This is a genomic window from Streptomyces sp. NPDC096040 (assembly GCF_040303265.1).
GTDB lineage: Bacteria > Actinomycetota > Actinomycetes > Streptomycetales > Streptomycetaceae > Streptomyces.
Window position 1 is genome coordinate 1 of the sequence record NZ_JBEOTA010000035.1, and the last position, 55940, is coordinate 55940.

At 70.2% G+C, this 55940-nt stretch carries 52 protein-coding genes and 2 pseudogenes (1 of these 54 running past the window's edge); 16 read left to right on the forward strand and 38 right to left on the reverse strand.

The genetic code is table 11. The features are described from left to right. Nucleotides 1–144: 144 nt before the first annotated feature. Together ABTY98_RS34975 and ABTY98_RS34980 are read right to left on the reverse strand one after the other, a co-directional pair. Nucleotides 145–501, reverse strand: coding sequence for an ATP-binding protein (locus ABTY98_RS34975; protein ID WP_352225127.1), 357 nt, complete (start codon nt 499–501; stop codon nt 145–147). A gap of 152 nt (nt 502–653) precedes the next feature. Beyond that, on the reverse strand, nt 654–1811 hold the full coding sequence (locus tag ABTY98_RS34980) for an adenosine deaminase (protein WP_352225128.1): 1158 nt from the start codon (nt 1809–1811) through the stop codon (nt 654–656). Between the two features lie 124 nt (nt 1812–1935). Here ABTY98_RS34980 and ABTY98_RS34985 point away from each other — a divergent pair, with 124 nt between their 5' ends. Next, nucleotides 1936–2697 (forward strand): prolyl oligopeptidase family serine peptidase, encoded by a 762-nt coding sequence (locus tag ABTY98_RS34985; protein ID WP_352225129.1) that lies wholly within the window; start codon nt 1936–1938, stop codon nt 2695–2697. Between the two features lie 60 nt (nt 2698–2757). Here the strand turns inward: ABTY98_RS34985 and ABTY98_RS34990 are convergent, their stop codons facing one another. Then, nucleotides 2758–3711 carry a LysR family transcriptional regulator gene (locus ABTY98_RS34990; protein WP_352225130.1) on the reverse strand — a complete coding sequence of 318 codons (954 nt, stop codon included), beginning with the start codon at nt 3709–3711 and terminating at the stop codon, nt 2758–2760. A 62-nt stretch (nt 3712–3773) separates the two neighbouring features. On the opposite strand from ABTY98_RS34990, the gene ABTY98_RS34995 reads away from it, so the two are divergent. After that, the gene (locus ABTY98_RS34995) at nt 3774–5051 is read left to right on the forward strand and encodes an MFS transporter (protein WP_352225131.1); all 1278 of its coding nucleotides are present in this window, start codon (nt 3774–3776) and stop codon (nt 5049–5051) included. Between the two features lie 96 nt (nt 5052–5147). Here the strand turns inward: ABTY98_RS34995 and ABTY98_RS35000 are convergent, their stop codons facing one another. After that, complete coding sequence (locus ABTY98_RS35000; RefSeq protein WP_352225132.1) at nt 5148–5648, reverse strand: cupin domain-containing protein; 501 nt, start codon at nt 5646–5648, stop codon at nt 5148–5150. Nucleotides 5649–5683: 35 nt separating this feature from the next. After that, nucleotides 5684–6628: an NADP-dependent oxidoreductase gene (locus ABTY98_RS35005; RefSeq protein ID WP_352225133.1), complete on the reverse strand. Its 945-nt coding sequence runs from the start codon at nt 6626–6628 to the stop codon at nt 5684–5686. Between the two features lie 213 nt (nt 6629–6841). On the opposite strand from ABTY98_RS35005, the gene ABTY98_RS35010 reads away from it, so the two are divergent. Next, nucleotides 6842–7825 (forward strand): helix-turn-helix domain-containing protein, encoded by a 984-nt coding sequence (locus ABTY98_RS35010; RefSeq protein WP_352225134.1) that lies wholly within the window; start codon nt 6842–6844, stop codon nt 7823–7825. A gap of 293 nt (nt 7826–8118) precedes the next feature. Then, entirely contained in the window at nt 8119–9132 is a 1014-nt protein-coding gene (locus ABTY98_RS35015; protein WP_352225135.1) for a sigma-70 family RNA polymerase sigma factor, read from the forward strand. Here the strand turns inward: ABTY98_RS35015 and ABTY98_RS35020 are convergent. Beyond that, a complete protein-coding gene (locus ABTY98_RS35020) occupies nt 9016–9360 on the reverse strand; it encodes an STAS domain-containing protein (RefSeq protein WP_352225136.1) in 345 nt (114 codons plus the stop codon). The two genes, ABTY98_RS35015 and ABTY98_RS35020, sit on opposite strands and share 117 nt — an antisense overlap. 193 nt (nt 9361–9553) lie before the next feature. Between ABTY98_RS35020 and ABTY98_RS35025 the strand changes: the two are divergent. Then, a pseudogene (locus ABTY98_RS35025) lies at nt 9554–10474 on the forward strand (AEC family transporter). A 7-nt stretch (nt 10475–10481) separates the two neighbouring features. Here ABTY98_RS35025 and ABTY98_RS35030 read toward each other — a convergent pair. From ABTY98_RS35030 to ABTY98_RS35070, 9 genes are all read right to left on the reverse strand, one after another. Next, a complete protein-coding gene (locus ABTY98_RS35030) occupies nt 10482–11066 on the reverse strand; it encodes a Uma2 family endonuclease (RefSeq protein ID WP_352225137.1) in 585 nt (194 codons plus the stop codon). Nucleotides 11067–11161: 95 nt separating this feature from the next. Then, on the reverse strand, nt 11162–12445 hold the full coding sequence (locus ABTY98_RS35035; protein ID WP_352225138.1) for a thymidine phosphorylase: 1284 nt from the start codon (nt 12443–12445) through the stop codon (nt 11162–11164). 64 nt (nt 12446–12509) lie between these two features. Beyond that, nucleotides 12510–12911 (reverse strand): cytidine deaminase, encoded by a 402-nt coding sequence (locus ABTY98_RS35040; protein ID WP_352225139.1) that lies wholly within the window; start codon nt 12909–12911, stop codon nt 12510–12512. After that, entirely contained in the window at nt 12908–14170 is a 1263-nt protein-coding gene (locus ABTY98_RS35045; protein ID WP_352225140.1) for an ABC transporter permease, read from the reverse strand. The genes ABTY98_RS35040 and ABTY98_RS35045 overlap by 4 nt, the downstream gene beginning before the upstream one ends. Further along, nucleotides 14170–15291, reverse strand: coding sequence for an ABC transporter permease (locus tag ABTY98_RS35050; RefSeq protein WP_352225141.1), 1122 nt, complete (start codon nt 15289–15291; stop codon nt 14170–14172). The genes ABTY98_RS35045 and ABTY98_RS35050 overlap by 1 nt, the downstream gene beginning before the upstream one ends. Further along, entirely contained in the window at nt 15288–16991 is a 1704-nt protein-coding gene (locus ABTY98_RS35055; RefSeq protein WP_352225198.1) for an ABC transporter ATP-binding protein, read from the reverse strand. Before ABTY98_RS35055 ends, ABTY98_RS35050 begins: the two co-directional genes overlap by 4 nt. Nucleotides 16992–17260: 269 nt before the next feature. Continuing rightward, nucleotides 17261–18310: a BMP family lipoprotein gene (locus ABTY98_RS35060; protein ID WP_352225142.1), complete on the reverse strand. Its 1050-nt coding sequence runs from the start codon at nt 18308–18310 to the stop codon at nt 17261–17263. Nucleotides 18311–18555: 245 nt separating this feature from the next. Further along, entirely contained in the window at nt 18556–19578 is a 1023-nt protein-coding gene (locus tag ABTY98_RS35065; RefSeq protein ID WP_502994430.1) for a BMP family lipoprotein, read from the reverse strand. Between the two features lie 307 nt (nt 19579–19885). Then, nucleotides 19886–21103 (reverse strand): M20 family metallopeptidase, encoded by a 1218-nt coding sequence (locus ABTY98_RS35070; RefSeq protein ID WP_352225143.1) that lies wholly within the window; start codon nt 21101–21103, stop codon nt 19886–19888. Nucleotides 21104–21363: 260 nt separating this feature from the next. Between ABTY98_RS35070 and ABTY98_RS35075 the strand changes: the two genes are divergently transcribed. Beyond that, entirely contained in the window at nt 21364–22020 is a 657-nt protein-coding gene (locus tag ABTY98_RS35075; protein ID WP_352225144.1) for a class I SAM-dependent DNA methyltransferase, read from the forward strand. Nucleotides 22021–22044: 24 nt separating this feature from the next. Here ABTY98_RS35075 and ABTY98_RS35080 read toward each other — a convergent pair whose 3' ends face one another. The 3 genes and pseudogenes from ABTY98_RS35080 to ABTY98_RS35090 form a co-directional block, all read right to left on the reverse strand. After that, nucleotides 22045–23133 carry a glutamate--cysteine ligase gene (locus tag ABTY98_RS35080; protein WP_352225146.1) on the reverse strand — a complete coding sequence of 363 codons (1089 nt, stop codon included), beginning with the start codon at nt 23131–23133 and terminating at the stop codon, nt 22045–22047. Between the two features lie 484 nt (nt 23134–23617). Next, a pseudogene (locus tag ABTY98_RS35085) lies at nt 23618–23974 on the reverse strand (hypothetical protein); the annotation flags it as partial. A gap of 7 nt (nt 23975–23981) precedes the next feature. Continuing rightward, a complete protein-coding gene (locus ABTY98_RS35090) occupies nt 23982–24386 on the reverse strand; it encodes an ATP-binding protein (RefSeq protein ID WP_352225148.1) in 405 nt (134 codons plus the stop codon). Nucleotides 24387–24575: 189 nt separating this feature from the next. Here ABTY98_RS35090 and ABTY98_RS35095 point away from each other — a divergent pair, with 189 nt between their 5' ends. Continuing rightward, complete coding sequence (locus ABTY98_RS35095) at nt 24576–25418, forward strand: helix-turn-helix domain-containing protein (protein WP_352225149.1); 843 nt, start codon at nt 24576–24578, stop codon at nt 25416–25418. A gap of 8 nt (nt 25419–25426) precedes the next feature. Next, on the forward strand, nt 25427–25612 hold the full coding sequence (locus ABTY98_RS35100; protein ID WP_502994428.1) for a DUF397 domain-containing protein: 186 nt from the start codon (nt 25427–25429) through the stop codon (nt 25610–25612). Here the strand turns inward: ABTY98_RS35100 and ABTY98_RS35105 are convergent. Further along, nucleotides 25609–26247, reverse strand: coding sequence for a TetR/AcrR family transcriptional regulator (locus tag ABTY98_RS35105; RefSeq protein WP_352225151.1), 639 nt, complete (start codon nt 26245–26247; stop codon nt 25609–25611). The genes ABTY98_RS35100 and ABTY98_RS35105 overlap by 4 nt on opposite strands. Before the next feature lie 102 nt (nt 26248–26349). Here ABTY98_RS35105 and ABTY98_RS35110 point away from each other — a divergent pair, with 102 nt between their 5' ends. Continuing rightward, nucleotides 26350–27144: an SDR family oxidoreductase gene (locus ABTY98_RS35110; RefSeq protein WP_352225152.1), complete on the forward strand. Its 795-nt coding sequence runs from the start codon at nt 26350–26352 to the stop codon at nt 27142–27144. 76 nt (nt 27145–27220) lie between these two features. Here ABTY98_RS35110 and ABTY98_RS35115 read toward each other — a convergent pair whose 3' ends face one another. The 4 genes from ABTY98_RS35115 to ABTY98_RS35130 are packed head-to-tail and all read right to left on the reverse strand — an operon-like array spanning nt 27221 to nt 32043. Continuing rightward, complete coding sequence (locus ABTY98_RS35115; RefSeq protein ID WP_352225153.1) at nt 27221–28366, reverse strand: hypothetical protein; 1146 nt, start codon at nt 28364–28366, stop codon at nt 27221–27223. Between the two features lie 60 nt (nt 28367–28426). Beyond that, on the reverse strand, nt 28427–29362 hold the full coding sequence (locus tag ABTY98_RS35120) for an N-acetylneuraminate synthase family protein (protein WP_352225155.1): 936 nt from the start codon (nt 29360–29362) through the stop codon (nt 28427–28429). 15 nt (nt 29363–29377) lie between these two features. Beyond that, the gene (locus ABTY98_RS35125; protein ID WP_352225156.1) at nt 29378–30628 is read right to left on the reverse strand and encodes a cytidylyltransferase domain-containing protein; all 1251 of its coding nucleotides are present in this window, start codon (nt 30626–30628) and stop codon (nt 29378–29380) included. Nucleotides 30629–30684: 56 nt separating this feature from the next. Further along, nucleotides 30685–32043 carry a DUF6716 putative glycosyltransferase gene (locus ABTY98_RS35130; protein WP_352225158.1) on the reverse strand — a complete coding sequence of 453 codons (1359 nt, stop codon included), beginning with the start codon at nt 32041–32043 and terminating at the stop codon, nt 30685–30687. A 198-nt stretch (nt 32044–32241) separates the two neighbouring features. Here ABTY98_RS35130 and ABTY98_RS35135 point away from each other — a divergent pair, with 198 nt between their 5' ends. Both ABTY98_RS35135 and ABTY98_RS35140 read left to right on the forward strand, forming a co-directional pair. Then, on the forward strand, nt 32242–33219 hold the full coding sequence (locus tag ABTY98_RS35135; protein WP_352225200.1) for a glycosyltransferase family 2 protein: 978 nt from the start codon (nt 32242–32244) through the stop codon (nt 33217–33219). Beyond that, entirely contained in the window at nt 33216–34550 is a 1335-nt protein-coding gene (locus ABTY98_RS35140; RefSeq protein ID WP_352225159.1) for a polysialyltransferase family glycosyltransferase, read from the forward strand. The genes ABTY98_RS35135 and ABTY98_RS35140 overlap by 4 nt, the downstream gene beginning before the upstream one ends. 158 nt (nt 34551–34708) lie before the next feature. Here the strand turns inward: ABTY98_RS35140 and ABTY98_RS35145 are convergent, their stop codons facing one another. Beyond that, entirely contained in the window at nt 34709–37027 is a 2319-nt protein-coding gene (locus ABTY98_RS35145) for a glycosyltransferase (RefSeq protein ID WP_352225160.1), read from the reverse strand. Continuing rightward, on the reverse strand, nt 37024–38484 hold the full coding sequence (locus ABTY98_RS35150; RefSeq protein WP_352225161.1) for a glycosyltransferase family 29 protein: 1461 nt from the start codon (nt 38482–38484) through the stop codon (nt 37024–37026). The genes ABTY98_RS35145 and ABTY98_RS35150 overlap by 4 nt, the downstream gene beginning before the upstream one ends. Before the next feature lie 262 nt (nt 38485–38746). Here ABTY98_RS35150 and ABTY98_RS35155 point away from each other — a divergent pair, with 262 nt between their 5' ends. Further along, a complete protein-coding gene (locus ABTY98_RS35155; RefSeq protein ID WP_352225162.1) occupies nt 38747–39856 on the forward strand; it encodes an acyltransferase family protein in 1110 nt (369 codons plus the stop codon). A gap of 172 nt (nt 39857–40028) precedes the next feature. Next, the gene (locus ABTY98_RS35160) at nt 40029–40934 is read left to right on the forward strand and encodes a class I SAM-dependent methyltransferase (RefSeq protein WP_352225163.1); all 906 of its coding nucleotides are present in this window, start codon (nt 40029–40031) and stop codon (nt 40932–40934) included. Between the two features lie 60 nt (nt 40935–40994). Here the strand turns inward: ABTY98_RS35160 and ABTY98_RS35165 are convergent, their stop codons facing one another. Then, nucleotides 40995–41648, reverse strand: coding sequence for a TetR/AcrR family transcriptional regulator C-terminal domain-containing protein (locus ABTY98_RS35165; protein WP_352225164.1), 654 nt, complete (start codon nt 41646–41648; stop codon nt 40995–40997). A gap of 79 nt (nt 41649–41727) precedes the next feature. On the opposite strand from ABTY98_RS35165, the gene ABTY98_RS35170 reads away from it, so the two are divergent. Next, nucleotides 41728–43095 (forward strand): FAD-dependent monooxygenase, encoded by a 1368-nt coding sequence (locus ABTY98_RS35170; RefSeq protein WP_352225165.1) that lies wholly within the window; start codon nt 41728–41730, stop codon nt 43093–43095. A gap of 14 nt (nt 43096–43109) precedes the next feature. On the opposite strand, the gene ABTY98_RS35175 is transcribed toward ABTY98_RS35170, so the two are convergent. From ABTY98_RS35175 to ABTY98_RS35185, 3 genes are all read right to left on the reverse strand, one after another. Next, nucleotides 43110–43664: a Uma2 family endonuclease gene (locus ABTY98_RS35175; protein ID WP_502994429.1), complete on the reverse strand. Its 555-nt coding sequence runs from the start codon at nt 43662–43664 to the stop codon at nt 43110–43112. 141 nt (nt 43665–43805) lie between these two features. Continuing rightward, the gene (gene leuE, locus ABTY98_RS35180) at nt 43806–44459 is read right to left on the reverse strand and encodes a leucine efflux protein LeuE (RefSeq protein WP_352225167.1); all 654 of its coding nucleotides are present in this window, start codon (nt 44457–44459) and stop codon (nt 43806–43808) included. Nucleotides 44460–44504: 45 nt separating this feature from the next. Continuing rightward, entirely contained in the window at nt 44505–46085 is a 1581-nt protein-coding gene (locus tag ABTY98_RS35185; RefSeq protein WP_352225168.1) for an acyl-CoA mutase large subunit family protein, read from the reverse strand. A gap of 97 nt (nt 46086–46182) precedes the next feature. Here ABTY98_RS35185 and ABTY98_RS35190 point away from each other — a divergent pair, with 97 nt between their 5' ends. Then, a complete protein-coding gene (locus ABTY98_RS35190; RefSeq protein ID WP_352225169.1) occupies nt 46183–47073 on the forward strand; it encodes a L,D-transpeptidase family protein in 891 nt (296 codons plus the stop codon). Between the two features lie 217 nt (nt 47074–47290). Here the strand turns inward: ABTY98_RS35190 and ABTY98_RS35195 are convergent, their stop codons facing one another. The 3 genes from ABTY98_RS35195 to ABTY98_RS35205 form a co-directional block, all read right to left on the reverse strand. Beyond that, on the reverse strand, nt 47291–48313 hold the full coding sequence (locus ABTY98_RS35195) for a hypothetical protein (RefSeq protein WP_352225170.1): 1023 nt from the start codon (nt 48311–48313) through the stop codon (nt 47291–47293). Further along, entirely contained in the window at nt 48313–48978 is a 666-nt protein-coding gene (locus ABTY98_RS35200; protein WP_352225171.1) for an RNA polymerase sigma factor, read from the reverse strand. The genes ABTY98_RS35195 and ABTY98_RS35200 overlap by 1 nt, the downstream gene beginning before the upstream one ends. A 407-nt stretch (nt 48979–49385) precedes the next feature. Further along, nucleotides 49386–49601, reverse strand: a complete 216-nt coding sequence (locus ABTY98_RS35205; RefSeq protein ID WP_352225172.1) for a tautomerase family protein — start codon at nt 49599–49601, stop codon at nt 49386–49388. 171 nt (nt 49602–49772) lie between these two features. Here ABTY98_RS35205 and ABTY98_RS35210 point away from each other — a divergent pair, with 171 nt between their 5' ends. Next, nucleotides 49773–50627, forward strand: a complete 855-nt coding sequence (locus ABTY98_RS35210) for a helix-turn-helix transcriptional regulator (protein ID WP_352225173.1) — start codon at nt 49773–49775, stop codon at nt 50625–50627. Nucleotides 50628–50654: 27 nt separating this feature from the next. Here ABTY98_RS35210 and ABTY98_RS35215 read toward each other — a convergent pair whose 3' ends face one another. From ABTY98_RS35215 to ABTY98_RS35240, 6 genes are all read right to left on the reverse strand, one after another. Then, nucleotides 50655–52127 (reverse strand): MFS transporter, encoded by a 1473-nt coding sequence (locus ABTY98_RS35215; protein WP_352225174.1) that lies wholly within the window; start codon nt 52125–52127, stop codon nt 50655–50657. A gap of 96 nt (nt 52128–52223) precedes the next feature. Further along, nucleotides 52224–52604 (reverse strand): hypothetical protein, encoded by a 381-nt coding sequence (locus ABTY98_RS35220; protein ID WP_352225175.1) that lies wholly within the window; start codon nt 52602–52604, stop codon nt 52224–52226. Between the two features lie 157 nt (nt 52605–52761). Beyond that, nucleotides 52762–53313 (reverse strand): hypothetical protein, encoded by a 552-nt coding sequence (locus ABTY98_RS35225; RefSeq protein WP_352225176.1) that lies wholly within the window; start codon nt 53311–53313, stop codon nt 52762–52764. Nucleotides 53314–53399: 86 nt separating this feature from the next. After that, nucleotides 53400–53885: a hypothetical protein gene (locus ABTY98_RS35230; RefSeq protein ID WP_352225177.1), complete on the reverse strand. Its 486-nt coding sequence runs from the start codon at nt 53883–53885 to the stop codon at nt 53400–53402. A gap of 76 nt (nt 53886–53961) precedes the next feature. Further along, a complete protein-coding gene (locus ABTY98_RS35235; RefSeq protein WP_352225178.1) occupies nt 53962–54726 on the reverse strand; it encodes a DUF4328 domain-containing protein in 765 nt (254 codons plus the stop codon). 100 nt (nt 54727–54826) lie between these two features. Beyond that, nucleotides 54827–55940: the 3' portion of a beta-N-acetylhexosaminidase gene (locus tag ABTY98_RS35240; RefSeq protein ID WP_352225201.1), read on the reverse strand. It continues 503 nt past the right edge of the window; the window shows 1114 of its 1617 coding nt (coding positions 504–1617); its start codon lies off the right edge, out of view — the gene reads right to left on this strand; the stop codon is at nt 54827–54829.

Sequence of the window (55940 nt, forward strand, 5' to 3'; positions counted from 1 at the left end):
GCCCCTCCCTGCTTCGTGGTGTGGTTCAGTGATTCTCCGGTGGGTTACCTGCTATCGGGGGCCCGGGGCCCGGGGCCCGGGGGGGCGCCGGCACCGGTATCGACCGGTGCGCCCCAACGGCGTTGCCGATCGGCTGGGGAGAGGTCAGCCGATCGGAATCCCGTTCACCGGCAGGCCGTGCGTGGGCATGCCCTGGACCGGCAGTCCACCGAGGAGGCCGGCGACGGGCTTGGTCGGGCCGCCGCCGGCGAGAAGCTGCTCGGCGGCCGGCTGGGCGGCGGCGAGACCGGTCGCGAGGGCGGTCTGCCCCTGCGCCACGGCCTCACCGGCGCCCGGCAGGGCCTTGGAGACGTTCTCGGCCGGCAGCGTCTTGGTGACGGTGTCCAGGGCCTGCGAGGAGTCCGGGACGGCCGGGGCCGCGTTGGCCGCACCCGCGCCGACGGCGGCGAAGGCGGCACCGAGAGCGGCGACACCGAGGGTCTTGGCAGCAGACTGCTTCATTGTTGATTGCGTCCTTGGAATACGGTGACGGGGATCGTTGAAAGCGCTGAGCGGTCCACGACCGTAAACATGCCGGACCACCCACCGCAAACACCGGAATGCGGACGGCCGGTGCGGGACCGTCCGCATTGCGTGCCCCGCCGGGCGTCCGATCAGCCCTGCGAATCGACAGAACCGCTGGTGGAAGCGGTCTGCCGGAACAGCCATTCGGATTTCAGCTCCGCATAACCCGGCTTGACGACGTCATTGATCATGGCGAGTCGTTCATCGAAAGGAATGAACGCTGATTTCATCGCATTGACGGAGAACCACTGCAGGTCGTCGAGCGTGTAACCGAACACCTCGATGAGGTGCTCGAATTCCCGGCTCATACTGGTCCCGGACATCAGCCGGTTGTCCGTGTTCACGGTGGCCCGGAAGTGCAGCCGGCGCAACAGCCCGATCGGGTGCTCGGCGTAGGAGTCGGCGGCCCCGGTCTGGAGGTTGGAGCTGGGGCACAGCTCCAGCGGGATCCGCTTGTCACGGACGTAGGAGGCGAGGCGGCCGAGCTTTACCGTGCCGTCCTCGTGGACCTGGATGTCGTCGATGATCCGCACACCGTGCCCCAGCCGGTCGGCGCCGCACCACTGGAGGGCCTGCCAGATGGACGGCAGTCCGAAGGCCTCGCCGGCGTGGATGGTGAAGTGGTTGTTCTCGCGCTTGAGGTACTCGAAGGCGTCGAGGTGCCGGGTGGGCGGGTAGCCGGCCTCGGCGCCGGCGATGTCGAAGCCGACGACGCCCAGGTCCCGGTAGCGGTTGGCGAGCTCGGCGATCTCCAGGGAGCGGGCCGCGTGCCGCATGGCGGTGAGCAGGGCACCGACCCGGATCCGCCGGCCGTTCTCCCGGGCGAGGGCCTCGCCCTGCCGGAAGCCCTCGTTGACGGCCTCGACGACCTCTTCGAGGGACAGGCCCTTCTCGAGGTGCTGCTCGGGCGCGTACCGCACCTCGGCGTAGACGACGCCGTCCTCGGCGAGGTCCTCCGCGCACTCGCGCGCGACCCGCACCAGGGAGTCCCGGGTCTGCATGACCCCGACGGTGTGCGAGAAGGTCTCCAGGTACCGCTCCAGCGAGCCGGAGTCGGCGGCCTCCCGGAACCAGACACCGAGCTTGTCCGGATCGGACTCGGGAAGCTCGGTGTACCCGGTCTCCCGGGCGAGGTCGGCGACGGTACCGGGGCGCAGACCGCCGTCCAGGTGGTCGTGCAGCAGAACCTTCGGTGCCCGGCGGATCTGCTCCGGTGTCGGGGTGTTCGCGATGCTCTGGCTCGTCATTTCCGCACTGTAACTCCTACGCGCGTAGATCGCTCGGCCCTCTGCGAATCCCGTTCCCTGTCGATACGTAACGGTGACCGCACGGACGGGTCGCGTACACCGCTTCTTCTGACACTGTTCTGTCATGGCACAGCAAGCGACGCCGGTCCGAACGGCCAGCCTGACCAGGGCAGTCGGCCAGGAGCCGACGACGGTGAGCGGAGCGGTCCTGCTGCTCCCGGGCGGCGAGGAGGTCTCCGCCCGCAAACCGTCCCTCGTATGGGCGACGCCCTTCGTCCGCGCACTCGGACGCCGGCTCGCCCGGGACGGCCGGGACGAGGGGCTGGCCGCGCACATCGTCCACTACCGCTATCGCGGCTGGAACGGCAGCGAGGCGCATCTCGCGGGGGACGCGAGCTGGGCGGCCGACGAGGTGGTACGGCGGTACGGCGATGTCCCGGTATGCCTGCTCGGTCTGGGCATGGGCGGCCGGGCCGCGCTGCGCGCGGGTGGCCATGAGGCCGTCAACTCCGTTGTCTCCATCGCCCCTTGGCTGCCGGAGACGGATGTGGCGGCGCCCGAGGAACCGGTACGGCAGCTGGTGGGGCGCCGGGTGCTGATCGTGCACGGCACGAACGACGAGCGGACGGATCCGGAGCTGTCGTTCCGGCTGGCGGCGCGGGCGAAGAAGGCGAACCGGGAGGTGTGCCGGTTCGAGGTGCACTCGGACGGGCACGGGCTGCATCAGCACCGGGACGAAGTGCTTGCGCTGGCTTCGGACTTCGTCCTGGGGGCGTTGTTCGGGCATGCGGTTTCGCGGCCGGTGGAGGATGCGTTGGCGGCTCCGCCGCCCATCGGGTTGCGGATGCCGTTGGCTGCGGGGTTCGGTAGGTCGTTGCGGCGGTAGGGGGCGGGAGGCCGTGTCGCGTCCGGACTACGGGTGATCCGTGGCTGGTCGCGCATTCACCTAGGTCGGGAGCAGGTTGCCCTTCCTCATCAGCAGGAACTTCTTGAAGGCGGCCACCGGGGGTGTGTCCGGGTGGCCATGGAGCCACGCCACGCCGATTTCCCGGGCCGCCCTCGGGGCCGTGACCGTCAGTTCGGCGACTCCCGGGCGGGGGAAGACCGGTGGGGGCAGGAGGGCCACGCCCAACCCCGCCGCCACCAGGCCCCGTAGCGTCTCCGCCTCCTCGCCCTCGAAGGCGACGCGTGGCCGGAAGCCGGCCTCCTTGCACAGGTCGTCGGTGATGCGGCGCAGACCGTAGCCCGGCTCCAGGGTCACGAAGGTCTCGTCGGCCGCCTCGGCGAGCCGGATGCGCTTGCGGGCGGCCAGGGGGTGGTCCGCGGGAACCACCAGGCGCAGCTTCTGTTCGTCAAGGCGGCGGCCGACCAGGTCGGGGGCGTCCGGCACCGGGGAGGTGAGGCACAGGTCCAGCTCCCCCGCCCGCAGCTTCTCGATCATCGCCTCACCGTAGTTCTGGACGAGGCTGAAACGGACGCGGGGGTGGTCGACGCGGAACGCCTGGAGGAGGCCCGGGACGGTCTCCGCGCCCATCGTGTGCAGGAAGCCGAAGGCGACCTTGCCGGTGGTGAGGTCGGCGTCGGCGCGTACCTCGTCGGCGGCGCGCCGGACCTCGGCGAGGGCGCGGTCGACCGAGGTGAGGAAGGTCCGGCCGGCAGGGGTGAGGGAGACGGTGCGGCCGTGGCGGGTGAAGAGGTCGACGCCGAGGTCCTGCTCCAGACGTGCCATCGCGCGGGAGAGGGTGGACTGGGGGACGTTGAGCTCCTGCGCGGCCCTGGTGACGTGCTCCGTGCGGGCCACGCCGGCGAAGTACGCGAGGCGTGGAGCCAGCAACGTCGTCATGTCTTCTGTGTCACTGGACGGTGACAGGCGCTCCGCTGACCTCTGCTGATGCTCCATGGGAACGATTATGGCGATTCCATGCATTGGACGGATCAAAGAGGGGTCCGTACGTTCGAGGTATGTCTCCCGCCAGTACCGGGGCGTCCACCACCGTGGGCGCCGCAGCGACCGTCCCCGCCTCCGACGTCTCCGACTCCCGTATGACCCCGGGCGGCCCCGGCTACCGCCGGATGAGCTTCGCCCTCTTCCTCTCCGGTGTCGCGACCTTCGCCCTCCTCTACTCCACGCAGGCCCTGCTGCCGCTGATCTCGGACGGCTTCGGGGTGAGCGCGAGCGACGCGAGCTGGACGGTGGCGGCGGCGACCGGCGGTCTGGCGCTGTTCGTCATCCCGATGAGCGCCCTGTCCGAGCGCTTCGGACGCCGTACGGTCATGACCGCGTCGCTGGCGGTGGCGGTGACCGTGGGCCTCCTGGTCCCCTTCGCGCCGTCGCTGGGCGTGCTGGTGGTGCTGCGGGGCATTCAGGGCGCCGCACTGGCCGGGCTGCCGGCCTCGGCGCAGGCCTACCTGGCCGAGGAGGTCCGCCCCAGGGCGCTGGTCACGGCGATAGGCCTGTTCGTGGCGGGCAACAGTGTCGGCGGGATGAGCGGCCGGGTCATCACGGGCTGGGTCGCACAGGAGTGGGGCTGGCGGGTCGCCGTGGGCGTCATCGGCGTGATCGCGGTGGGCTGTGCGGTGGCCTTCCGGCTGCTTCTCCCGGCCCCGCGGCACTTCAAGGCGGGCTCGCTGCACCCGCGCCGGCTGCTCGGCACGATCCGCGACCACCTCGCCAACCCGCTGCTGCGCCGCCTGTACGCGATCGGCGCACTGTTCATGACTGTCTTCGGCGGCGTCTACACGGTGATCGGCTACCGCCTGACCGAGGAGCCGTTCTCGCTCCCCCAGGGCATCATCGGCTCGATCTTCCTCGTCTACCTGGTCGGTACGGTGTCGGCGTCGACGGCGGGCCGTCTGGTCGGCCGCCTGGGCCGCCGGGGCGCCCTCTACCTGGGCGGCGGCACGACGGCCGCGGGCCTCCTGCTCTCCCTGGCCGACTCGCTCCCGCTGGTCCTGCTGGGCCTCGTCCTGATCACCGCGGGCTTCTTCGCGGGCCACGCGGTGGCCTCCTCGGCGGTCAGCAAGACAGCCACCCACGGCCGGGCCCAGGCCTCCGCCATCTACCAGTCCGCGTACTACATCGGCTCCAGCGCGGGCAGCACGGTGGGCGCGCTGGCCTTCCACGCGAGCGGCTGGTCGGGGACGGTGGGCGTGGGCCTGCTGGCGATCCTGGGCGTCGTGACGCTCACGGTACTGGGCTCGGTGGCGGCCCGACGGGAAGTCGTGGCCACAGCCGGCTGAAGCTGAGGGGCGCGGGCTGTGTCTGACATGCGGCTCCGCCGCGTGGGCGCGATCAACGTGTTCGTCACATGCAGTTCCGCATGCCGGCCCTGCGAGCTACAGGAACTCGCTGCGGTAGGTCGAGGCCAACTCGGCCGCGCGGCGGCGGCGCTCCGCGAGCTCGTCCTCCGACAGCCGCGGCGGCGGCGCGTCCTTGCCCGCGACGACATCGCCGATGCGCAGGAAGTACTCGTCCTGGCCGGCGGGGGTGCACATGCACAGCATCCGGGCCGGCGCACCCGAAGTGTTGCGGAAGTTGTGCGGCGCGTTGGCCGGGATGTTGATCGTGGATCCGGCCCGCACGGTGTGCTTCTCGCCGCGGAAGGTGAACTCGATCTCGCCCTCGAGGATCGTGAACATCTCCTCGAAGTCGTGCCGGTGCGGCGGCGGGCCGCCGCCGTCGGGGACGCGCATGTCGAGCAGGCAGTACCGGCCGTTGGTCTGCTCGCCGGTGACCAGCACGGCGTACGTGTTGCCCACCAGCGAGATGTACGTCGTGCCGGGGTCGTCGGGGTCCGCCACGGTCAGCGAGCGGGCCGGGTCGTCGTCGGGGATCATCGTGGTCGTCTCCTCGGAGGTCAGTCGGGTGGGAGTCAGGCGCCGGGCGCGACGACGACCTTGCCGCCGGGCAGTGCGCCCGCGGCGGCGTCGGCGTGCAGGGCCGGCAGCTCGGCCAGCGGCACCCGCCGGGCGACCTCGACGCGCAGTTCGCCGCGGTCGATCAGCTCCACCAGGTGCGACAGCTGCTCCGCGTCGCTGCGGACGAACAGGTCGATGCCGCGTACGCCGCGCTCCTCGTCGGTGGGCGCGGGCATCCACACCGTGGTGTTCACCAGGACACCGCCGGGGCGGATCAGGCCCAGGAGCGCGGCCAGCTGTGCCGGTTCGACCGGCGCGAGGTTGAGCACGATGTCGACCGGCCGGCTCACCGCCGCGACGACGTCGGCGGCCGTGTGGTCGACGACCTCGTTCGCGCCCGCCGCCGTGACGCGCCGGCTGCTGCGCGGGCTGGCCGTGGCGATCACGTAGGCGCCGGCCTGCCTCGCCAACTGCACGGCGAAGTCTCCGACCGCTCCGCCCGCACCGTTGATCAGCACGCGCTGCCCGGCGGTCAGCTTGGCGTGCTCGAACAGCGCTTGCCAAGCGGTCAGGCCGACCAGCGGCAGCGCGGCCGCGTCGGACAGCGCGACGCTCTTGGGCGCCGGCGTCAGGGCCTCAGCCGGTGCCAGGACGTACTCCGCGGCGGCGCCGGCCTCCGTCATCGGCAGGAAGCCGACGACCTGGTCACCGATCTGGACACCGGTCACGGCCTCGCCGAGCGCGTCGACCGTGCCGGCGACGTCGATACCGGGTGTGTGCGGCAGCGTCACAGGGATCGGCCCCTGCATGAAGCCGGCGCGGATGTTGGCGTCGACCGGGTTGAACGACGTCGCCGCGACACGGACCCGCACCTGCCCGGCGCCGGGAACCGGCTGCTCCACGTCCTCGTAGCGCAGGACGCCGGGGTCGCCGTACTGGTGGAAACGCACTGCCTTCATGGTTTTTCTCGCTTTCGCCCGAGAGGTCGCGGTCGCGTCGCTTCGCATGCGAAGCGCGGCATCGCGTGGGTGGCGCCGGGCACAGCCGGCAGGCGGTAGATCGTTGTGGGGATCGAAGCGCTGCCAAGCGTAGGAACGGCCGTGTGTAGAACGGGTGTACCTTCGCGACACCGGATGGGATTCCGGCGACAACTTCATCGGGGCGGAGGACACATGATGAGCAGGCCGCGTTTCCTTGGACCAGGCGGCAAGCAGGGCACGTTCACCGTCGACGCCGACTCCACCGGCACCGGTCGGGGAACGTGGGAGCCGTTCATCGACACCTGGAACGACCGTATGGGAGACCTGTACCCGCTGCCGGAGTTCAGTGCTTCCACGGTCGACGGCTTCCAGGGAACGATGCGCTCGGTGGCGCTGGAAGACACCGCCGTCAACGAGCTCTGGGCGTCCTCACCCGTGAGCACCCGGGCAGTCGGGACGTACGAGCACGATCAGCTCAGGTTGTACGTCGGGCTGCGCGGCGCGGTCGCCCTGCGGGACCCGCACGATCAGGGCGGTGACGCGTACGTCTCGGCCGGCACCTACTTCATGCACCACGTCGTGACGGAGAATCACTTCCACACCACGCCGGTGATCGGCACCCGCATCTTCATCTTTCCCGGCGACGCCCTGCGGCCCCTGGTCGCTGGGAAACCGCGCACCGGCCAGGCCACCTCGCCCGCGGCGCAGATCCTCATGGCACACACCAGCATGGTGCAGCGGACCCTCAGCGGCCTCAGCCCGGCGGCCGCGCACGCGTCCCGCAACGCTCTGCTCGAACTCGCCAAAGGGCTGGCCTTCGACCACTTCGACGACCGCGAGGCCGCCTTCACCCCTGCGCTGGCGCAAGCGGCCAGGGACCTGGCCGATGCCCGGCTCACCGACGCCGAGTTGTCGCCGGCCACGATCGCGGCCCGACTGCACGTCTCGGTCCGCACCCTGCAACGGGCCTTCGCGAGTCTGGACGAGTCGTTCAGCGCCTACATCCGCCGCCGACGCCTGGAGGAAGCGGCCGAGGCGCTCACCGCCTCCGGATCACGGCTCAGCGTCTCCGAGGCCGCCGCGCGCTGGCACTTCACCGACAGCAGCCACTTCATCCGCGCTTTCAAGCAGCAATACCAGGCGACACCAGCGCAATTCGCACGCCGGCTGACATGACGACGCGGCCGGCCGCCGGAGGAGGTGGGCGGGGCCTTCGACCCGGCGTACCTGCTGGACGCGCTGAACTCCTTCGAGGGGCCCGGCCGCGGCTGGAGCCGCTCGGGGCCGGGCAGCGGGCGCCGCTGTCTTCCGGCAGCGCCCACCAGTATCTGCTCATGTCCGTGAAGCAACTGGTCTGACCTGGACTTTTCCGTACTCCGGGGACCATTGTCAGTGGGCTGCGGTAGCTTCCAAGTGCTGGAGCGCGACGGCGCGCGAACAGGAACGGCCACAGGGGTGGGTGGACGGCAATGAGTGACAGCACGGCGACGGCGGAGCTGGATGTCGCACTGGAGAAGCACCGGACCGAGCTGACCGGATACTGCTACCGGATGCTCGGCTCCTCGTTCGAGGCCGAGGACGCCGTGCAGGACACCCTGGTGCGGGCCTGGCGGAGCTACGCCACGTTCGAGGGCCGCGCCAGCCTCCGCTCCTGGCTCTACCGGATCGCGACCAACGTCTGCCTGGACATGCTGTCCGCGGGCAACAAGCGTGCCCGCCCGATGGACATCAGCGAGTCGACGCCGCTCGCCCAGGCGGCGCTCTCGCCCCGGGCCGACAACACCTGGCTGGAGCCGGTGCCGGACGCGCGGGTGCTGCCGACCGTGGACGACCCTGCGGAGGCGGCCGTGGCCAAGGAGTCCATCCGCCTCGCCTTCATGGCCGCGCTGCAGCAGCTGCCGCCGAAGCAGCGGGCGGTGCTGATCCTTCGCGAGGTGCTGGCCTGGAAGGCAAGTGAGGTGGCCGAGCTGCTCGGCACCACCGTCGCGTCGGTCAACAGCGCCTTGCAGCGGGCCCGGGCCACGCTGGCGGAGCAGCAGCAGTCAGGTGCCGCGGCCGAGGTCTCCGACCCGCTCGACGACGAACAGCGCAAGCTCCTGGAGCGCTACGTCGCCGCCTTCGAGGGTTATGACATGACGGCGCTGACGGCACTCCTCCACGAGGACGCCATCATGACGATGCCGCCGTTCGACCTGTGGCTGACCGGCCACGACGACATCGCCGGCTTCATGACCACCATCGGCTCCGCCTGCGAGGGCTCGCGGCTGTTCCCGGTCCAGGTCAACGGCCTGCCCGGGTTCGCCCAGTACAAGCCCGACCCGGACACCGGCGGCTGGAGCCCCTGGGCGGTCCAGGTGCTGGAGATCTCAGACGGCCGGCTGACCGGGTTCCACTTCTTCCTCGACACCAAGCGCTGGTTCCCGCTCTTCGATCTCCCCCTCCACCTGGAAGCGAAGGCCGACGAGGAGGAGCAGGGAGCGTAGGGCGGGGTCGGGGCCGCGCAGCCGTATCCGCCCTCCGGCCCGGCGGGCCGCCAGCTCCAGCCGGGCCAGCAGATCGACGACCGCCAGCCCGGGCGGCCCGATCCCGGCGACATCGCAGACGACGACCCCGGCCGCGCCGCCCTCCAGCAGCGCCCGCACCTCGGCACAGAGCCCGGCCACCGCGTCCTTGACGACGGGGCCGCGCAGCACGAGCACGGCGGGGGTCATGGCATCCACGAACCGGTAGACCGCCGTCGGCTCGACAACTCATCGGTAGGGTGCCGGGTTTCCGCACGGCCGTCGCGCGGATCACAAGGATCACAACGTTGACCTGCACCTGACCGACCCCGAGGGTTGGCTATGCCCCACGGATCAGCGAAGCCCAACCCGCCCGACGGTCTCCTCCCCCGCGGGGGGTCCCGTGCAGGGGGTGCTGAGCGGCTTCGCGGTCATCGCGATCGTCATCGGGGTCGGATACGTCCTCGGACGCGGTGGCCACCTCGGAATCAACGGCCGCGAGGTCCTGACCAAGCTGGCCTTCCACATCGCCTCCCCCGCCCTGCTCTTCACCACGCCCGCGAGGGCCGACCTGGCGGTCATCTTCTCCAGCCGCCTCCTGGTCACGGCCCCGAGCACGGCAGCGGCGGCGGGCGCGTTCGTGGCGGTGGGTGTCGGGCGCCACTGGGGTGCGGGCCGTACGACGATCGGCGCACTCTGCTCCAGCTACGTCAACTCGGGCAACCTGGGCATCCCGATCGCGGTGTACGTGCTGGGCGACGCGTCCCTGGTGGCCCCGGTCCTGCTCTTCCAGGTGGTCGTCCTGACCCCGGTCGCCCTGACGATCCTGGACCTGTCGGGCGTGGGCGAGAAGGGCCCCTGGTGGGGCAGGCTCCGCACCACGCTCCGCAACCCGATAGCCGTCGGCTCCGTCACCGGAGTCCTGGTCTCGGCGCTCGGCATCCGCCTCCCCGGCCCGGTGATGGACCCCCTGACCCTGATCGGGAACATGTCCGTCCCCGCCGTGCTGCTCGCCTTCGGCATCTCCCTGCACGGCAGCACCCCGCCCGTCCGGGGCCGCGACCGCCATCCGGTGTTCCTCTCGGTGGCCCTGAAGTCGGTGGGCCAGCCGCTGATCGCCTGGGCGCTGGCGTCAGCGGTCTTCGACCCTGCACGGCGCCCCACTCCTCGACGTCACGGTGACCTCGGCCCTCCCGGCCGCGCAGAACCTCTACACCCACGCCAGCACCTACCAAGTGGGCGAGGAACTGGCCGCTACTCGATCCTGCTGTCGACGGTGCTGGCGGTACCGGTGCTGGTGGTGGTGGCGGCACTGCTGGGGTGACGGGCCGTCAGTCGACGGGGAACTCGGCGGTGTCGATGGTGAGGTCGAACGGCTCCGGCAGTTTGATGGGGTCACCGAACTTGACGGCGCTGAGCACCCGGTAGACATCGCCCTTCGGCTCGCCGTACAGCGTCGCGGTGGGACCACCGGGGGCCCAGCGGTCGATGAGGAGGTACAACGGGATGCCCGCGGTGGCGTAGGCGGCGGGCTTGCTGACGCGGTCGTGCCGGGCGTTGGACTTGGAGGTCACCTCGACGACCAGTTCGGCGGCACCCGCCGGAATATGGGATTCCCCCTCCACGCACTCCTGCACAGGCGCCACCACCAGGTCAGGAATAAGCATGCCCAGACGCGACGGCACAGCAATGGCCAACGTCTGGTACACCCCCCAGTCCTCGGGGATCACGCTGTAAAGCCGGCGGTGGATGCGTTCAGCAATCATGTTGTGGCGGGACGCGGGAGCAGGTGACACGGTGATGATCCCCTCGATGATCTCCACCTTGCTGCCCTCGGGCCATTCCATCTCCTCCCAGTACCGGACAAGTTCGTCCCAGTTCTGGTCGGGGTCCTGGCCCACGGTGAGTGCGCTCATGGCGGTCTCCTTCGGTTGCGTCACCGATCCCAGCATGCCGAACGGGACCGGCGCTGGTCCACCGATCCCGTTCACCCGAATGAGGAAATGCCTGGTCAGGCGATGCGTTCCAGCACCACCGGCGCGGCGGTGAACTCCGTGCCCGCCGGCGCGATGTCGTACGACCCCTCCACCGACTGGAGCGCGTACTCGAAGCGGTCCGGGGTGTCCGTGTGGAGGGTGAGGAGGGGCTGGCCCGCCGTGACCGTGTCGCCGGGCTTGGCGTGGAGTTCGACGCCCGCGCCCGCCTGCACCGGGTCCTCCTTGCGGGCGCGGCCCGCGCCCAGGCGCCAGGCGGCGACACCGATGCCGTAGGCGTCGAGGCGGGTGAGGACACCGGAGGCCGGCGCCTTGATCACGTGCTGCTCCTTCGCCACCGGCAGCTCCGCGTCCGGGTCGCCGCCCTGGGCCGCGATCATCCGGCGCCAGACGTCCATCGCGGAGCCGTCGGCCAGCGCCTTGGCCGGATCAGCGTCCTTCACACCGGCCGCGTCGAGCATCTCGCGGGCCAGGGCGAGGGTCAGTTCGACGACGTCGGAAGGCCCACCGCCGGCCAGGACCTCCACCGACTCGCGGACCTCCAGCGCGTTGCCCGCCGTGAGGCCGAGGGGGGTGGACATGTCCGTGAGGAGCGCGACCGTCCTCACTCCGTGGTCGGTGCCGAGGCCCACCATCGTGGAGGCCAGCTCACGCGCGTCCTCGATCGTCTTCATGAAGGCGCCCGTGCCGACCTTCACGTCCAGGACCAGGGAGCCGGTGCCCTCGGCGATCTTCTTCGACATGATGGAGGAGGCGATCAGGGGGATCGCCTCGACCGTGCCGGTGACATCGCGGAGCGCGTACAGCTTCTTGTCCGCGGGGGCCAGGCCGTCACCCGCCGCGCAGATCACCGCGCCGGTGCCGTCCAGGACGCTCAGCATCTCCTCGTTCGACAGCAGCGCGCGCCAGCCCGGGATCGACTCCAGCTTGTCCAGGGTGCCGCCGGTGTGGCCGAGGCCCCGGCCGGAGAGCTGGGGCACGGCCGCGCCGCAAGCGGCCACGAGGGGCGCGAGCGGGAGGGTGATCTTGTCTCCGACACCACCCGTCGAGTGCTTGTCGGCCGTCGGGCGGGACAGGGACGAGAAGTCCATGCGCTCGCCGGACGCGATCATCGCCGCCGTCCAGCGGGCGATCTCCCGGCGGTTCATGCCGTTGAGGAGGATGGCCATCGCGAGCGACGACATCTGCTCGTCGGCGACCTCGCCGCGCGTGTACGCGTCGATGACCCAGTCGATCTGTTCGTCGCTGAGCTCACCGCGGTCCCGCTTGGAGCGGATGACGGAGATGGCGTCCATGGCCATGACGTTCCCTTCGAAGCATTGCGAAGCGCGCGGCCCCTCCGGGCGAGGAGGGGCCGTACGGGAGTTACTTGGTGAGATGGTCCGGGCCGAAGGCCTGGGGCAGCATCTCGGAGAGGGGCAGGACGCCCTCCGGGGTGTCCAGGAGGAGGTCCGGGCCGCCGAACTCGTAGAGCAACTGGCGGCAGCGGCCGCACGGGACGAGAAGCCCGCCCGTGCCGTCCACGCAGGTGAAGTGGGTCAGCCGGCCGCCGCCCGTGCGCTGGAGCTCGGAGACAAGACCGCACTCGGCGCACAGACCCAGGCCGTACGACGCGTTCTCCACGTTGCAGCCGGAGACCGTGCGGCCGTCGTCGACCAGGGCCGCGACCCCGACCGGGAAGCCGGAGTAGGGCGCGTAGGCGTGGGACATGGCTTCCCGCGCCTCGGCCCGCAGGGCCTCCCAGTCGAAGCCGGCGGCGGTCGTCACTTGCCCTGTCCCTTCCGGTAGGGCAGGCCGTCCGCCTTCGGCATCCGCAGGGACTGCGCGGACAGCGAGAGCACCAGCAGGGTGACGAGGTACGGGGTCGCGGTCACGAGCTGACGCGGGACCTCGTTGGTGGAGGCGTACCAGACGAACATCAGGACCGAGATGACGATCGTGATGACGGCCGGGACGTACTTCTTGCGCCAGGCCAGGTAGGCCGCGCCGAAGACCAGCAGGATCGCGAGCAGCAGGATCAGCGCGTGCACGTTGACCGTGCCGCCGCGCAGGTTGAGGCTGTCGGTGTAGCCGAACAGGCCCGCACCCAGCGCAAGGCCGCCCGGCATCCAGTTGCCGAAGATCATCGCGGCGAGACCGATGTAACCGCGGCCGGCCGTCTGGCCGTCCAGGTACACGTTGGAGGCGACGATCGAGAGGAACGCCCCGCCGAGACCGGCGAAGCCACCGCTGATGATCACCGCGATGTACTTGTACTTGTAGACGTTGACGCCCAGGGACTCGGCCGCCACCGGGTTCTCACCGCAGGAGCGCAGCCGGAGGCCGAAGGCCGTGCGCCACAGCACCCACCAGGTGATCGGGACGAGCGCGACGGCGATGACCGTCAGCGGGGAGAGGTCGGTGAGCAGACCGCCGACGAGGCCCCCTAGGTCCGAGATCAGGAACCAGTGCTTCTCGTTGAGCGTGTTCAGCCAGTCGGACAGGCCCGGCACGCTGAACGTGCCGAGCGAGTCGATCGGCGGGGACTGCTTGGAGGAGCCGCCGGGGGCGTTCTCGAAGGTGAACTTCGAGAGATAGCGGGTGGCGCCCAGGGCGAGGATGTTCAGGGCCACACCGGAGACGATGTGGTTGACGTTGAAGGTGACGGTCGCGACGGCGTGCAGCAGGGCGCCGAGCGCGCCGCCGAGGATGCCGAAGGCGACACCGGCCCAGGGACCCCACTGGTAACCGGCCCAGGCGCCGAACCAGGTGCCGAGGATCATCATGCCTTCGAGGCCGATGTTGACGACGCCCGCGCGCTCGGCCCACAGACCGCCGAGACCGGCGAGGCCGATCGGCACGGCGAGGCGCAGCGCGGTGGACATCTGGCCGGTCGAGGTGATGCCGTCGGCGCCGGTGATCAGGCGGACGGCCGAGGTCAGGATCAGTACGCCGGCGATGACCAGCAGGAGTACCGGGAGCGACATTCGGCGGCCGCCCTTGCCGGGCTGCTTCGCCTGCGGCTTGGCGATGGTCGCGGTGGACATCAGGCCGCCACCTCCTTCTTGGTGTTCTGGGCGGCGGCCGCGGCGAGCTCCGCGCCGACCTGGCGCTGCTGGCGGCGCAGGCCCCACTGGCGTACGGCTTCGTAGGAGATGACCACGGAGAAGACGATCAGGCCCTGCATGATCGTGGCGATCTCCTTCTCGTACGCCACCGGGGTCGCGTAGTCGAGGGCGGGCGAGGCCTTGTCGAGGAAGGCCCAGAGCAGGGCGGCGAAGGCGATGCCGCCGGGGTTGTTGCGGCCGAGCAGGGCGATGCCGATGGCGGTGAAGCCGAGGCCGGCCGGGAAGCTCAGGCTGTAGGTGTGGGTGTCGCCGAGCAGCAGCGGGAGGCCCGCGAGGCCGGAGACCGCGCCGGAGATCAGCATGGAGACCAGGACCATGCGCTTGGCGTCGACGCCGGAGGCGGCCGCGGCGGACTCGGAGGCGCCGGTGGCGCGCAGGTCGAAGCCGAAGCGGGTGCGGTTGAGGACCAGCCAGAAGACGATGCCGAGCGCGATGGCGACGAAGACCATGCCGTAGATCTCGCCGACGTCGGAGCCCAGGTTGATGCCCGGGAACCAGCCGGACTTCTTCATGTCGCCGGTCGTCATGTTGTTGCCGACCTGGACACCCCAGACGTCGGCGAGGGTGACATAGCCGATGACGCTGGTGGCGATGGCGTTCAGCATGATCGTGGAGACGACCTCGCTGACCCCCCGGGTGACCTTGAGGACACCCGCGATACCGGCCCAGAAGGCGCCGGTGAACATGGCGACCAGGAGCAGCATCGGGATCTGCAGGAAGGCGGGCAGGCCGATGTTGGCGCCTACGACCGCGGTCATCACGGCGGCGAGACGGTACTGGCCGTCGACGCCGATGTTGAACAGGTTCATCCGGAAGCCGAGGGCGACCGCGATGGCCGCGATGTAGTACATCGCCGCCTGGTTGATGATCAGCACCTGGATGTCCGAGTACGGCAGCTGCTGGAGCATCAGCACGTACGGCTCGAACGGGTTGCGGTTCGAGGCGAGCAGCACGATCGACGTCAGCGCGATCGCGAGGACGAGCGCGATGACCGGGCCGGCCACCGCGAGGAGCACCCGCTCCTTGTCGAACTTCTTCATCGGGCCTCGTCCTCCGGACCAGCGGCGCCTTCGTCGGTGGTTTCTACGTGTTCCAGGTGGCCGGACGCGGCACCCGTCATGGCGGAGCCCAGCTCCTCCGGGGTGACGGTGGCCGGGTCGGCGTCCGCGACCAGCTTTCCGTCGAAGATCACGCGCAGGGTGTCCGACAGACCGATCAGCTCGTCGAGGTCGGCGGAGATCAGCAGCACGGCCAGGCCCTCCCGGCGGGCCTCCCGGACGCGGTCCCAGATCTGCGCCTGGGCGCCGACGTCCACACCGCGGGTGGGGTGGGCGGCGATCAGGAACTTCGGCTGGTGGCTCATCTCGCGGCCGACGATCAGCTTCTGCTGGTTGCCGCCGGACAGGGAAGCGGCGGTGACGTCGATGCCGGGGGTGCGGACGTCGTACTCCTCGACGATCCGGCGGGTGTCGGCCTGGGCGCCCTTGATGTCCAGCCAGAAGCCCTTCGCGTTGGGCTTCTCGGTGACATGGCCGAGGATGCGGTTCTCCCAGAGCGGCGACTCCAGGAGCAGGCCCTGGCGGTGCCGGTCCTCGGGGATGTAGCCGACGCCCCGCTCACGGCGCTTGCGGGTCGCCCAGGGGGTGATGTCCTCACCGAGGAACTCGATGGTGCCGGAGTCGGCGTTGCGGGTTCCGATCAGCGCGTCGATCAGTTCGGTCTGGCCGTTGCCCTCGACACCGGCGATGCCCATGACCTCGCCGGCGTGGATGGTGAAGGTGACGTCGTCGAGGACGCGCTTGGCCGCGCCGGGGGTGGTGGCCTCGTCCAGCACGTCGCCGCGGGCCGCGGCGCCGGCCGCGCCGGGCGTGGCGGTCTCGGCGAGCGCGCCGATCTCGCCGAGGGAGGCGCCGCTGGCGTAGACGGTGAGGTTGCGGACGGTGATGACCGGCTTGTCGGTGACCGTGGACTCGGCGGTCTCCGGGGTGGGCAGCTCGCTGCCGACCATCAGCTCGGCGAGCTGGCGCGGGGTGGTCTCGGAGGGGATCGCGGTCCCGACGGTCGTACCGCGGCGTATGACGGTGATGTCGTCGGCGACGGACAGCACCTCGCCGAGCTTGTGGGAGATGAAGATGACCGACAGGCCCTCGGACCTCAGCTCGCGCAGGTTGTCGAAGAGTGCGTCGACCTCCTGCGGGACGAGGACGGCGGTGGGCTCGTCGAGGATCAGGGTCTTGGCGCCGCGGTAGAGGACCTTGAGGATCTCCACGCGCTGCCGGTCGGCGACACCGAGGTCCTCGACCAGGGCGTCCGGGCGGATGCCGAGGCCGTAGCGGTCGGAGATCTCGCGGATCCTCTTCCGGGCGTTGCCGCCGATGCCGTACAGCTTCTCGCTGCCGAGCACGACGTTCTCGAGGACGGTCAGGTTGTCGGCCAGCATGAAGTGCTGGTGGACCATGCCGATGCCGCGCGCGATGGCGTCGGCCGGGGACGAGAAGGTGACCTGCTCGCCGTCGATCGCGATGGTGCCCTCGTCCGGCTTCTGCATGCCGTAGAGGATCTTCATCAGGGTCGACTTGCCGGCCCCGTTCTCACCGACGAGGGCATGGACGGTGCCCTTGCGGACCGAAAGGTGGATGTCGTGGTTGGCTACGACACCCGGGAATCGCTTGGTGATCCCCGCCAGCTCGACCGCGGCTGTCGTCTCTGCGGTGAGCGGAGGGCTGCTGGACGCGTCGATGGCGCACTCTCCTCGGGAAAGGGGTCGCTCTACGCGCGTAGCGCCCCTGCTTTAAATAGCGCCCGGACCTGACCGAGCTTTTTTGACTCTCGATCCGTTCCGAGCATTCTGCCGCGCGAACGGGGTGGGTCCCCGCCGTAGCCCGTCGGGATCGGGGTCTACGGCGGGGGCGCGGGAGGAAGATCCTGCCCGCACCCCGTTCCGTGGCCGTAACGCTGCCATTACGGCGCGCCTTTGACCATGCCTACGACATGGTCATGACCCCTGGGTCAGGAGGTCTTGACCGTGATCGAACCGTTCTTGATGCCGTCCTCGGCCTTCTTGATCGCGGCCTGCAGGGTGGCGTTGTTCTTGAAGACGGGGTTGGAGTCGGCCAGGCCGACGCCGCCGTTGGCCAGGGAGCCACGGACGACACCGGACAGCGGCTTCTTGTCCTTGATGACGGACTTGGCGAGGTCGTACACCGCGCCCTCGACGTTCTTCAGGGCCGAGGTCAGGATGTAGTTCTTGTACTGCGCCAGCGCGCTTTGGCTGTACTGGTCGGAGTCCACGCCGATGGCCCACACCTTGTGCCCGGCCGCAGACTTGATGACGCCCTGGCCGGACAGACCGGCGGCGGCGTAGATCACGTCGGCACCGGCGCTGATCTGGCCGTCGGCGGCGGCTTCGCCCTTGTCAGGGCTGGAGAAACCGCCCTCCTGGGCCGTCTGGGTCAGATACTGCGACTCGACCTTGATCTTCGGGTTGACGGACTTGGCACCCTGGACGAAGCCCGCCTGGAACTTGTGGATCAGCGGGACGTCCACACCGCCGACGAAGCCGATGTGGTTCTTCTTGGTGACCGAGGCCGCCGCGACACCGGCCAGGTACGAGGACTCCTCCTCGTGGAAGACCATGTCGGCGACATTGCTCGCCTTGTCCTGGTCGTCGTCGATGATGCCGAAGGAGACCTTCGGGAACTTCGCCGCGACCTCCTTGACGGCGGGGGCGTAGGCGAAGCCGACGCCGATCACCGGGTTGTAGCCGGAGCGGGCCAGCGTCTCCAGACGCTGCACCTTGTCCGCGTCGGACTCGCCGTCCTGCGGTTCGACGTCCTGGCCGCTGACGCCGAAGTCCTTCTCCGCCTTCTGGAAACCGGCGTACGCGGCGTCGTTGAAGGACTGGTCGCCCTTGCCGCCGACGTCGTACGCGAGACCGACGCCCTTGGACTTGCCGTTGCCGCCGGTGGACTCGCTGGACGAGCCCCCACAGGCGGAGACGGTGACGGCAAGGGCTGCGGTTGCAACGCCTGCAACCGCTATACGGGATACCCGGCGCATGGAACGAGACTCCTTCGTGCAAGCGCCCATACCAGGCGCTGGTTCCGCGGCAGCGTAACGCGCGTAGACCAGACGGAAAACCCCCAATGTCCGGTCCGTTATCTAGCTGTGGCCACAGTCACGGTCCAAGGTTACGGAAAGCCATGCGCCCCTTGCAGGAGGCAAGGGGCGTAAGGACCGCAACGGCGCTCGGGGGGCCACAGATCCACTACGGCCGGCTCACCCGGCCGTAGATATATGTCGGATCACTTCGTGTTGACGGTGACCTTGCCGGAGATGATGTCCTGCTTGGCCTTGTCGACGGCCGCGACGACCTTGGTCATCGCCTTGTACTTCGGGTTGGTGTCCGCGAAGCCGACGCCGCCCGACTTGAGGGTGCCGCTGACGACACCGCTCTCCGGCTTGCCCTCGTAGACCGACTTGGCCAGGTCGTACACGGCACCGCCGACGTTCTTCAGCGCGGAGCCGAGGATGTAGTCCTTGTACTTGGCGAGCGCGGACTGCCCGTACTGGTCGGAGTCGACACCGATCGCCCATATCTTGGCCGACGCGGCGGCCTGGATGACGCCCTGGCCGGAGAGGCCGGCGGCGTGGTAGATCACGTCGGCGCCCGCGTCGATCTGACCCTGCGCGGCGGCCTTGCCCTTGTCCGGGCTGGAGAAGCCGCCCTCCTGGGCCGTCTGGGTCAGATACTGCGAATCGATCTTGACCTTCGGGTTGACGGACTTGGCACCCTGGTCGAAGCCCGCCTCGAAGGTGTGGATGAGCGGGATGTCGACGCCGCCGATGAAGCCGATGTGGTCCTTCTTGGTCGCGGACGCCGCCGCGACGCCCGCGAGATACGACGACTGCTCCGCCGCGAAGACCATGTCGACGACGTTCTTCGCCGTCACCTCGTTGTCGTCGATGATGCCGAAGGTGATCTTGGGGTACTTGGCCGCGACCTCTTTGACCGCGGGCGCGTACACGAAGCCGACCCCGATGATCGGGTTGTAGCCGGCCTTGGCGAGTTCGTCGAGCCGCTGCACCTTGTCGGCATCGGTCTCGTTGTCGGCCGGCTCGACGTCCCGCCCGCCGATCTTGAAGTCCTTCTCGGCCTTCAGGAAACCGTTGTAAGCGGCGTCGTTGAAGGACTGGTCGCCCTTGCCGCCGATGTCGTACGCGAGTCCGATGCCCTTGCCCGAGTACTTGCCGGACGAGGACGAGCTGCCGGTCGACTCGGTGCTGGACTTACCGCACCCGGCAGCCGCGAGGGCGATGACCGCCATGGTCACCGCGGCTTGGGAGAACCTGGTCCTCCGAGAGAAAGTACGCACAGCAAGCACCCTTCGTCCCCACGGCACCGTCACCGGCCCGCTTCCCCGATCGGCCACCACTGGTGGCGATTTCGGCGCACAGTAACGCGCGTAGAAGGGGAGGGGAACGGGGTTTCTCATTGCCGTTATCGAACCGTGCCGACCCCGGGTTACAAGGAGAGATCGCCGGTTACGCCGGGGTGACACAAGGGGACGAAGAGGTCCTGATCGGGCACCTTCGTCCCCTGTGGCCGGCCGACCGTTTCTCCAGCCGCTGCTGCTAGCGGGTCGCGTCGAGGAGAGCGGCGGCCGTGAACAGCTCCACCCCGACCGTGATGGCCCGCTCGTCGGCGTCGAAGTCACCCTGGTGCAGGTCACGCACGGTCCGCTCGCCCGGCGTACGCACCCCGAGCCGCGCCAGCGCGCCCGGCACATGCTCCAGGTACCAGGAGAAGTCCTCGCCGCCCAGGCTCTGCTCGGTCCCCTCGATGGAGTCGGTGCCGCGCCGGGCGGTCATCGCGTCCCGGAGCAGTTCGGTGATCACCGGGTCGTTGACGACCGGCGGCACCCCGCGCAGGTAGTTGATCTCGGACTTGGCCCGGTGCAGGGTCGCGACCTCGTCGATCGCCGCGTGCACGACGTCCGGAGCCTGCCGCCAGGCCGTCAGATCCAGGCACCGCACGGTCCCGGAGAGCTCGGCGTGCTGCGGGATGACGTTGGGCGCGTGCCCGGACTCGATCCGCCCCCAGGTCACGGCGAGCCCGCTGCGGCTGTCCACGCGCCGCGCGATGAGCGCAGGCACGTCGACGGCGACCCGGGCGGCGGCGGTGACCATGTCGGTGGTGAGATGCGGTCGGGCGGTGTGCCCGCCGGGCCCGTCCAGGGCGACCTCGACGCGGTCGCAGGCGCTGGTGATGGCCCCGGTCGTGAGCCCGATCCTGCCCACGTCCACCCTGGGGTCGCAGTGCACGGCGATGATCCGCCCCACCCCGTCCAGCACCCCGGACTCGATGGCGTCGGCGGCACCGCCGGGCAGCACCTCCTCGGCGGGCTGGAAGAGCAGTCGTACGGGCCGCGGCAGCAGCCCCCGCTCGTGCAGCTCGGCGAGGACCAGCCCGGCGCCCAGCACCACGGCCGTGTGCACGTCATGCCCGCACGCGTGCGCCCGGTCCGGCACGGTGGACCGGTAGGCGCACTCGGTCTTCATGTCCGGGATGGGCAGGCCGTCGATGTCGGCGCGCAGGGCGAGCACGGGCAGCCCGTCGGCCTCGGGACCGATGTCACAGATGAGCCCGGTTCCCACGGAGAGGACGCGAGGCCGCAGGCCGGCCTTCTCAAGCCGTTCCTTGATCGCGGCCGTGGTGCGGAACTCCTGGTTGCCGAGCTCCGGGTGCATGTGCAGGTCGCGGCGGAAGGCCACGAGTTCGGTGTGCAGCTCCTCGCTGAGCACGCCGGGGAGCACATCCCCTGGGAGGTCGGCCTCGGACTCTAGGGACATCAATTGGTTCACCCTCTGAAGGGTAGGACGCCCGGAGGGTCAACTGCCCGGAGATCAACAAAAGTTCAGCCCGTTAGGGGAAGAAATGCTGACCGCGGAAGCATGACCTCGGACGTGGCTGGGTAAAACCTATGTTTCCTCTTCCACGCATACCACGCCGTGCGGCAATCACGCCGTTTCTGTCCACGTACCGGAACGGAAGCGGGCCGGAACGACGACATCGCCACGCATGGGCCGCCCGCCCGGTAGCGTGCGCGACCGTGACGGACTCGGAGACGACCGACTTCATAGAGACCACCCGTACGTCCTACGACGCGATCGCCAAGGACTACTCCGCCGCCTACCCCGGTCTCCCCGACCTACCGGTGGACCTGTCCATGATCGCCGCCTTCGCCCAGCTGGTGAAGGCGAACGGCACCGCCCCCGTGGCCGACCTGGGCAGCGGCCCCGGCCACATCACCGCCCATCTGAACGACCTGGGCGTCCCGGCCTTCGGCATCGACCTCTCCCCCGCCATGGTCACCCTCGCCCGTGAGGCCCACCCCGCCCTGCGCTTCCACCGGGGCTCGATGACGTCCCTGGACCTGCCCGACGAGACCCTGGGCGGTGTCCTCGCCCTCTACTCGATCATCCACATCCCCGACGACCACCTCCCGGCGACCTTCGCCGGCTTCCACCGCGTCCTGGTCCCCGGCGGCCATGTCCTGCTGGCGTTCCAGAAGGGCGAGCAACCCGGCCTCCACCTCACCGAACGCTTCGGCCACGAGATCGACCTGCACTACCACTGGCGCCCGGCGTACGTTGTGGGCGACATGCTCGCCAAGGCGGGTCTGGAGGTGGCGGCCACCCTGATCCGGGAGCCGCTCGACCCGGAGAAACGGCCGCGGGCGTTCGTGCTGGCCCGCAAGCCGGGCTGACCCGGCACCCCGCAGCCCGGGACGTCAGGCCTGGGTGCGGTGCACACACTCGGTGACGACGTCCCGCAGGCTCCCGGTCTCCTCCATCAGCCGCCGCTGCTCGTCGGCACCGTTGCCGTCCCGCAGCAGCCGCTGAACAGCCTCTTCCGCCATCGCCAGGTCACCGCTGTCCACGAGGGCGTCCCGGGTGTGCGCCAGCAGCGCGCCCAGGACCGCCTCCGCCGCCCGGGGCCGCAGGGTGACGGGATCGAGCAGCTCCCCGCCGAGCCCCGAGCGGGCGGCCCGCCAGCCGGCCAGCCGCGCCAGCCCCACACCATGGTCGACGGGTTCCTGTCCGGCCCGCCACTCGCGCGCGGCGGTCTCCACCAGCGCACGGGCGAGCGCGGCCACGAGGACGGCGGTCTCGGCGCGCAGACACACATCGGCGACCCGGATCTCGACGGTCGGATAGCGCCGGGCGAGCCGGGCGTCGAAGTAGACCATCCCCTCGTCCAGGATGACGCCGGTGGCCACCATGTCCTCGACCAGCCGGTGATACCGCGCGGGTGACCGGAACAGCTCCACCGGACCGGCGGACGGCCAGCGCGCCCACACCTGGTTGCGATAACTGGCGTACCCGGTGTCGTTGCCCTGCCAGTAGGGGGAATTGGCGCTGAGAGCGACGAGCAGGGGCAGCCAGGGCCGCACCCTGTCCAGAACCCCCACGCCCTCCTCGTCGGACTCCACGGCAACATGCACATGGCAGCCGCAGACCAGTTGCTCGCGGGTGGCGATCCCGTACTGCTCGGCCATCCACTGGTAGCGCCCGTTCACGCTGACGGAGGGGCTGACCGGCAGCGGGGAGGTGGCGAGCGCGGCCACGGTGCACCCGAGCTCCCCGGCAAGCCGGGCGGCCTCCTTCCGGCAGCGCACGATCTCCTGGCCCAGGTCCGCCATCTCCGACTGCGGTTGGGTGGCGAACTCCAGCATCTGCCCGTAGAGCTCCTTCTCGAACACGTCCTGCCCCGGATCGGTCAACGCGGCCCGGGCCAGCACCGCGGCCGCCGACGCCTTGGGCTCCCCCGTGTCCGGGTCGACGAGCAGAAGCTCCTCCTCCACTCCGACGGTACGCACGCGAACCCGCCCTCCATCCACACCACCACCGAACGCGGATCCTCCGCACCCCCCGACTTCCCAGCCCGGCCGAGGAGACACCTCGGGCAGCCGACCGACATGAGCCGCCCCAGGGGACAGGCGACGGCAGCGATGGGAGGATCCGTGCCGCTCCCGCCCACGCCCTCCAGCCCCAGCCCAGGCCTCTCCGCCACCCCGACTGGCACGCATCCACCAGTCACCCCCCACGACCCGCAAGCCGCCGATCCCGCGCGGCGTGCCCCCGAACCACGCCCACGCCCACGCCCACCGGCGATCCCCCGATCCACGGCTCCCGCAAACCCCGGCAGGGCCCCGTCTCTCCGGGCCGCCCGCTCGCTTCTACCCGTGCCGGAACGAGCCGTGTCAAGGGTGACCCGAAGGGTCATCGCCGAAGGCGACGCGCAGCGCCCTTGACTCGGCTTGCGAAGGCACGACACTGCCGGGAAGCGGGCGGCCCCGACGGTCACTCTTCGACGAACAGCTCCGCAGCGTCCGTAACGTGCATGGCGCGCTGGGCCCAGACCTCAAGCTGGTCCAGCTCGGTGCAGGCGCTCACCCGCTCACGCACGGCGTCACTCACCGGGATGCCACGCCACTCCAGGATGCGGAGGATCATCTCAGCCTTGGCCTCGGCCCGGCCTTCCTCGCGCCCTTCCTCGCGCCCCTCCTCGCGCCCCTCCTCGCGCACCTGCTCCGCCAGAGGGTGTCGCCAGAAGTACTGGATCGCCGTCATCAGGTCCCTCCACATCTGCTTCGCCTGAGGATCAACCAGGCACGAATCGACGAACTGCGCGAAGACCGCGGCACCTCGTGCGTCGACCCCACCATCACGCCACCCCCAACTCACACCAGACGTACTTGCCTCGGTCCCCGAACCGGGCCGACGGCTGCCAGCCCCAGCAGTCGGCACACGCCACCACCAGCCCCAGCCCCCGCCCCGCCTCGAGATCCGTCACCACCTCCAACGACCCCGGCGGCTCCGGAGGCACAGGATCCGCATCCCACGCCCCGATCCACACGACGCCCTCCGCCGAACGCCGCACCCTGAGCGCCGCAGGCCCCTTCGTATGCCGTACGGCATTGGACACCAGCTCCGCCGCCAGCAACTCCGCCGTGTCCGCCAGACCGATCAGACCGTGCATCGTCAGGATCAGGCGGAGAGTGCGGCGGCAGATCGTCACCGCTCTCAGGTCGTTGGGGATGGAGAGCGTGTAGTCCCAGCTTTCGGGCATGCGTCATCAACTCCGGTGAGATGAAGGGGATTTCACGCACGGTGGCATCGCCGCATGACGATGCGGTGCACTTCCGCAGCGTGTGCGTTACGTCACCGACAGTAGGGCTAATTGTTTATGCTTCGCAAGCCGGTCCCGTAAAGTGACGCCGAACGAGCCACGCGCCAAGGCGTTTTGGGAGGGCAGTCGATGACACTGAGGAGCGAGCCGACAGCGCGTCAGCTCCGACTGGCGGTCGAGCTGCGCAGGCTCCGCGACGCGGCAGGCCTCACGGCGCGGGAGGCAGCAGCCCTGCTCGGGGTCACCGCTCCGGCCATCAGCCAGATCGAGTCAGGCATCGCGGGTGTGAGCGAGAAGCGGCTGCGCCGTCTCGCCTCGAACTACTCGTGCACAGACCAAGAGTTGATCGACGCCTTGGCGGCGATGGCGACCGACCGGACCAAGGGTTGGTGGGAGGAGTACCGGGAACTGCTGCCGACGCCGTTTCTCAATCTCGCCGAGCTTGAGCACCACGCGACCTTCTTGCAGGAGGTGCAGTTCCTGTTCGTTCCCGGGCCTCTACAGACGGAGGATTACGCTCGCGCCGTCTTCTCCGACCGGGTTCCGGAACTCCCCGCCGAGGACGTCGAGTTGCGCGTCCGTCATCGGATGCAACGCGCGGCAGCCGCCGCCGAGACTCCTTACGAGGCAGTCATACACGAGGCGGCACTGCGGATCATGGTCGGTGACCGCAGCACCTCACGGGCTCAGCTCACCCACGTTCTGGAGGCGTCAGAAGCGGAACATGTCACCGTCCGCGTCATCCCGTTCCACCTGGAGGGGTTCACCAGCGCCGCGAGCGCCATGACGTACGCGGGAGGCGCCGTACCGAAGTTGGACACGGTCGTACGCGACGGCCCGCAGGGAGCCGCCTTCATCGACTCCGAGGCACAGTTGGGCGCCTTTCGAACGCTCTTTCATAAGGTGGAGTCCGCATCGCTCGACCCCGAGCGCTCGCGCGACTTCATCCACAAACTGTCGAAAGAGCTATGAGGCACCCGATGGACACCTGGCGGAAGTCGTCCTACTCCGGACCCGGTGACGGCGACTCCTGCGTAGAGATAGCGAACTTCCCCGCCCACATATCCATCCGCGACTCCAAAGCCCCCGCCAGAGCTGTCCTCAGCTTCCCCGTCGAAGCCTTCGCACCCTTCCTCCAAGCCCTCAAAGCGACGCAACGTCCCTAGCCTGATCCGCTCCCCGAGCTCCCGGCTTCCGGCTGGAGCCGGCCGGCCGCCGCGGCGAGTGTGCGGGCCGTTTCGATCACCGTCCTGCGGCGGCGGGCGAGGGCGGCCTCGGTGGTGTCCTCGTCCAGGACCATGCGGCACATCCCGGGCACCGCGAAGTTCCAGGAGATCAGGCCCATGAGGGTGAACAGCAGATCCTGGGCGGCGCGGACGCGTGCGTCTTCGGGGAGGTGGTGGGCCACGCCTCCGTCCACGAGCTGGTGCGTCTTGTCGCGGAAAGCGTCCCGGCGCTCCCACCCGCTCTCCTCGGACTCGTCGCCCGCCTCCAGCGCCTCCCACATGAGCAGCCTGATCAGCTCCGGATGCTGCTGATAGAAGTCGAACATCTGCCCGACCGATTCGGCGACCGCGTCGGGGGCGATGGAGATGGAGACGCGGACCTCCCCCAGCTTCGCCCGCACGACGGCGGCGAACAGCTCTTCCTTGCCGCCGTAGTAGAGGTAGATGGCCTGCTTGTTGGCCCTGGCGGCGGTCGCGATCCGGTCGACTCGGGCCCCTGCCAGGCCGTGCTCGGCGAACTCGTCAGCGGCAGCGGCGAAGATCCGCCGCCTGGTGTCCTCCGCGTCATAGGCCATGGCTGAATTAAACCATTCGGTTGACTCAGGCCCGCCCGGGCAGCAGACTCCAGTAAAACAACTGGATGGTTTATTCCATCTCCGCCGGTCGAAAGGTCTGCCATGACCACCGCACCTCCCGTCCCCGTCCGTTCGCCGCTGCCGAGCGCCCTCTCCGGCACGACCGCCGTCCTCGTCGGCGCCAGCTCCGGTATCGGGCTGGCGGCGGGCGTCCTGCTGCGTTCCGTCGGCGCCCGCGTCGTGCTGGTCGGCCGCGATCCCGACCGGCTGAAGACCGCCGCCTCCCGGGTGCGCGACGCGAACCCCGCTGATGACTCCGACGACGCCGTACTGGCCGTCGCCGGCGACGGCGGAGACGAGCGGATCCTGGCCGAGGCCTACGACCGGGCGGGCCACGTCGACCACGTGTTCGTCACCGCGGGCGGCCTCAGCGGCGTGGGGCCCGTGACCGCGCTGTCGGCCGACGACATCCGGTCGGCCTTCGACTCCGTCCTCCAGAGGGCCTTCGCCATCGCCCGCACCGCGGCGTCCCGGCTGCCCTCGGGAGGCTCGCTCACGTTCAGCTCGGGGATCCTCGTGGCCCGCCCCCTGCCCGGAATGACCGCCCCGCTGTCGGCCGGCGGCGCCGTGGAGACCCTCACCAGGGCCCTCGCCGTGGAGCTGGCCCCCGCCCGCCTGCGCGTGAACGCCATCCGCTACGGCCGGATCGACACCCCGCTCCTGCGCTCGCTGCCGGGGCTGGACTCCGACGAAGCGGTCACCGCCGCCGGCTCGGCCGTTCCCGTCGGCCGCTTCGGCACCGCCGAGGAAGCCGCCGCCACGGCCCTCTTCCTCATGGCCAACACCTACGTCACCGGTCAGATCCTCACCGTCGACGGCGGCGAGACCCTCACCTGACAGACCGTGGTCCCGGCCGGCCTCCGTACTCACAGGCCGGCCGGCACGGGGCCGGCCGCCTCGCCCCCAACGCCGCCTACGCCGGGCTCGTCACCGCCGCCAGCCGGTGTACGTCCTTCGCCGTGCCCGTGACGCCCGACAGGAACCCCTGCGCGCGAGGTGACGCGTTCGCCGTCAGCCAGGCCGGGTCGATGTCGCAGACCGCGACGCGGACGCCCGTGCCGACCAGGGCAAGGGGAAGCGTGTGGACGACCGTCGACGGGAAGCTCAGGATCGTACCGCCGATCGGGCCGCGGCGGGCGATCAGCTCCAGCGGGAGATCCGGGCGGACTATCTCCAGTCCCGTCTCGGCCGCGAGCCGGTGCAGTTTCTCCGTGCTCTCCCGGCGGTGCGCGAAGTAGCGCGTGGCGCCGTGTGCCTTGGCCAGGGACTGGACGGCCTCCAGGTAACGGTCGCCGTCCACGACGCCCGTCTCCACCAGCGACGTACCGACCATGTCGGCGCCCTTGGTGATGCGCGGCGGGCCGAAGCGGGCTCTGGTCCAGCCGAAGTCGTTCGCGGTGACCGTCACTCCCGCCGGGGTCTCCGTCATCGGCATGGAGGAGAAGACCTCCACCCGGCGGCGGTCACTGGGGGTGAGGCGGCGACGGGCGGAGGACGCGACAGGGGCGAACAGCAGATCCCTCGCCCCCGGGCGGCCGCCCTTGCGGTGCCAGCGGACCAGGCGTTCGCCGCGCGCCAGTTGGGAGACGAACTCCATCGTCGCCGTGCCGTCGTCGACGACGACCAGGTCACGGGCGCGGGTGATCGTCAGCAGAAGCTGTACGTAGCGGGAGAAAGGATCCCCCATGACGATCCGGTCGGCCCGGCGGAGGGAACCCGCCAGGCCGCCGATCGTCTGGAAGGGGGCGGTGGTGCCGCCCCGTGCCTCCTCCCAGCGGACCCGGTAGCCCTCGTCACGGGCCAGGTCCGCCATACGGCGCAGCTGGCCCCGGGTCATGGGGTCCGTCGGGGACAGGACGACGATCGTGAGTTCCGCGCCGGGTGCCGCCGCCGATATGGCGGCCGATGCGCGGCGGGCCTGAGAGGGCACCGTCGGCACCGGCTCCACCGCCCCGCGCAGGGCGTGGACATGCGCCCACTCCAGCACGTTCAGCAGCTGCACCGGACTCTCGACGAACGCGAGTGTGTGGGGGCCGGGGTTCCCGGCGCGGGGGCTCATCGACGTACGACCGTCCCGTCGTCGTAACACAACAGACGTAACTTCAGGATTTCAGCGGTGTCAGACCTGGACCGGCTCGCCGGCGGCCGCGGCGATCTCCGCCTCGGCGACGACACCGGCGACACGGCGCAGCTTCTTCATCGGGCCCAGCTCGGAGTCGTAGACCTTCTTGACGCCGTCGCCCAGGGAGGCCTCGATGGTGCGGATGTCGCGGACGAGGCGGACGAGGCCCTGCGGCTCGACGGAGGCGGCCTGGTCGGAGCCCCACATCGCGCGGTCCAGGGTGATGTGACGCTCGACGAAGGTGGCGCCCAGGGCGACCGCGGCGAGGGTGGTCTGCAGGCCCGTCTCGTGGCCGGAGTAGCCGATCGGGACGTTCGGGAACTCCTTCTCCAGCGTGTTGATCACGCGGAGGTTCAGCTCCTCGGCCTTCGCCGGGTAGGTCGAGGTGGCGTGGCACATGAGGATGTTGTCCGAGCCGAGCACCTCGACCGCGTGGCGGATCTGCTTCGGCGTCGACATGCCGGTGGAGAGGATGACCGCGCGGCCGGTGGCGCGCAGCGCCTTCAGCAGCTCGTCGTCGGTGAGGGACGCGGAGGCGACCTTGTGGGCGGGGACGTCGAACTTCTCCAGGAAGGCGATGGCCTCGGTGTCCCACGGGGAGGCGAACCAGTCGATGTTCTTGCTCTTGCAGTACTCGTCGATCTGACGGTACTCGTCCTCACCGAACTCCACGCGGTGGCGGTAGTCGATGTAGGTCATGCGGCCCCAGGGGGTGTCACGCTCGATGTCCCACTGGTCGCGCGGGGTGCAGATCTCCGGGGTGCGCTTCTGGAACTTGACGGCGTCACAGCCGGCCTCGGCGGCGACGTCGATCAGCTTGAAGGCGTTCTCCAGCTCACCGTTGTGGTTGATGCCGATCTCGCCGCAGATGTAGACGGGCTTTCCGGGGCCGACCTCACGGGAACCGAACGTGCGCAGGCGGGAGTTGCTCATGACTGTGGGGTGTCCTTACTTCGGGAGGGAATCGAGAGAGGGGCCGAGGATCCAGCTGGCGATCTCTCGGATCGCGCCGTCGCCACCGGGGACGGTGGTGACCGCGCGTGCGGCGCCGCGTACGACGTCGTGGGCGCTCGCGACCGCCACGGGCCAGCCCACGAGGGCGAAGCACGGGAGGTCATTGACGTCGTTTCCGACGTAGAGCACGCGCTCGGGAGCGATGCCCTGCTCCTCGCACCACTGCTTGAGGGCGAGGTCCTTGCGGTCGACGCCGTGCAGGACCGGGATCTGGAGTTTCCGGGCCCGAGCGGCGACGACCGTGTTCTGCTCCGTGGAGAGGATCAGCATCTTGAGCCCGCTCTTTCGCAGGGCGGCGATGCCGAGTCCGTCGCCGCGGTGCACGGAGACGAACTCCTTTCCATCGGCGTCGATCAGCACCCGGTCGTCGGTCTGGGTGCCGTCGAAGTCCAGTACGACCGCGTCGATGTCGTCGGCGGTCGGCAGCGAACCGGGGCGGTCCGCGTCGAAGAGGGGGGCCAGTGCGCGGGCGCGGGCCAGGTCGTGCGGGTCGTCGATCTCCAGGACGCGGGCCGGGTCGGTGCGCACCAGCTCGGTGTGGCCGAAGAAGCGGTGCTGGTGCTCGCGGAAGCCGTCGGCGCGCATCGCGTAGGCGGCGCCGGTCTCCAGGAAGTCCTGGGGGCGGTCCTGGCGGCGGGGGCGGAAGGACTTGTCGTGGTTGACGCCGAAGCCGCCGCTCGCCGAGGCCGCGTCGGCGCCGGCCGGCACCGGGGCGTCCACCTCGTCGCGCCAGACGAAGCCGTGGAAGGGGGCCACGGTGAGGGCCGTGTCGGCGCCGTTCTCGACGACCGCGCCGGCCACCCCGTCGAGGTCCTCGCGGATGATGAACGGGCTGGTGCACTGCACGAGCAGCACCACGTCGACCGGGGCGCCGTGCAGGGCCTCGTGGGCGTCCATGGCGTGCAGGACGGCGGCCTCGGAGGTGGCGGTGTCGCCGGCGATGGCGGCGGGGCGCAGCACGACCTCCGCGCCGGCGGACCGGGCGGCCGCGGCGATCGCCTGGTCGTCCGTCGAGACGACGACGTCGGTCACCAGGCGGGAGGCGCGGCACTCGCGCACCGCGCGGGCGACCAGCGGGACGCCGCCGACCGGGAGGAGGTTCTTCGCGGGCACGCCCTTGGAGCCGCCGCGCGCGGGGATCACGGCGAGTACCCGGGGTACGACGGCCGTTTCGGGGTGGGACATCGGCTCTGTTCCTTCGGATGCGTGGAGCTGGGCTCCTTGGCGCGGGATCCGGTCGCTCACAGCTCTCCCATTCGTCGGATCACGGGGGCCACCCGCTGGACGCCGTGGCGGTAGGCGCCGCGTGCGGCCCGTCGCACGATCTGGCGGACGGGGCCCGGGGCCTTGTCGGCGGCCGGTGCGCCGGGCAGCGGCACGCCGTCGGGGCCGAGGTGGTGGCGGCCCAGGATGCCGGGCAGATAACCGGGCGCGGTCTCGGGTGTGTAGTACGGGTTCAGGGGCGGCAGACCGCCGGGCCGGCCGAGCAGCTTGGCGATCCGCTCACGTCCCGCGTCGAACGCGGTGGCGTACGTGCCGTCGGCGGCGACGCCCTGCCGCGAGACCCACTCGGCGTCGGGCACCGGGCGGTGTCCGGCGTCGAGCTGGTCCCAGGAGGCGAGGCAGCCGGAGCCGACGAAGTGGTGGTTGCCGAGCATCTCGCGGACACCGAGGTCGGTGAGGACCACGGTGGGGATCCGGCGGTGCAGGGCTTCCAGAGCGGCCGTCGAGCTGACGGTGACGAGGAGGTCCGTGCGGTCGAGTACCTCGCCCATGTGTCCATACACCAGGCGGAAGTTGGCGGGCACGTCCTTGCCCTGGACCAGCTTCTGGTACGGCAGTTCCTCGATGTGGGTGGTGTGCTCGCCGGGCTTGGAGCGCAGCTTGAGCAGCACCTCCCGCTCGGGGTGCTGACGGGCGTGCTGGATGAGGCGGTTGAGCAGGTAGGTGCGGTCCTTGCGGCTCTCGGGGACCGAGGGCTGGGCCGCGAACACCACGGTGTACGGGTCGTGTTCGCCCTCGTAGGGCGCCCCGCCGAGGAACGGCAGCGCGACCTCGGTCACCGCGGAGGAGTCGGCGCCGACCCCGTCGTACACGGCCCGGAACCGGTCCGCGTCCTGGCGGGAGTTGGCGAGGACCAGGTCCGCGCCGTGCCGCAGCAGCAGGCCGTCGGCGAGCTTCTCGTAGACGACGCCGACATAGCCGGTGACGACGACGGGCCGCTTCTCGCGGCCGGCCCAGGCACTGCGCAGCCCGTGCAGCATCGCCTGCACCCCGCCGCCGACGAGGGAGAGCACGAGGATGTCGTACGACTCCGTGCCCTCGGGGTCGGCTTCCGAGCCCGAGGGGCCGGCTTCCATGGCACGCAGGAACTCGACGGCCGTCACTTCGCGGAGCGAGTCCGCGTGGACGCCGACTTCCTGGAGCTGGCGGGCGGTGGGGGTGGCACGGCCGCGCAGAAGGTAACCGTCGAGCCGGGCGTCCGAATTGTCGCTTTCGTCGGGAATCAGGCGCTTCGCGGTGAGCGCCCCCCACTTCCACCGAGTATCGGAATCCGCCAGGACGGCCACCCGCAGGGACTTCGTTGCACTTGCTGGCACACCCAAGACGCTAGGAAGGCATTCCGAGGATCTCCCGAACCCGAATCCAACAAAAGGTTAACAACACATCGCCGAATGGCGAATCAGCCCGGGATAAGCCCTGAAAAAGGCCCGGTTCATAGCTTCGCCACATGTCGTTCACCTGATGTCAAGGCGACGGTCAAGACGGATGACGGGCGCCCATCTAACGTCCTGCACGTGGTCAAGCTCTCCGTCATCGTGCCGTTCTACAACGTGCAGCAATACGCGCCCGACACCCTGAGGAGCCTGCGTGCGAACGCGCGTGAGGACTTCGAATTCATTCTCGTCGACGACTGCTCGACCGACGGGACGCCAGAGATTCTCGCGCGAGCCGAGCGCGAGCTGCCAGGCGCGGTCCATGTCAAACACGAGCTGAACGGAGGGCTGGCCACCGCGCGCAACACCGGTATCGACAAAGCACGCGGCGAGTACGTCACCTTCCTGGACGGCGACGACTGGCTCGCGCCCGGCTACTACCCGGACCTCGTGGACGCGATCGAGTCGCTGGGCTGCGACTTCGTCCGCACCGACCATGTGCAGTGCACCGCGCGCGCCCGGATCGTGCACCGGGTGCCGCTCGGCCGCCGCAACACCGTGATGAACCCGCGGGACGCGATCCTGCCCGCCGACCGGTCCACCTCCGTCGACTACGCGTACGCGTGGGCGGGTGTCTACCATCGCCGTCTGGTGGACAAGGGGCTCATCCACTTCACGGACGGGCTGCGCACGGCCGAGGACCGGCCGTGGATCTGGAAGCTGCACCGGGAGGCCGAATCCTTCGCGGCGGTGAACCTGCTCGGCGTCTTCTACCGGCGTGGCGTAGCCTCGTCACTCACGCAGATCGGAGATGTCCGTCAGCTCGATTTCATTCGCGCGTTCGACCAGGTGATCGAGGAAACCGCACAGGACGCGGACGCGAAGGAACTCCTGCCGAAGGCCGTCCGTACCTACTGCGCGATCATTTCCCATCACCTGGGATCCATCGAAAGGTTCGAGCCCGCGGTGGCGAAGAAGCTGAAATCCATGAGTGCCGCCGCACTGCGGCGCATGCCGCAGGACGTGCTGGCCGAGGCCCTGGACTCCATGGACCTCCAGCGCGCCACCAAGCTGCGCCGGCTGCGCCGCCGTCCCGCTCCCGCGGGGGCCGCCGCGTGACCACCCAGATCTTCCAGGCGTCCACCCTCTACGGCACGGCCACCCTCGCCGCCGCACTGGACTCCGGCGCCTTCCGCCCGGCCGACCGGCGCATCCTGCTGGTCTGCAACAACGCGGCGACCCCGGAGACCACCCCGGGCCTGGACGAGGCGCCCGGCTTCGAGCGGCTGCGCGAGCGCTTCGACGACGTGATCTCGTACAACGAGACGATCTTCCCGTTCCACCCCGGCGGCTGGGCCCCGCGCCTCGAGGACCTCCCCCTGTGGGAACGCTTCCTGCGCCACGAGTGGCGGCTCGGCGACGACGACGTCGAGTTCGCCGTCGAGTCCATCCAGGTCAACCCCTCGCTCAGCCTCACCCAGATGTTCACCGGTGCCCCGGTCACGGTCTACGCCGACGGCCTGATGAGCTACGGCCCGACCCGCAACAAGATCGACCCGCTGGTCGGCACCCGGGTGGACCGGGTCCTCCACCTCGACCTGGTGCCGGGCCTCAAGCCCATGCTGCTCACCGAGTTCGGCGTCCCCGGCGAGGTCGTGCCGACCGCGGCCTTCACCAAGGTGCTGGCCGAACTGGCGCCCAGTGGCGACGCGTTGCCGCAGATCGAGGAACCGGCCATGCTGCTCGGCCAGTACCTCTCCGCGCTCGACATCCTCTCTCCCGAGCAGGAGGAGGATCTGCACGTCCGGATGTTGAAGGGCGCCGTCGAACTCGGCCACACCAAGGTCGTGTTCAAGCCGCACCCCTCCGCCCCGGCCCGCTTCGCGCGGACCCTGGAGCAGGAGGCCGAGAAGCTCGAGGTCGACCTCACCGTCCTGGACACCACGGTCCTCGCCGAGGTGCTGTACCAGAAGATGCGCCCGGCGCTGGTCGTCGGCTGCTTCTCCACCGCGCTGCTCACCGCGTCCGCGCTGTACGGCCTGCCGACCGCCCGGATCGGCACGGACACGCTCCTCGACAAGCTCATCCCGTACGAGAACAGCAACCGCGTCCCGGTCACCGTCGTCGACGCGCTGCTGCCCTCGCTCACCGACCGCAAGGCCGTGGAGGAGCAGCGCGCGCTGCTGACCGTCGCGGAACTCGGCGAGCTGATCCGCGCGGTGGGCTTCGCGATGCAGCCGAAGATCCACCCGCAGCTGCGCCAGGAGACCGAGCGCTATCTCACCAAGCATCTCAACGACACGACCATCCGCTACTTCAAGCGCAAGCGCCTGACCTCGCTCGCGCTGCCCGGCGGACTGCCGGCCCAGCTGGGCTTCCTGCCGCGCAACGCGACCGTCCGCCGGATGGCCCGCAAGGCGCGCACCCTGCGCCGGGGCGTCCGCCGCTAGGCGCTCCGCTGGAAGCGGCGCGTCATGCCGTCGTTCGTCTGCGGCGCCGTTGTGGCTGGTCGCGCCCACGCGGCGGTAGCCGCACATCCCATACAGCCCCGCGCCCCTTTGGGGCGCTGTCGAGGGGGCGGGTCCGGATCGGGCCCGCCCCTTCGGCGTCACCGGCCGAGGATCTGCTTGATCCGGGCCGCGTTCTCCTCGGTGACTTTCCACAGCTGCTGCTGCCGGTCGTGCACATCGGCGACCGTACGGCTGTGGTTGTCGAGGATGTCGATCGCGCGCTCGGTGAGGATCTCGCCGAGGTCGCGCTCGTGGACCGAGACACCCCACTCGGGCCGCTCGATGTCGTTGAGGAAGTACGCCATCTTCGGGTGCGAGATGAGGGAGACGATGGGCGTACCGACACCGAACGGGATCATGCCGGCGTGCCCGCGCATGCCGATGACCAGGCGGGTCTTGGCGTACGTCTCACGGATCTCGTCGTTGGAGAAGTCGTACATCGGGATCACCGGCAGCGAGATGCCGTGCTCGCGGCGCAGGTCGAAGGCGATCTTCTCGTCGTCCAGCGAGTGGGCGACGCACTTGACCTCGGTGTGCTCGCCGATCTTGCGGACGGCCTTGGCCATCTCGGCGAGGAAGTGGGCGTAGTCGTGGCCGAAGCGCAGCCCCGCGCGGTCGTAGGCCGCGTTGAGCATGACCGTGTCCTCGCGGTACAGCGGGTCGCTCCAGCCGGCCACCAGCTGGCGCATGACCGTGGTCGGACAGGGCTGGAAGACGACCTTGTCCTGGAGCTCCAGCGGGAGCATCCCGCGGACCTTGGCGATGGAGCCGTGGTTGCGCAGGCCGAAGAAGCTGGACTTCTCGACCAGCAGCCGCAGGCTCTCGTTGAACCGGGTCGCCCGGTAGGACTGGCCGTCGAAGGCGTTGAAGCCGACCGCGTAGACCATGATCGGGACGTCGATGGCGCGCAGGTGCTCGTCCGGGACGTTCCACTGCCAGGCGCTGTTGCCGTTGGGCATGGTGTCCGGGATGAACAGACCGCCGCCGCCGATGACCAGACCCCGGCGGGCGTTGACCCGCTCCAGGGCGGCCTGGTCGAAGTACCGGTGGGCGTGCACGGAGTGCCAGCGCCGGGAGGTGGTGTCCGGGCCGAAGCCCAGCCGGACGGTCTCCGGGAGCAGCTTGTCGCCCGCGTTGCCCTGCCGGTCCATGTAGAACGCGACGTGCGCCAGCTGGTCCTCGGCGCTGCCCTGCTCCTGGGAGGGGACGGCGGCCGCGCGCTGGGCCCACAGGCGGCTGGAGCGGTGCGTGGGGTCGACGGTGAGGCCGGCGGTGGCGTACCGCAGGGCCCCGGTGTTGTCGCCGTTCACCCAGGCCATCTGGGCCAGCCGGGCGTAGGCGGTCGCGGCCCGGTTGGGGGCGGCGGTGGCGAGCAGCAGCTGGGTCTTGGCCTCGTCGTAGCGGGAGACGCTCATCAGGGCGTGGCCGAGCACCTCGTGCGGCCAGGCCTCGTCCAGCGGGATGCGGACGCTGGTGAGGACGTCGACGGCGTCCTGGTAGTCGCCGGACGCGATGTGCGCGGCGGCCACCTTGCGGGCGATCTCGACGTCACCGGTGCGCTTGACGTGCGGGGCGCCGAAGTGGACGACCAGGTCGTGGTGGAGGCCGCCGGAGGAGGCGAAGTAGGCCGCGTGGAACTCGGCGTCGGTCATCTCGAACTCGCGCCAGCGGTCCTCGGCCTGCGCGTAGCCGGACTCGCCGCCCTGCCAGGGCTTGTGGCGCCCGGTGAAGTGCAGGATCTTCGTGTCCTCGGGGACCGGGAGGTCGCCCGAGAGCCGCCGCTTGACGAAGTTGTACTTGGCGTCGAGGCGGACGAAGTCGCCGTCCAGGACGGCGTTCAGGATGCCCTGGTCGTGCTTGTCCAGCTCGTAGTCGCCGCTGCGGCCCGTCTTGTCGATCTTCGCGCAGAACTCGTCGGACAGGTACTCCTTCTGGATCACCAGAAGACCGGAGTTCAGCTTGTGCTGCCCGTAGAAGAACTGCGGCACGGCCGCGAGGCCCTCGCGGAGCTCGAGGAGTTCGTCGAGACCACCGAGGACGACCATGTCGGTGTCCAGGGTGATGATCGTGTCGTAGTCGCGCAGCCGGAAGATGTCGAGGATGAAGTACGCCTTGCGGACCAGGTAGTTGTCCTGGTCGCCCTTGACGTACGAGTCGTAGTGCGTGTCGTTGACCCGCTGCAGCACGATGCGCGGGTGCAGGGCGCGGATCTTCGCGATGGAGGCCGGGCGCAAGTCGTCGTAGAGCACGACGAAGTCCTCGCAGACGCCCGGGTTGGACAGGGCGAGGCTGCGCAGCAGGACCAGGAAGCCGGGGAGGTAGTTCTCGTCCACGTAGGACGCGAAGGCGATCCGGCGCTTCTTGGTGAGGGCGCTCGCGTTGGTGTTGGGTATCGCCGGGGTGAAGGTGGTCGTCATCGCAGGGAGATCCTCATGTCGGTCACGCTCTGGGCCCGCTGCATGACCCAGTCCTTCTCGCTGGTGTATTCGTGCACGGAGGTGATGGCCAGCTTCATGGCCTCCTGCACGCGGTAGGCGCCACTCTCGTAGAAGTCGAACCCGATCAGGTCCAGGGTCGGACTGACGTCCAGGAAGTCCAGCAGCCACAGCATGTTGAACCCGGAGGTCGGGATGCCGGACCAGGCCTCGGCGCCGACCTGCCCGATGTTGCGCAGCGGCCAGCGCAGCGATTCGTCGCCGAGGAACTTCTGGGCGCCGGGCACCAGCTTGTTGCGCAGCGAGTGCTTCCAGTCGCCCGAGATGCCACCGAAGATCAGCCGGGTGGTCACCGGCTTCTCCCAGTTGAAGGCGTGCTTGTGGATGCTGACGTGGATGTCGGTGCGCTCGCCGGTGTGCTTCGGGTCGATCTTGTACGAGTTGAAGCGCACGACCAGGTCGTAGTCGTCGATCTCCTTGCCGATGCCACTGGCGCCCACGCGGCCGGAGTTGGCGATCAGGCAGACGGACTTGCCGGCGATCTGGTTGCGGAACTCCCCGAGGGTGATCCACTGCACGCCGTCGATCGTCGGGTTGCCGACCGGGCCGCGCATCCGGAAGCGGCGCTGCTCGGCGTAGAGCGCGACGGCCTCGCTGAGACCGGCGTCACCGCCCTCGGCGAGGCGCAGGTCGAGGTACTGGCTGAGCAGCTCCTGCCGGTCGTTGACCGGCGCCTCGTCCGCGGAGAGGGCGAGCAGGGCGCCCACCAGGCGGGGCTCGGCGGCCTGCCAGTCGCCGATGGCGTGCAGGGCGAGACCCTCGGCCCAGGTGGCCGTGGCGGGCTCGCGGACGTGGTCCGTGGCGGTGGGGACCTGACGCCTGAGCAGGTCCAGGAGTTCGCGCTCGCGTTCGGCGGCGCGGCGCATGCCGGAGATCCGGTTGGCGACGCCGAAACCGTCGTCCTTGGTGAGCTCGAGGTAGCGCTCGTAGGCCTCGACGGCCTCGCTCTCCTCGCCCAGACCCTCCAGGATGCGGGCGCGCAGCCGCCAGCCGGCGCGGGAGTTCTTGCGCTGGGCGAGCACGGTGTCGCTGATCACCAGGGCGAGGTTCAGCTCGTCGTTGTAACCGCACTCCAGAGCCTTGTTGGCAACCGCCAGCAGGGCGTCGAGCAGGTCGCTGTTGATCCCGCCCGCGGGGGTCGCGGCACCCTTGACGGCCCGCTTGAGCAAGGTGGTCGCGCCGCCGGCCGGGGCCGCTGCGGGGGCGGTGACCCCTTCCGTGGCGACCACCACCAGCAGCTTGCGCAGCTGCTCGGCGAGTTCGCTGCGCCGCCGGTCGAGGCTGCCGACGAGTTTGCCACTGTGCACGGCGCAGGCGTGCAGGCAGTCGTCCAGCTCCCCTCCGCGCGCAGGTGCCCGCCTGTTCTGGACCCTCGTCATAACTCTCCTGTTTTTACCAAGCAAAGCTTGTGTAACCGCTGTGTGTGGTGGGGTGACCCGCAACGGGGGGATGGATGGAGAAACTAGAAAGCCAAAACGACTATATGGTTAACAAACCCCGACTGGTAAGAGAATGGTTAGGAGGTTCACCGGGCTCTTCCTATGATTCCCCCAGGTGACGGTATTGGGCTTCCCACGTCCCGGGGACCTGACGAACAGATCGGATGATTAACCGCCCGGTGCCGGGTAGGGGTCTCTGACCATGTCTCTCGCGACCCCCACCAAAGAGCTCTCGCCTGCGAAGATCGCCGTCGTCCCGGTCCCACCCGGACGACCGCGCACCCGACTTCTGGCCCTCGACGGACTGCGGCTCCTGGCCGCGCTGATGGTCTGCCTCTACCACTACACAGGGCGCGGCGGAGTCGTCTCCGCGTCCTGGCACCAGAACCCCGCCCATGTCTTCCCGACCCTGTCCCGGGCGGCCGTCTACGGCTGTCTCGGCGTCGAGTTCTTCTTCGTCATCAGCGGCTTCGTGATCTGCATGAGCAGTTGGGGCCGCTCCCTGGGCGACTTCTTCCGCTCCCGCGTCGCCCGCCTCTACCCCGCCTACTGGGTCGCCCTGGTGCTGGTCACCGGCGCGTCCCTGGTACTGCCGGCCGTCGTCCACGCGGTCCGGCTCGACGAGTTCCTGGTCAACCTGACGATGCTGCAACAGCCGATGGGCGTACCCCGCGTCCTCGGCGTCTGCTGGACGCTCTGGGTGGAGGTGCGCTTCTACGCCCTGTTCGCGCTGCTCGTCGTCCTGCCCGGCGTCACCTACCGCAGGGTGGTGCTGTTCTGCTCGGTGTGGACCCTGGCCGCCGTGCTCAGCACCTCGGCCGGCGGCGCCTGGACCGAGCTGGTCGTCATGCCGCAGTACGCCCCGTACTTCATCGGCGGCCTGGCCCTCTACCTCGTCCACCGCTTCGGCAACCAGCTGCTGCCCTGGGGCATCGTGACGCTCTCCTGGATCCTCGGACTGCGCATGGCCACCGAGGGGTTGTGGCACGCCGGCTCACCTCGGAACCCGTACGTGGTGATGCTCGTCGTCACGCTGGCCTACGGCGCCGTGGCGGCGGTGGCGGCGGGCTGGACACGGTGGGCGGCCTGGCCCTGGCTGACCACGGCCGGGGCGCTGACATACCCCTTCTACCTGGTGCACGAGCACCTGGGCTGGTTCGTGATCCGGGTGCTGCACCGGGGCTGGGGGCTGCCGCCGTGGCCCACGCTGGCGGTGACGGTGCTCACGATGCTCGGGCTCGCCTGGCTGATTCACCGCTTTGTGGAGACACCGTTCGGTCCGAGATTGAAAAGGGCCTTGAAAAACTCGTGATTCAACCCGAATTCATCTGTCGTTAACTTGGGAAGGTCTTGGCCCGCCGTTCATCTCTCCGTTGATTTCGGAATCGGACGGCGGGAAGGCACCGTGGAGTCTGCCGGTACACAGCCACCGCGCAGGATTCCCACAGGCTGCCGATCGCGTATCGAGGGAGTGCCTCCTCCGTATGGCCACCACCCAGGAAACGACCCGACTGCCCCGCCGTCTCGACGACGTGCCCGGCTGGTTCCCCGTGCTCGACCAGGTGCTCTTCGACTGGTTCCTCGGCCGCCAGGAGGCCGTCGGCATGCGCGGCGACCTCCTGGAGGTCGGGGTCTACATGGGCAAGAGCGCGATCTTCACCGGCCGGCACCTGCGGCCCGGCGAGTCCTTCACGGTGTGCGACCTCTTCGAGGGCGACGCGCCCGACGACGCGAACCGGGCGGAGTCGACGAAGTCGTACAGCAAGCTGACCCGGCGCCTCTTCGAGGAGAACTACCTCGCCTTCCACGACGAGCTGCCCCGCGTGCTCCAGGGCCCCAGCTCCGTGGTTCCCGCCGAAGTGCCGCCCCGCAGCTGCCGGTTCGTGCACGTCGACGCTTCGCATCTGTACGAGCACGTGCACGGCGACATAGGAGCCGCCCACGACCTGCTGCTGCCGGACGGGATCGTGGTCCTCGACGACTTCCGCTCCGAGCACACGCCCGGGGTCTCCATAGCGACGTGGGAGGCGGTCCTCAACCGCGGACTGAGCCCTGTCTGCATCAGCACGCAGAAGCTGTACGGCACGTGGGGCGACCCCGGGCCGGTGCAGGAGGAGCTGATCGAGATGGCGCGGGGGCGGACCGACTGCCATCTGAGCATGCAGGAGGCCGCGGGGCACCGGATCATACGGCTGAAGTCGAAGAGGATGGAGGTACCGGAGTTTCCGTTGTCCCGGTACGCGGATGTGCCGGACGCGCCGGAGGCACCCGAACCGGCCCCCGCGCCTGCGGCGCCGGTGGTGGCGCGTCGGCGGAGCCGGGTGCGGCGGGTGGCTGTGGACCTGCTGCCGCCCGTGCTGACGCGGGCTCTTCGGAAGGCGATGCGGTAGGGCGGTGGGGGTGGTCGCGCCCGCGCGGCGGAGCCGCATACCGGTACGGCCCCGCGCCCCTTACAGGGCGCTCTTGTACCGTGCCTCGATTCCCGCGATCACGATTTCCAATCCCTCCTCGAACCGGCTGCCGTAGTCGGTGAAGATCTCCCGGCCCGCCGCCGCCGACAGGGGGAAGTCGGCCAGCAGGCGGGCTCGTTCCTCCACGTCGTAACCCTCCCGGCGCTCGCCCGGGAGGGGCTGGACGCCCTGTTCCTCCGTGACGAAGCCGATGGTGTAGGCGTTGGCGGTCGCGCCGATCACGGCCGCCTGGGCGAGGGTGAAGCCGGCCTCCGTGAGGACCCGCAGGTTCGCCTCCATCTCGGGGGCGTGGTCGGTGCCCGTGAAGCGTGAGCCGCTGAAGACCTTGGCGCCGTCGCGGTAGCCGAGCAGGGCCGCGCGCAGGCCGTGGTTCGCCTTGCGCAGCCGGTCCTGCCAGGTGTCGGCGGGGTCGAGGTGCGTGTCGGCGACCATCCGGCGGTACATCTCGGTCGCCATCTCGTCGAGCAGCGCCTGCTTGTCCTTGAAGTGCCAGTACAGGGCCGGCGCCTTGACGTCCAGCTCCCTGGCGATGGCCCTCAGGGTCAGGCCGTCCAGGCCGACCTCGTTCAGCAGGCGCAGGGCCGTGTCGGCGACCCGTCGGCGGTCGAGGGGCGCGCGTCGTTCCGTACTCACGCCGGACAGCTTGACAGCTTAACAACGTTAAGCGCAACCTTGTCGTCGACGGCACTTAACGATGTTAAGGAGATTTGCGATGGATGTTCTGATCGTGGGCGCGGGCCCCACCGGACTCACCCTCGGTATCGACCTCGCCCGGCGCGGGGTGGACGCACTGGTCGTGGAGGCGGGCGACAAGCTGTTCCCCGGCTCGCGCGGCAAGGGGATCCAGCCCCGCACCCAGGAGGTCTTCGACGACCTCGGTGTGCGCGAGGCGATCCGCGCGGCCGGCGGCCCCTATCCGCCCCAGCTGTTCTGGAAGAACGGCGAGCGGGTGGAGACGCGGCCGATGTTCGACGAGGTGGCGGCGGACGAGGGCGCGCCGTACACCGAACCGCTGATGGTCGCGCAGTGGCGGACGCAGGAGGTGCTGTACGCGCGGCTGCGGGAGCTGGGCGGGCGGGTCGACTTCGGGCGCGCCCTGACCGGCCTGGAGCAGGACGCGGACGCAGTGACCGTCCGCTCCGCCGACGGGACGACCGACCGGGCGCGGTATGTGGTGGCCGCGGACGGGGGACGATCGACCATACGGCGTGCGGTGGGCGTCGGGATGACCGGCGAGTCGGTCGACCCGAGCCCCTTCCTGGTGGCCGACCTGCGGGTACGGGGCCTCGACCGCGACCACTGGCATGTCTTCGTCGGCGACGACGGCAACGGCGTGGCGCTGTGCCCGCTGGCCGGCACGGACGACTTCCAGCTGGCAGCGAAGCTGCCGGAGGGCACCGAGGCCGACCTGTCACTCGCGGGCGTACGGCGGCTGGTGTCGGCGTACACCCCCCTGGACGCGGCGGACGTCACCGAGCTGCGCTGGGCCTCCGACTTCCGCCCCCGTGCCGCCCTGGCCGACCGGTTCCGGGTGGGCCGGGTCTTCCTGGCCGGAGACGCGGCCCATGTCCACTCCCCGGCCGGCGGCCAGGGTCTGAACACCAGCGTCCAGGACGCCTACAACCTGGGCTGGAAGCTGGGCGCGGTGCTCGGCGGCGACGCCCCTGACGCGCTCCTCGACACCTACGAGGAGGAGCGCCGCGCGAACGCCGCGACCATGCTGAACCTCTCGACGGGCGTCCACCGGGGCGAGGTACGGCGCGGCGAGGCGACGGTCCAGCTGGGCATCGGCTACCGGGAGTCCTCGCTGGCGGAGGAGACCCGGGCGAACCCGGGCCCGGTGCGGGCGGGAGACCGGGCACCCGACGGGCGGAACGCGGACGGGGTGCGGATGTTCGACGCGTTCCGGGGGCCGCACTGGACCCTGCTGACGCCGGACCCGGTGGACGGCATCCGCAGCCTTCGGGCCCCGGAGTCTTACGGCCCCGGCGTGTTCCTGGTCCGCCCGGACGGCTACGTGGGCTGGGCGGGCGAGACGTCCGGCGACTTCACGGGGTACGCGGCGCGCGTCGGCCTCTGAAAGAGGACGCCGGTTCAGTCGTTGCCGTCGAGCAGGGCGTCGACGGAGAACTCGGCGGTGACCCCGACCGACTCCGGAACCGGTACGCTCTGCCCGCGCTTGAAGCGCTGGGGGCCGGGGTACTTGCCGTCGACCGGATCCTGGTAGCAGAGCACTTCGCCGTCTTTGCGGTCGGCGATCAGGTAGGCAGGGATCCCGGCCTGGGCGTAGCACTCGACCTTGGGACCAAGGTCGTCGGACCAGTTCGACGATGTCACTTCGACGACCATGCGGAACACGTTCGGAGCGTAGTAGTTCTTCGCGACGTGGGCGTCTCGGAAGTCCTCGTCCACGATCGAGAGATCAGGGATCGCGAAGTCCTCCGGCAGCGTGGGCAGCCACAATCCGACACCTTGGACCCACTCAGCCCCGCTTCCCGCGATACCCGCACGTTCGAGTGCCCGGCACAGCTTTGTCAACGACAGCGGGTGCGAGCCGTCCGGCGGCGGTGTCACAGTGAGCCTCCCCTGGAGAATCTCCACGCGGTGCCCAGGCAGTGCAGGGGAGAGCAGGTCGGCGGCTTCGCCCAACGTCAGCTCGTGTTGCGGTAAAGCCACGGATCCTCCTTCTCGGGGGCTCGCTCTTCACGAGCGCAACCGGCAGTGTGCGGACTCCGCCCATGATCACCCGTATGGGGTATCCACCCAGGTCAGCGTACATCCACTGACGCCTCAGGCGCTCGCCAGCGTCAGCTTCACCGCGAAGCCCAGGAACAGCGCCCCCGCCGCCGAGGTGGCCGTCGCCGCCAGGCGCTTGCGGCGACGGAAGGCGGCGGCCAGCTTGGTGCCGCCGAATATCAGGGCGGTCAGATACAGGAAGCTGGCCAGCTGGGCGAAGGCACCGAGGACGACGAAGGACAGCGCCGGGTAGGCGTACCCCGGGTCCACGAACTGCACGAAGAAGGCGACGAAGAACAGGATCGCCTTCGGGTTGAAGAGGCTGATCACCAGGGCACGGCGGTACGGCCGCTCCTGTGCCGGGGCGACGGCCGGTGCCGACTGCTCCGCCGCCTTCTCCTTCCGCGTCCGCCACATCCCCCGGGCCGCCCGCAGCATGCCGAACGCCAGCCAGGTCAGGTATCCGGCACCCGCGTACTTCACGATCCCGAACAGCACGGCGTTGGCCTGGAGCAGCGAGGCCACGCCGGCCGCGGACAGCGTCATCAGCACGGTGTCGCCGCACCACACGCCCGCGGCGGCCGTGTAACCGGCCCGTATGCCCTGCCGGGCGGCGACGGACAGCACGTACAGGGAGTTGGGGCCGGGCAGCAGGACGATCAGGACGAGGCCCGCCAGATAGGTGGGGAGATCGATGACGCCGAACATGCGAGGAAGTCTCGCACGGGCGTCTGACAACGCAGGTGCCGCGGGTCAGAAGACGTCCGCCGGGACGTACACGCCCCACACCTCCCGCAGCGCGTCGCACACCTCCCCCACCGTCGCCCGGGCCCTCAGGGCCGCCTTCATCGGGTGCAGGACGTTGTCGTCGCCCTCCGCGGCCTTCTTGAGGGCGGCGAGGGCCGAGTCGACGGCCGACTGGTCCCGTTCGGCGCGCAGCCGCGCGAGCCGCTCCGCCTGCCGGGCCTCGATGGCCGGGTCCACACGGAGCGGCTCGTACGGCTCCTCCTCGTCGAGCCGGAAGCGGTTGACACCGACCACCACCCGCTCCCCGGCGTCCGTCTCCTGCGCGATGCGGTAGGCGTTGCGTTCGATCTCGCCCTTCTGGAAACCGGCCTCGATCGCCGCCACCGCGCCGCCCAGTTCCTCGACCCTGCGCATCAGATCGACGGCCGCTCCCTCCACGTCGTCGGTCATCCGCTCCACCGCGTAGGAACCGGCGAAGGGGTCCACCGTCGCCGTGACGTCGGTCTCGTGGGCCAGGACCTGCTGGGTGCGCAGGGCCAGCCGCGCGCTCTTGTCCGTCGGCAGGGCGATCGCCTCGTCGAAGGAGTTGGTGTGCAGCGACTGGGTGCCGCCGAGGACCGCGGCCAGGGCCTGGACGGCCACCCGGACCAGGTTCACCTCCGGCTGCTGGGCGGTCAGCTGGACGCCCGCCGTCTGGGTGTGGAAGCGGAGCATCAGCGACTTGGGGTTCCGTGCCCCGAACTCCTCCCGCATGACCCGCGCCCAGATCCGGCGCGCCGCACGGAACTTGGCGACCTCTTCCAGCAGCGTCGTACGGGCCACGAAGAAGAAGGACAGGCGGGGTGCGAAGTCGTCGACGTCCATACCGGCCGCGACCGCCGTGCGCACGTACTCGATGCCGTCGGCGAGCGTGAAGGCGATCTCCTGCGCGGGGGAGGCCCCGGCCTCGGCCATGTGGTAGCCGGAGATCGAGATCGTGTTCCACTTCGGCATCTCGGCCCGGCAGTACCGGAAGATGTCCGCGGTCAGACGCAGGGAGGGCTTGGGCGGGAAGATGTACGTTCCCCGCGCGATGTACTCCTTGAGGACGTCGTTCTGGATCGTGCCGTTCAGCCGGTCCGCGCTCACCCCCTGTTCCTCCGCCACCAGCTGGTACAGCAGCAACAGCACGGCTGCCGGCGCGTTGATCGTCATCGATGTCGACACCTTGTCCAGGGGGATGCCGTCGAACAGCACCCGCATGTCGTCGATCGAGTCGATCGCCACGCCCACCTTGCCGACCTCGCCTTGCGCCAGGGGGGCGTCGGAGTCATGGCCCATCTGGGTGGGCAGGTCGAAGGCGACGGACAGGCCCGTGGTGCCGTGGGCGATCAGCCGGCGGTAGCGGGCGTTGGACTCGGCCGGCGTGCCGAAGCCGGCGTACTGGCGCATGGTCCAGGGGCGGCCGGTGTACATCGTCGGGTAGACGCCCCTGGTGAAGGGGTACGACCCCGGGTCGCCGAGCTTCTCGGCCGGGTCCCAGCCCGCGAGCGCCGCCGGGCCGTAGACCGGCTCGACGGGCAGCCCTGACTCCGACTCACGGACCATGGTGACCGCCCTCCGGGGTGCGTCAGTACGCCGATGCGTCTCTCTTCCCACCATGCCCCGTTGTTGGGCGGCGGTCACGCGGGGAAGCATCCTCGGCATGAAGGTCTCGGGATACTCAGGGCTCGTGGGGCGGCCCGCCGGCGCGCTCGCCTCGGCCGCCGTACTCGTGGCGCTCACCGCGCTCTGCGGCTGCACCGTGCGGCCGCCGGACGCCGCGGACGGCAAGGGAAACGACTCGCCCGTCCATGTCGGTCTTCCGCACAGCCGGACACCCGGTCGTACACCCGACGACAAACCCGGCAGGACGCCTGCCCAGACCCCTGCCCCGACCCCGTCCGTCGTCGAGACCACCCCGCCGCACATCGTCTTCACCCGCGGCGACTCCGGTACCGGCGTGCGTGAGCTGCAGGCCCGGCTGCGCCAGGCCGCCTGGCTGTTCGACGGGCCGACGGGGACGTACGACGACCTCACCGCGCAGGCCGTCAAAGGCTTCCAGGGCAAGCGCGGGCTGCCGCAGACGGGTGAGACCGACGCCGTGACCTGGCAGCGGCTGCTGCGGATGACGCACGAACCGGGGAAGTGGGAGCTGTATCTGATGGGCGGTCAGCCGGCCGCCGCGCCCGACCCGCGGTGCCTGACCGGGCGGGTGCTGTGCATCAGCAAGACCAGCCGGACACTGCGCTGGATGATCGACGGGCGTACGGTGTCGACGATGTCGGTGCGGTTCGGCGCCCAGTACACCCCGACCCGTGAGGGCGTGTTCCAGATCTACTGGAAGTCACGCCACCATGTGTCGACGCTCTATCACTCCCCGATGCCGTACGCGATGTTCTTCAGCGGCGGCCAGGCGGTGCACTACTCGTACGACTTCGCGGCCCGGGGTTACGCGGGCGGCTCGCACGGCTGCGTCAACGTGCGGGACGAGGCTGCGGTCTCGGCTCTCTTCGCGCAGGTGCGCAACGGCGACAAGGTCGTCGTCTACTGGTGAGTGCCGGAAAGTGAGTGGGGCGCGGGCGGGACCGGGGGAACGTGTCCCGCCCGCGCCGATGCACGAGCCACGGGTACGGGGGGAACCCCGGCTCTGTGCGACGGCCGATGACCAGTCGGCTCACTCTGTACTGCGCCGCCGCCGCCGAAAACGTCACACACCGCGGGAAGAAAATTGAGCGAGTTTCAAAACCGCAGGTCACAGCGGTGTGTAAAGGTCAAAGTGCGCTGTATGTGGGGTCGGGCGAGGTGGCGGGCTGGTTCGGCAGCAGGGGCGTGAAGGCCGTCGGGAGGGGTGAGGCCACACCGTCCTGGTGGTGGTCGTTGCCCCGGCCGCCGCCTCCGCGCCGGCCTGGCCGACCGTCGTCACCGCCCTGGGCGTCGCCGCTGCCGCCCTGGCCGGCGTTCTGGCCGCCCTTGCCGTCGCCCTTGTCGTCGCCGGAGATGCCGGTCTTGTCGGCCGCGCCGGTGCCGAGGAGGACCTTGCAGAACTTCTCGACCCGTTCGGCACCGCCCGCCAGGCCCCCCAGGGCACGCCTGCGCTCGGCGCCCAGGGACTTGCCGTCCTGGACGTCCCGGCAGTACGCCAGCGCACGGCTCCGCCCGTTCCCGGAGGTGCCGGCCGACCCGTTGCCCCGGTCCTTCGGTTTGCCGGACGGGTCGGGCGAGGGCTGTCCGGAGGCGTGGGAGGTGGCGCCGGAGGAGGGTGCACCGGTCTCACCGCCGAGCAGGGACTCGGTCGAGGGCGAGCCCTGGGGGCGTGCGGGGGTGCCGTCGGCCGAGACGGAGGCTCCCGGTCCGGGGCGGTTGCCGTCGAACGGCGTCGGCAGCACCCCGGTGCCGGCGGCCACCGCGACCCCGCCGAGCATGCCCGCGGTCAGTGCGGCGGCGAGGGCGAACCGCGCGGGGCGGGCCCAGGCCGGGACACGGGGCGACCTGGGTCCGGCGCCGATGCGGAAGAGACCCGCGTCGGAGCCCCGTCCGAACCTGCCCGGCTGCCGTACCAGGGCGGTCCGCTCGTCCTCGGCGGATTCGCGCGCTTTACGGAAGGCAGCCAGCGCGGCTTCCTCGCCGGGGAGTTCGGCAGCGGCCGGCACGGTGTGCACGGAGAGCGCGCCGAGCGCCTTGGCCAGGCGTTCTGCCTGGTCACGGGCGGAGTCATCGACGGCTTCCAGCGACTCACCGCGCAGCAGAAGTTCCGCCGTCAACCGGTCCAGCCACTTGTCCTGCTCGTCGGCCATCACATGTCCTTCTGCGTCCGCGAACGCGTATGCGTCACAGTGGCGGACGTCACCGCACGATCCTTCGGTTCTCGCTGGGGCGGGAGCGCGTCGAGCACGCCCTGCGCCTGCTCCGGGTCCGCGCCGAGCAGTTCCGCGAGTTTCTTCAGGCCTCGGTGGGCGGCCGTGCGGACGGCGCCGGCGCGTTTGCCGAGCGTCTCGGCGGCGGTCTTGGCGTCGAGGCCCATGACGACTCTGAGGACGACCGCCTCGGCCTGGTCCTGTGGCAGCCGGGCGATGAGGGAGAGGGTGGAGTCGGTGGTCAGCGCCTCGATGGCCTCGCCGGCGGTGTCCGACTCGGCGGCCCGGCCGGTCAGTTCCGTCTCGTCGCCGCCGATCGCGGGGCGGCGGCCGCGCATCCGTATGTGGTCGAGGGCGCGGTTGCGGGCGATCCGGGCGGCCCAGCCGCGGAACCGGTCCGCGTCGCCCTCGAACCGGTCGAGGTCGCGGGCTATCTGCAGCCAGGCCTCGGATGCGACGTCCTCGGCGTCCGGATCACCGACCAGCGTGCGGACGTATCCGAGCAGGCGGGGCTGCACCGCGCGATAGACGATGCGGAACGCGGTTTCGTCCCCGTCCTGTGCCGCACGTACCGCGGCGGTCAACTCCGCGTCGTCCCCCAGCACCCGTCGTATCCCTCTTCGCGCCTAAACCGGCGCCGCTCTCGCGGACGTGGTTCTCGCCGTCGTGGTTCCTCAATTGATGGTTGCGGTGTTCGGGACCGTGGATGGTTGCGGTGGTCATGCGCCCTCCGCGCCCCCGGCGCGAAAGGCACGTTACGACCTGAAACCGCTCGCCGTCCACGTCCGTACGGAGTGCAACTGACTCGTGACGCCCTGGGGTGTGACAGAAAACGCACTCATGGCGCTGAACAGAGTACGGGCCGCCGCGCGGTCCGTGCCGCGCGACGGCCGGGGCCTCTCCTGTGGGGGGTGGCGGCCCCGGCCGTTGCTTCGGTGTCAACGCGCCGACCGATTGCGGCAGTTGGCTTGCGGGCCCTTCGAGCCGACGCCTGCCGGGCTCTCCCGCGGGGTCAGTCCTGCGTGGGCTGCCGGAGCATGGCCAGGGTCAGGACGTCGCCGCCGATGCCCCAGCCGCCATCGGTGACCTCCTCGACCAGGACCATGGTGTTGGCCCGGGCGCGCTCGCCGTAGATCTCGACGTACAGCTCGGTGGTCCGGGTGACGATCGTCTCCTTCTGCTTCTCGTCGAGGCTTCCGGCGGGGACCTTGAAGTTCGCGAAGGGCATGGTGGTTGTCTTTCGGTACGTGGTGACGGGAAGTTGCCTGCGGGGCGCCGGTGCGGTGTCCCGCTCGTGGCTTCAGAGTGGTTCGGCGGGGCCGCCCCCGCCAGGGCTGTCCCCACCCAGGGGTTGCCGTCCCCTGGCTCGCGTCGACCGGTACGCGCGACGATGGGAGACGTGAACCTCTCCGCACTCGCCGCGTTCCTCAAGTCCCGGCGCGACCGGATCCGCCCGTCGGACGTCGGCCTGCCCACCGGCCCGCGGCGCCGGGTGCCCGGGCTGCGGCGCGAGGAGGTCGCCCAGCTGGCCGGGCTGTCCGCGGACTACTACACGGAGTTGGAGCGCGGGCGCGGCGCCCAGCCCTCGGCCCAGGTCCTGGTTGTGCTGGCCCGGGCGCTGCGGCTGGACGGCGATGAACGCGACCATCTCTTCCACCTCGCCGACCGGCCGGTCCCCCCGGCCGCGCACGGCCCCACCGCGCATGTCCAGCCCGGTCTGCTCGGCCTCCTCGACCAGCTCACCGCCACACCGGCCCAGGTCATCACCGACCTGCACGAAACCCTCGTCCAGAACCCACTGGCCGCCGCCCTCATAGGCAGGGCCCCGGCGCTGCGCGGTCCCCGGGCGAGCCTCGTCTTCCGCTGGTTCACCGAGCCCGGGACCCGGAGCCTGTATCCGCCCGAGGACCACGCCCACCACTCCCGGGTCTTCGTCGCCGACCTCCAGGCAGTCGCCGCCCGGCGCGGCGGCGACCGGGAGGTGAGCCGGATGGTGGCCGTACTGCGCGAACGCAGCCGGGAGTTCGCCGCCCTCTGGGACACCCACGATGTCGCCCTGCGGCGAGCCGATCACAAACGCATCGTCCATCCCGCCCTGGGCGTCGTCGAACTGGACTGCCACAGTCTGTTCAGCGAGGACGGACGCCAGCGCCTGCTGTGGTTCAGTGCCCCACCCGGCAGCGAGGGCGCGGCCCAGCTGAGTCTGCTCTCCGTCATCGGCACGCAGGACATGACGGCCTCGACGCCCGCCTGAGGGGCGCCGTCACCGCGGGAGGCGGGCTCAGGTCGCCGAGTCCACCGGTTCCGGCGTCCGCTCCTGCGCGTCCCGCGGGGCGGGTGCCCGGTCCGCGTTCACGACCACGCCGGCCACGAGCGCGCCCAGCAGCAGCGCGGCCATCGCCCACCAGGTGGCCACGTTGAAGCCGTGCACCGTGGCCTTCGCCGCCAGCAGCCGCCGGTCGGGGATGCCGGCCGCGTGGGCGGTGGCGTACCGGGTGGTGACGCTCGCGGCGATGGTGTTGAGCAGCGCCGTGCCGATCGAGCCGCCCACCTGCTGGGCGGTGTTGAAGGTGGCCGAGGCTGCGCCCGAGTCGCGCGGGGCGACCCCGCCGGTGGCCAGGGAGACGGAGGTCATCATCGCCGTACCCATGCCGAGGCCGAGCATCAGCATGCCGGGCAGGATGTGCGAGGCGTACGCGGGCTCGACCCCGACCTGGGCTATCAGCGCCAGCGCCCCGGCCGCGACCAGCAGCCCGGGCACCAGCAGCAGGCGCGGCGGGACCCTGTGCAGCAGCCGGGCGGCGATCTGCGTGGAGCCGGTGACCATGCCGACGGTGATGGGGAGATAGGCGAGGCCGGTCTTCACGGGCGAGTAGCCGAGGACGCCTTGCATGTAGTACGTCAGGAAGAGGAAGACGCCGAACATGCCGATGGTCACCAGGAGCACGGTGAGGTAGGCGCCGATGCGCTGCCGGTCGCGTACGACGGTCATCGGCAGCAGCGGGACCGGGGCACGCGTCTGCCGGAGACCGAAGACGCCGAGCAGGGCGATCCCGCCGACGAGCAGCGTCAGGACCAGGGAGTCGTGCCAACTCCGTGACTCCGCCTCGGAGAAGCCGTAGACCAGGGCGAGCATCCCGCCCGAGCCGAGCAGTGCGCCCGGCACGTCGAGACGGGCGTCGGGGTGACGGCCGCCGCCAGGCAGCAGCACCCAGGCGCCGGCGAAGGCGACCAGCGCGATCGGCACGTTGACGTACAGGCACCAGCGCCAGTCCAGGTACTGGGTGAGGAAGCCACCCGCGAGCAGTCCGACCGCGGCGCCCGCGCCGATGATCGCGCCGAAGATGCCGAAGGCCTTCCCGCGGTCCTTGGGGTCGGTGAACGTCGTCGCGATCAGCGACAGCGCGGCCGGTGCCAGCAGCGCGGCGAACACGCCCTGCAGGGCCCGCGCTCCGAACAGCATCCCCTCGTTGGCCGCGGCGCCGCCGAGCGCGGACGCGGCCGCGAAGCCGACGAGCCCGGTCATGAACGCCGGTTTACGCCCGGCCAGGTCGGCGATCCGGCCGCCGAGCAGCAGCAGTCCACCGAAGGCGAGCGTGTAGGCGGTGATCACCCACTGCCGGTTGCCGTCGGACATGTGCAGATCGGCTTGGGCGGAGGGAAGCGCGATATTGACGATGGTCATGTCGAGTACGACCATCAGCTGGGCCAGCGCGATGACGACCAGGGCCCACCAGCGTCGGTTGTCGGCCATGGGCCAATCGTGCTCCCACCCACACCACTTGGGAACGCCCGCGTCTCTTATTGCGGGGTTTTTACCAAGTCCCCCGCTGTCCAGGGCTGTCCCCGCCTACCCCATGGCGTCCCGGCACAGCAGCCGCAGCGAGCCATGGCCGCCGTAACACCGCCGGGCCTCGTCGACGGGATCCCAGAGCCGGCCGTCGGGGGTGCGGACCCAGTGGTCGCCGCCGGACGACCACCACTCGGCGCCGGTCTGACGGGCGATCACCTCGCCGGCGTAGGCCCCGAGGCCGCGCAGCATCTCCCGTACGGCGTCGTACGGCGCGCCCTCCCGGCGTATCTCCTCGATCATCCGGTCGACCCGCCACAGGCTCTGTGCCGAGTAGTCGAGCCGGACCCGCGCGCCCTCGCGCATCATGGCCACCGCGTCCGCCGCCCAGCGGGCCGGTTTCGTGGCGGCGTGCGGCCTGGTCTGCTGCTGTGCTGTCACGTAGTGGGCTGTCACATAGAGAAAAGCGAGGTCAGCAGCGGCTTTGTCACTCCGGTTCGGGGTGTTTCGGCAACGGGTGCAAGACCCCCGCAAGTCCGCCGCAGCTCCGCCGCACCGCACCCACAGGAAGCTCTCAGGTCGGTCTTGCGGGCCCGGTTCAGCCGCGCCCGCGGGCCCGGCGTGACACCACCGCGCGCAGTACCCGGCGGCCCTCGGTGGAGACGTCCAGCGCGCGGCGCAGCCCGGCCGCGCCATGGCCTGCGAGCAGTTCGAGGACGGTGACCTGGCGGCGCAGTTCGGCGGCGACCAGCGGGGACATACCCTCGGTGCCGCCCTCGCGGCGGGTGTCGACGGAGAGTGCCGGGTCCTCGGCGGGGTCGAGCAGCCGGTGGATCCGCAGTGAGGCGACGGAACAGGCGTCGGCCCACCGCCGTACCTCGTCGGGGGCGCGGTGCTCGGGCGCGGCGTCGAGCATGCGGCGGGCGAGCAGTTCGGCCTCGGTCTCGGCCCCGGTCTCGCCGGTGCCGAGCGCGCCCCGGGCCTTCTCCAGACCCGCGTCCCATCCGGAGCCGTCGGCGAGGCTGGCCCACAGCGGCCGCAGCACCAGGTCGTCACCGCCGAGCAGCGGCACACACCGGTCCAAACAAGCCAGTCCGCTGGCGGCCAGACCGCGTTCATCGGCCTGAGCGATCAGCTCCACCAGGCTCATCCAACGCCTCCACAACGGTATGTACCAAGGCGCCGACCTGTACGGAGCCCGCACCTCCCCTTACTGCGTGCAAGGGCCCGGGAGTGTCACAGCGGTACGACACCCAGCAGACCGAGCAGCCGGAAGAAAGGGTTTTCGGCCAACAGCGCCGAGGGATCGGGGTCGGCGGTCAGTACGGCGAGGAGCTCGTCGGGGTCCGCGGTGTGCCCGGCCTCGGCGGCCCAGGCGACGGCGCGGCCGGCGGCGTCGCGCGGTTCGAGGAAGTAGTCCTCCAGGGACAGCCCCTGCTCGTCGAGCCCCAGCAGGCGGGCCGCGGCCCCCCGGCCCAGGCAGGTGGTCCAGCCGCCGCTCTCCGGCGCCGCCGCCTCGACGACCACACAGGCGCCGTCCATCACATAGCCGAACAGCGCGGGCGAACCGGTGCGCGCGGCGAGGGCGTTCATGCTGCCGACGTCGGCATCGGGGCTGTCGTACTCCCAGACCCGCCAGCCGTCCGGCGCCACGGTCCGCACGGTGCCCCGGTCGGGCGGCGATTCACCCCGGCCGACGACGAAATACCCCCAGTGGCCCATGTCTGTCCCCCCACTCGTCCCGGGCCGAATACACCACAGGGAAAGGCGAGTTCGCCAGAGGTGTGCGGGCCGCGGATCAGAGCGCGACCGGGGCGGCGCCCACCAGCGCCTTCTCGTGCTGCATCCGGGTCAGGCGTACCACGACGAGGATCGCGAGGACGGCGGCGGCGATGTCGACGAAGTCCGCGATGAGCATCTCCCCGGTCACGGCGTGCACCCAGGCCGCGCCCTCGGCGTCGTCGTAGTCGCCCTTCGCCATGCGGCCGAAGAACAGCGAGACCAGCCACATCGGCCACCAGACGTTGACCAGCAGGTGCGAACGGGTCGTCCCCCACGGGCTGCTGGCGTCCCATATCTCGAGGGTGATCCGGCGCGGGAACCAAAGGCTCACGACCGGCGCGAACCAGCCGCCGATCGCCCAGCCCGGCGACATGCTCTGGCCGAGCGGGTCGAACACCTGGGCGTTGGCCCGTACCCGCTGGAACCAGCACAGGTACACGACCACGCAGGCGACCATCGCGACGGAGTGGCCGCCGGCGGCGAGGCCGACCAGCCTGTAGGCGCGGTCGGCCCGCCGGAACACTCCGGCGCCGCCCTCGCCGTCCATGAGGTCACCCACGGCGTCGTACTGCAAGAAGCCCGCCCAGACGGCGAACAGGTCGGCGGCGATGACCACGCCGAGCAGCACGACGGCGGCCCGGCCGAGGCCGACCGGAGAGCGCAGCCACAGCCCCGGCGTGCGGCCGAAGACCGGGGCGGGCTCGGGCGATGCGCCCAGACAGCGGTGGCACAGGGCGGCGCCGGGCGCGGCGGCGAAGTGGTGACAGCGGGCGCAGATCAAGACGGTTCCCCCGGGGCAGGGCACGGGACCCTCCCCTGGTCCGCGCGCGGAAGCGGAACATACGGCCCGCCACCGCCGCACGTCCACCTCTCGTCGCGTGTCAGCCCAGCTTGGCCGCCAGGTTCTTGAAGTCGGTCCAGGACACCGTCGGGGCGCCCGGGTCCCAGAGCTTCTGGATCGTGGCCCGCAGCGGCATCCGGATGCCGGCGGCGACCTGGTCCTGTGTCTGGGAGTTGGCCAGATCGCACCAGACGGCGAAGGAGCCGCCGAGGATCTGCGGGTCGTACGCCGCCGGCACGGCCGTGGTGCCGCGCAGCACCCGCGGGGTCCACTGCTGGTAGATCCGCTGTCCGGTCGGGTAGACGAAGGTGTTGGGCTGCCCCAGGACGTAGTAGAGGAACTCGTCGTTGTAGTTGAGGACCTTCCGCCCCGCGCTCAGGTACTCCACCGGCTGCCGGGCGCCGATCTCCTTGCCGGTCCAGTAGGCGACCTGGAGGTCCTTGGCGGGCTGCACGGAGGTGCCCCGGAAGAAGCCGTCGTTCCAGACCCGCATGGTGCGGTCGTGGGCGCGGACGGTGTCGGCGCGGTCATTGAGCCAGCCGGTGGTGAGGTCGGCGGCGGTGCCCGAGGCGCCGTACGCCTCCCGGGCGTCGGCCGCCAGCTGTGGGTAGGAGGCCTGCGGGTCGGCGACGGTGAGGGCCTGGTACTCGTCGCCGCCGAGGTTCCAGTAGGAGCCGGGGAACAGGTCGGCGTACTCGTCGAGCAGATCGTCGACGATCTTCGCCGAGTCGTCCTGGGAGATGTCGATGGCGCCCTTGGTGGCGACGCCCTGCACATTGCGCAGCCGCAGATCCGGGTGGGCGGCGATGACGGCGCCCAGGTGTCCGGGCGAGTCGATCTCGGGCACCACCTGGATGTGCCGGCTGGCCGCGAGGGCGACGATCTCCCTGACCTGTGCCTTGGTCAGATGGTCCGCCGAGACGATCTCGGGATGGGTGGCGGACTCGATCCGGAACCCCTGGTCGTCGGAGAAGTGCAGCCCGAGCTGGTTGAACTTCAGATCGCCCAGTTCCCTTATCCGGTTCTCGATCCACCCGGCGGTGAACGGCTTGCGCGCGATGTCCAGCATGAACCCGCGCTGCGGCTTGGCCGGCTGGTCCTTCACGACCCCCTCCGGGGCGCTGCCGCTGCCCCGCACCTCCTGTTTGAGCGTC

Coding starts and splice junctions, on each gene's coding strand:
- ABTY98_RS35090 (WP_352225148.1), bottom strand. CDS start 24,386: ATGCCCGAAAGCTGGGACTACACGCTCTCCATCCCCAACGACCTGAGA.
- ABTY98_RS34975 (WP_352225127.1), bottom strand. CDS start 501: ATGAAGCAGTCTGCTGCCAAGACCCTCGGTGTCGCCGCTCTCGGTGCC.
- ABTY98_RS35005 (WP_352225133.1), bottom strand. CDS start 6,628: ATGAAGGCAGTGCGTTTCCACCAGTACGGCGACCCCGGCGTCCTGCGC.
- ABTY98_RS35190 (WP_352225169.1), top strand. CDS start 46,183: ATGAAGGTCTCGGGATACTCAGGGCTCGTGGGGCGGCCCGCCGGCGCG.
- ABTY98_RS34980 (WP_352225128.1), bottom strand. CDS start 1,811: ATGACGAGCCAGAGCATCGCGAACACCCCGACACCGGAGCAGATCCGC.
- ABTY98_RS35065 (WP_502994430.1), bottom strand. CDS start 19,578: ATGGCGGTCATCGCCCTCGCGGCTGCCGGGTGCGGTAAGTCCAGCACC.
- ABTY98_RS35185 (WP_352225168.1), bottom strand. CDS start 46,085: ATGGTCCGTGAGTCGGAGTCAGGGCTGCCCGTCGAGCCGGTCTACGGC.
- ABTY98_RS35120 (WP_352225155.1), bottom strand. CDS start 29,362: ATGAGCAACTCCCGCCTGCGCACGTTCGGTTCCCGTGAGGTCGGCCCC.
- ABTY98_RS35160 (WP_352225163.1), top strand. CDS start 40,029: ATGGCCACCACCCAGGAAACGACCCGACTGCCCCGCCGTCTCGACGAC.
- ABTY98_RS35045 (WP_352225140.1), bottom strand. CDS start 14,170: ATGTCCACCGCGACCATCGCCAAGCCGCAGGCGAAGCAGCCCGGCAAG.
- ABTY98_RS35095 (WP_352225149.1), top strand. CDS start 24,576: ATGACACTGAGGAGCGAGCCGACAGCGCGTCAGCTCCGACTGGCGGTC.
- leuE (WP_352225167.1), bottom strand. CDS start 44,459: ATGTTCGGCGTCATCGATCTCCCCACCTATCTGGCGGGCCTCGTCCTG.
- ABTY98_RS35195 (WP_352225170.1), bottom strand. CDS start 48,313: ATGGCCGACGAGCAGGACAAGTGGCTGGACCGGTTGACGGCGGAACTT.
- ABTY98_RS35170 (WP_352225165.1), top strand. CDS start 41,728: ATGGATGTTCTGATCGTGGGCGCGGGCCCCACCGGACTCACCCTCGGT.
- ABTY98_RS35215 (WP_352225174.1), bottom strand. CDS start 52,127: ATGGCCGACAACCGACGCTGGTGGGCCCTGGTCGTCATCGCGCTGGCC.
- ABTY98_RS35015 (WP_352225135.1), top strand. CDS start 8,119: ATGAGTGACAGCACGGCGACGGCGGAGCTGGATGTCGCACTGGAGAAG.
- ABTY98_RS35155 (WP_352225162.1), top strand. CDS start 38,747: ATGTCTCTCGCGACCCCCACCAAAGAGCTCTCGCCTGCGAAGATCGCC.
- ABTY98_RS35020 (WP_352225136.1), bottom strand. CDS start 9,360: ATGACCCCCGCCGTGCTCGTGCTGCGCGGCCCCGTCGTCAAGGACGCG.
- ABTY98_RS35070 (WP_352225143.1), bottom strand. CDS start 21,103: ATGTCCCTAGAGTCCGAGGCCGACCTCCCAGGGGATGTGCTCCCCGGC.
- ABTY98_RS35125 (WP_352225156.1), bottom strand. CDS start 30,628: ATGTCCCACCCCGAAACGGCCGTCGTACCCCGGGTACTCGCCGTGATC.
- ABTY98_RS35050 (WP_352225141.1), bottom strand. CDS start 15,291: ATGAAGAAGTTCGACAAGGAGCGGGTGCTCCTCGCGGTGGCCGGCCCG.
- ABTY98_RS35035 (WP_352225138.1), bottom strand. CDS start 12,445: ATGGCCATGGACGCCATCTCCGTCATCCGCTCCAAGCGGGACCGCGGT.
- ABTY98_RS35030 (WP_352225137.1), bottom strand. CDS start 11,066: ATGAGCGCACTCACCGTGGGCCAGGACCCCGACCAGAACTGGGACGAA.
- ABTY98_RS34985 (WP_352225129.1), top strand. CDS start 1,936: ATGGCACAGCAAGCGACGCCGGTCCGAACGGCCAGCCTGACCAGGGCA.
- ABTY98_RS35230 (WP_352225177.1), bottom strand. CDS start 53,885: ATGGGCCACTGGGGGTATTTCGTCGTCGGCCGGGGTGAATCGCCGCCC.
- ABTY98_RS35100 (WP_502994428.1), top strand. CDS start 25,427: ATGGACACCTGGCGGAAGTCGTCCTACTCCGGACCCGGTGACGGCGAC.
- ABTY98_RS34995 (WP_352225131.1), top strand. CDS start 3,774: ATGTCTCCCGCCAGTACCGGGGCGTCCACCACCGTGGGCGCCGCAGCG.
- ABTY98_RS35205 (WP_352225172.1), bottom strand. CDS start 49,601: ATGCCCTTCGCGAACTTCAAGGTCCCCGCCGGAAGCCTCGACGAGAAG.
- ABTY98_RS35105 (WP_352225151.1), bottom strand. CDS start 26,247: ATGGCCTATGACGCGGAGGACACCAGGCGGCGGATCTTCGCCGCTGCC.
- ABTY98_RS35060 (WP_352225142.1), bottom strand. CDS start 18,310: ATGCGCCGGGTATCCCGTATAGCGGTTGCAGGCGTTGCAACCGCAGCC.
- ABTY98_RS35010 (WP_352225134.1), top strand. CDS start 6,842: ATGATGAGCAGGCCGCGTTTCCTTGGACCAGGCGGCAAGCAGGGCACG.
- ABTY98_RS35225 (WP_352225176.1), bottom strand. CDS start 53,313: ATGAGCCTGGTGGAGCTGATCGCTCAGGCCGATGAACGCGGTCTGGCC.
- ABTY98_RS35110 (WP_352225152.1), top strand. CDS start 26,350: ATGACCACCGCACCTCCCGTCCCCGTCCGTTCGCCGCTGCCGAGCGCC.
- ABTY98_RS35000 (WP_352225132.1), bottom strand. CDS start 5,648: ATGATCCCCGACGACGACCCGGCCCGCTCGCTGACCGTGGCGGACCCC.
- ABTY98_RS35145 (WP_352225160.1), bottom strand. CDS start 37,027: ATGACGACCACCTTCACCCCGGCGATACCCAACACCAACGCGAGCGCC.
- ABTY98_RS35150 (WP_352225161.1), bottom strand. CDS start 38,484: ATGACGAGGGTCCAGAACAGGCGGGCACCTGCGCGCGGAGGGGAGCTG.
- ABTY98_RS34990 (WP_352225130.1), bottom strand. CDS start 3,711: ATGGAGCATCAGCAGAGGTCAGCGGAGCGCCTGTCACCGTCCAGTGAC.
- ABTY98_RS35115 (WP_352225153.1), bottom strand. CDS start 28,366: ATGAGCCCCCGCGCCGGGAACCCCGGCCCCCACACACTCGCGTTCGTC.